We start from the raw sequence: 57671 nt of genomic DNA on the forward strand, positions 1-57671 counted from the left end.
CCGCCTGCGCGGGCGACGGGGTACGTGGACCCGGACGCGGACCGCCGCCTGCGGCGGGCTTCGCGGACGGAGTGCTCGATGCGGGGCCGGGCCGTGACCCGGACTTCGCTGTGCCGTTGGTCGGCGCGGACTTCCCCGCCACCGACTCGCGCAGTCGACGTGCGACGGGTGCTTCCACCGTCGAGGACGCCGACTTCACGAACTCGCCCTGCTCCTTGAGCGTTGCGAGTAGTTCTTTGCTTGTGACACCGAGTTCTTTGGCCAACTCGTGCACGCGGGCCTTGCCTGCCACTGCTCTCCTCACTGAGAGGTCGAGCAGTATCTCCGCCTGGGAAAGGCGGGCCCGCACGACCTCGGGTTATCTCCGATGGACGTTCATCGTTGGTGCTTCACGGTGTGCTCATGAGTGCTCGTGCCTGTTCTCGAGGTACTTCTCCAGGGCTGAGATATCCAGTTTTCCGGACACTCGTAGTGCTCTGCCGAATGCTCGGCGTCGTTCTGCCGTGTGCAAACAAACCGAAACGGGGTGCAGCCAGGCACCCCGTCCGGGAAGTCTGCGCCGCGGATCGGGAACTATCGCAACAACCTCGGAACCGTCACCGGTCTCACAGTCCTGCGCCACGATCCGCAACAGATCGACGGCCAACTCGCGCTTTCGGCACCCGATGCACGTCCGCACCGGAGCCGATCGACGTCGGTGCGCCGGGGCCAGCTCGGTAGTGCGTTCGAACAAAGGAACCGAAGGCTCGCGTTGAACCTGAGACCACTCTACCGCTGTCCCGCTCGGAACACCGAACCCCGCCCCTTCCGAAGTTACGAACCTGTCATCCGGCGGGCCCGATTCGCGGGAATCGGTCAACTCCGATGCGCCTCCGTCCGCACACTGCCGCTGCCCGCATCCGGGGTGGCATCGCTGCGGATATCGATCCGCCAACCGGTCAGGCGGGCCGCCAACCTGGCGTTCTGCCCTTCCTTGCCGATCGCGAGTGAGAGCTGGAAGTCGGGCACGACCACGCGGGCGGCGCGGGCTTCCGGATCCACGATCGTGACCGATACAACTTTCGAGGGCGAGAGCGCATTCCCGACGAAGGTCGCCGGATCATCGGCGTAATCGATGATGTCGATCTTCTCCCCCGCCAGTTCGCTCATCACATTGCGCACGCGCTGTCCCATCGGGCCGATGCACGCGCCCTTGGCATTGACGCCGGGCACGGTGGTGCGCACCGCGATCTTGGAGCGGTGTCCGGCCTCGCGCGCGACCGCGACGATCTCCACCGAACCGTCGGCGATTTCGGGCACCTCGAGTGCGAACAGTCGGCGCACCAGATTCGGATGGGTGCGCGAGAGGGTGATCTGCGGGCCACGCGGGCCACGAGAGACCCCGACGACGTAGCACTTGATGCGGTCGCCGTGCTCATAGCTTTCGCCGGGCACCTGCTCGGCTGGCGGGATCAGTCCCTCGGTGCCGTGCAGTTCGCTGCCGATGCGCACCACGACGGTGCCGCGGGCATTGGCGCGGGCATCGCGCTGCACCACACCGCCGACGATGTCACCCTCATGGGTGGAGAACTCGCCGAAGGACTTCTCGTTCTCGGCATCACGCAGCCGCTGCAGCACCACCTGGCGCGCGGTGGTCGCGGCGATCCGGCCGAAACCCTCTGGGGTGTCGTCCCATTCGGAGATGACATTGCCGTCGGCGTCGAGTTCACGGGCCATCACCCGGACCACGCCGGTCTTCTGGTTGATATCGATGCGCGCGTTCGGCTGGTGGCCCTCGGTATGGCGGTAGGCCGTGAGCAGTGCCGACTCGATCGCGGAGATCACGGTCTCGATCGAGATCCCTTTATCGGCGACAATCGCGCGCAGGGCTTCGATTTCGATGTTCATTCCACGATCCCTTCGGTCGGCGAATCGGACGCTTCTAGTGATTCGGTTGGTACATCGGTTGTTCCTCGGACATCGGCGGTGGGGTCCACCGCTTCCTCTTGACCCGGCCGCGGACGGCCGGGCGCGACTCCGCCCGCGAGTTCCAGTTCCCGCGCGCCGGGCGGGTTGAATTCCACCTGAACGACCGCCTCGGCGATATCGGCCAGCGGGATCGTCACCCGGTGCGGCTTGTTCTTCCCGCCGAGCACCAGCGCCACCGCGTCATCGGTGAGGACACCGACCCTGGCCTCGAACTTGTCCGATGACTTCGGATCCGGCGACGGCGCGCCGGTGCGTAGCTTGATCCGGACCTTGCGGCCCTGGGCGCGGCGCCAGTGCCGGTCGGCGGTGAGCGGGCGATCGATGCCGGGGCTGGTCACCTCGAGCAGATAGGGCGTCTCGCCGAAATCGCCCGCACTGTCGAGGCCCTCGGAGAGTTCGGCGCTCAGTCCGGCGATGGCGTCGAGATCGGAAGCGGCATCGCTGTCGACGATCACCTTCACCCGAGCCTGGGCATCCACATGCTTGCCCGCCGTCGAGATCTCGACACCCTCGAGGTCGAATCCTCGGCGCTCGACGAGTCCAGCAACGAGCTGGCTCACCCTTTCCTCGGTCGGCATGGGCATGTGGGGCGGCTCCTGGTTCAGTTGTCAGACGGCTGATCTTTTCGAGCGACCTGCAAGCAGTCGCTAGCGGAAAAAATTCTCTACCGGAGATCTAGCGTAACGCGCCTCGAGAGTGTAATGGACAAGCGGCCTCGAGCAAGTTTCCTGGCCACGCGCCCGCGACACGGCGCGGCGGGTCCCGCACCGACCGCGCGGTAGACGCATGGTCGGCCGAGCCCCGCGAATCTGGCACGATGGTGCCGTGCCAATCCGCCTCCCCGCCCCGCCGCGCGCCGAGTGCACTTCCGGCATCCCCATCGACCGGCAGCAATCCCAGCACGGTCGCACCGGCATCGTCGACCGCCGCACCGCGTTGCGGCTGGCGGGCGGCTCGACCGTGGGTGTGCTAGCCGTCGGCGCGGTGGCCGGATGCACGGACAAGACGGTGTATCAGCCCGATCCGCTTGCCGCACAAGAGGTCCTGGCGCGCGCCGATGCCGCGGCCGCGACGGCAGCGATCGCGGTGACGCCGCAGCGACATGCCGAATTGACCGTCATCGCGAACGAACGCACGGCGCACGCGGATGCGCTGCGTGCCGAAATCAACCGTGTGATCGGCGTTTACGGTGATGGCACCACGCCGGTGCACCGCACCCAAGAACCGACCCCATCCGCTTCGGGCACCTCCCCGGCGGCGTCCGGCGGATCCGCATCGCCCACCACGCCGCCGAGTATCGATGAGTTGCGCACGCGGCTGGCCAAGTCACAACAGTCCGCGGGTGATCTTGCTCGCACCCAATCCGGTTATCGCGCAGGACTGTTGGCCTCGATCAGCGCGTCATGCGCGGCGCAGGCGGGGGTTTTGCTGGCATGACTCGTGCCGGACACCACGCTCGGTCCGAAGCCGGGCACGCGAACACGACCGACTCCGCACACCGTGCGCACGATACAACTCCCCCAGGCAGAGATGAGCGCATGACCGAAGCCGGACGCCAAGCCCTGCTCGACTATATGGGCGCGAAGACAACCGACCCCGCATGCCGAGCGGTGGCGCCTTCCACGCGCACGGTCGACCACATCCAGACAGGGATGCGCGCATGACCGAAGACGAACGCCAAGCCCTGCTCGATGCCTTGCGCGCCGAGTACGCGGCGGTGTACGCCTACGGCGTGATCGCGGCCTACGCCTCCGCGGAACGATCCCGCTTGGTCGCGCAAGACACCGCTGCCCACCGTGCCCGCCGCGATACCACCATTGATGCGTTGAAGACGGCCGGAGTCGCGGTGCCGCCGCCGGACGCGGCGTACACCACGCCGTTCCTGGTGAACGATCCGATCCCGGCGGCGAACCTGGCCGTCACGGTGGAAACCGACACCGCCGTCGCCTGGCGCGCGGTCGTCGAGAACGGCAACTCCGAATCCCTGCGCCGAATGGGCGTCGACGCACTGACCGAATGCGCATTGCGACTGGCCACCTGGCAAGCCATCCTCGGCGCAAACCCGCCCACCACTGCCTTCCCCGGCAAGGCCTAACCGCCTCGCTGAGCGCCGCGCACGGATTCGTCAACGCAAATTCGTGCGCGGCGCGTCAGTTCCGCGGCGCAGAACCGTGCGCGGCGGTGGCCGATGCGAATAACTATGGGCGCATTTCGTAGGTGCCGTCGTAGGCGGCGACTTCGGCCCAGACCCGGTCGAAGCGGGGACCGTCGGCGACCGGCGGGCGTAAGGCGGAGGCGGCCCAGGCCTGCTGGTCGGGGGTGGCGGAGGGCTTGCCGTAGAGGGTGGTGGCGTGGCCGTTGAAGTCGCGGATCTGGAAGTCGAAGATCTGCTCGACGATGTCGCGGTCCAGGCCGGTGATGGCGGCCTGCTCCAGGATCAGCTGGCCGTAGACCACCAGGGAGAACAGGTGGCCGATGGTCAGCATGAAGTCCAGGTCCTTCTGCTGGTCGGCATCGGGTGCGGCCGTGGTGAGCAGGGTGCGCAGAGCTTGGGCCTGTTCGTAGAAGCGCGCGACATTCGGCAGGTCGGCGTGCTTTTCGTAGACCGGGGTCCAGTCGGCGAACTGCACCTTGCCCGCGCCACGGGCCGGACCCTGTCGGAAGAAGAACTCGTCGTCGGCCGCATCGACGCGGGTGCCGATCTCCGGGTAGTCCTTCGGATTGAACAGGTAGTTCGGCATGAATTTCAGGATCTGGCCGACGTTGACGTGCACCGTGCCCTCGAGCCGTGGCAACGTGCCGATATAGCGCGCGACCTGCGCGAAGTAGGTGTTCTTCTCGAATCCCTTGGCGGCCAGCACATCCAGCAGCAGCGTCATGACGGTCTCGCCCTCGGAGGTCACCTTGGACTTGGTCATCGGGTTGAACAGTAGGTAGCGGCGGTCCTCGAGGCTGGCGCTGCGGAAATAGTCGACGGCGCGGTCGCTGAACAGCTTCATCGCGACGATGCGCGCGTACGCATCCACGAAATTCGTTCGCACATGCGGGAATTCGGTGACGGCCTTGCCGTACAGAATGCGGTTGTTGGAGTGCGTGATGGCCTCGTAGAACGAATGCTCGACCATGCCGATGCTGCCGTGGCACAGGTTGAACTTGCCGACATTGACGGTGTTCAGCGCGGCGGAGAAGGCCTCCGGACCGGTGGACAGGATATCGGCGGCGGTCACCGGGTAGTCGTGCAGCGCGAAGGTGCTCACATACAGCTGACCGTGGATGACATTGTCGATCAGCTCGTAATTGTCGTGGCGGCTGTCGGCGGCGAACCACACATAGCCGTCCGCGCCTTCGATATCGGCGCGGCGGGAGAATACCGACACCATCGACGCGACATTTCCATTGCCGATGTAGTACTTGACACCATTGGCGCGGAACAGGATTCCGGCCTCGGCATCCGCACTGCCCGGTTCGGTCGGCGTCAGGATCAGATCGGTGTTGTAGATGTCGGCACCGTGGTCGCGCTCGGACAGACCGAATGCCATCACCTGGCCGTCGGCGAGATCGGCGGCCGCGCGCTTCTTGGCGTCCTCGTTATCGCTCTGCCAGATCGGGCCGAGGCCGAGGATGGTGACCTGCTCGGCGTACCAGTACGCGAGACCGTAGAAGCCGAAGATTTCCGACAGCGCCGCATTGCGCGCACCGTCCCACCGCCGGTTCGCGTCACCGTCGGCGTAGGCGGCCGGGGTCAGGAAGGTCGCGAACAGGCGCTCCTTCTTGACGAACTCGAGGAAGTCCGAGACCCAGACCGCATCCGCGTCATCGGCCAGCAGCTGCCGCTTGCCCCGCGACTCGAACCACTCGATGGTGGCCTTCAACAGCCGCCGCGTCTCGGCGTCGAACTGCTTCGGGTCATAGTTGGTGGGGTTGAACAACAACGCGTCGGTGCTCGTCATGCCGCTAACTTACCAGCGGGTAACAGCAGTCAGGAGGGGGTCCGGGATAACCGCGCGCCACGAATCATGCCTACGGAACCGTAGGTCGGGAAGAATGCGAGAAGCCCGATCGACTGTGCTCAGTCAACCGGGCTTCCCACTGGTTATCGAAGGCCGAAGCTACTGCCCGCCGCGGACCTGCGCGAGCACGGATTCGACCACCGAATCGGCCGCGACCTCGTTGGATTCGCCGGTGAAGCGGTCGCGGATCTCGACCTTGCCCTCGGCCCAGCCGCGCCCGACGACCACGACCAGCGGGACGCCGATCAGCTCGGAATCCTTGAACTTCACACCGGGCGAGGCCTTGCGGTCGTCGAGGACGACGTCGAGTCCGGCCGTATCCAGCAGCGCCGCAACCTGTTCGCCGCCCGCACGCGAGGAGTCGTCCTTGTTCGCGATCACCACGTGCACATCGAACGGCGCGACCTCGCGCGGCCAGCGCAGGCCCTTCTCGTCATGCTGCTGCTCAGCGATCACCGCGACCATGCGGGAGACGCCGATGCCGTAGGAGCCCATGGTGAGCCGCACCGGCTTGCCGTTCTCGCCGAGCACATCGACCTCGAACGCGTCGGTGTACTTATTGCCCAGCTGGAAGATGTGGCCGATCTCGATGCCGCGCGCGGACACCAGGACGCCGCGCCCGTCGGGTGAGGGATCGCCGTCACGCACCTCGGCGGCCTCGATGGTCCCGTCGGGCGTGAAATCGCGGCCCGCGACCAAGGCGACGACGTGCTTGCCCGGCTCGTCGGCGCCGGTGATCCAGCTGCTTCCGGTGCCGATGCGCGGGTCGACGAGGTAGCGAACACCATTGGCCTGCAAGGCCTTCGGGCCGATGTAGCCCTTGACCAGGAACGGGTTGGCGGCGAAATCGGCCTCGGTGAGCAGCTCCACCTCGGCGGGTTCGACCGCGGCGGCGAGGCGCTTGTCGTCGACTTCGCGATCGCCCGGGATGCCGATGCCGAGCAGTTCGGTCTTACCGTCCGGGTGGCGCAGCTTGACCATGATGTTCTTCAGGGTGTCGGCCGCGGTGACGGGACCGGCGGAGATGCCCGCGCTGTTTGCCCAGTCCACCAGCGTCGCGATGGTGGGGGTGTTCGGGGTGTCGTGTACGACGGCCGCGGGCAGACCCTCGATGGGCCGCGCTTCGGCAGCGGGCGTGACCACCGCTTCCACATTCGCGGCGTAGCCGGATTCCCGGCACACCACATAGGTGTCCTCGCCGACCGGACTGTCCGCGAGGAATTCCTCCGACGCGCTGCCGCCCATCGCACCCGAGGTGGCCGCGACGATGACGTACTTGACCATGAGCCGGTTGAAAATCCGCTGGTAGGCCTCGCGATGCGCGTTGTAGCTCGCCTGCAGTCCGTCCTCGTCGAGATCGAAGGAGTAGGAGTCCTTCATGATGAATTCGCGCCCGCGCAGGATGCCCGCGCGGGGACGCTCCTCATCGCGGTATTTGGTCTGGATCTGGTAGAGCGTGACCGGCAGATCCTTGTACGAGCTGTATTCACCCTTCACAGTGAGCGCGAAAAGCTCCTCGTGCGTGGGCCCGAGCAGATAGTCCGCCCCCTTGCGGTCCTGCAGCCGGAACAGGCCGTCGCCGTATTCGGTCCACCGGTTGGTGGTCTCGTAAGGCTCGCGCGGCAGCAGCGCTGGCAGCGAGATCTCCTGCGCGCCGATGGCATTCATCTCTTCCCGCACGACCTGCTCCACCCGCCGCAGCACCCGCAGGCCCAGCGGCAGCCAGGAATACACACCGGGGGCGATGCGCCGCACATATCCGGCGCGGACGAGGAGTTTGTGACTGGGCACCTCCGCGTCGGCGGGATCGTCGCGCAGGGTACGCAGGAACAGGTGGGAGAGGCGGGTGATCACGGAACGACAGGGTAGTCGCTGGCCGGGCGATGTCTGCAAGGCATTAGCCCATTTCGGCCTGAGCGAGTCTCTCCGTGGTTACCCGAGCCACCGCGCCGAGCCCCGCACCGTCCACGACCGCACCTCGCACACGACAGTTCGCCCATCGCATCGCGCAGATTATTCGTTGCCTGCCACGATCCGCGAGATCACCCGATACCCCTCGATGCTCGGCTCCGTCATACGCGTTTGCCCAGTGTCGATAGTTCACTCGCCGCGCTCGCTTTCCACGTGACTAGCGCTCGGCCCTGCAGAGACCGAGCGATGCCCGGATGTCTCGACAGCTCACCAGCTGACATTCGCTCACGCGGTGCCGCACCCGCTCCCACCGGCGCCGCCGCCATCTGAACCCAGCTCCGCCACAACCGGCCGACGCTCGGCTATGCCGACAGCTCATCAGCTGACGCTCGCTCACGCGGTACCGCATCCACTCGCGCTGGTGCCGCCCCCATCTTCGCGCTCGACTCAGCCACAACCGGGCGACGCTCGGCTGCGCCGACAGCCGTAGGGCTCGACTCCGCCGTAACCAAGCGACGCCGCTATGCCGACGGCTCACCAGCTGACGCTCGCTCAGGCAGTACCGCATCACTCGCTGGTGCCGCCCCATCTTCGCGCTCGGCTATGTCGAGAGCCCCACCAGCTGACATTCACTCACGCAGTACCGCATCCCCTAGTGCTGGCGCGCCCCCTTCTTCGGCTCGACTCCGCCACAACCGAGCGACGCTGCTATGCCCGACGGCTCACCAGCTGAAGCTCGCTCAGGCAATACCACATCCACTCGCCGTGCCACCCCCATCTGCAGGCAGCTCAGCCAAAACCGAGCGACGCTCGGCGATGCCGACAGCTCACCAGCTGATATCCACTCAGGCAGTACCGCATCCACTCGCCGGTACCGCCGCCTTCTCGACGCTCAGCTCCGCCACAACCGGGCGACGCTCGGTGATGCCGACAGCTCACCAGCTGACGTTCGCTCACGCGGTACCGTATCCGCTCGTGCTGGTGCTGCTGCCTCCTTCCGAAACCAAGTCCGATGGTGGAACCGATGTGCCGCTGGAGCTGGAATCGCTGGCGATGCCGCAGCTCACGGCGGTGCGCGACCGGCTAATCGACGAGGTCGTCAAGCTGGCCGCCGATCCGGACGCCTCGCGCGCGGTGCTCGGGCTCGGCAAGGGGGCCGATACCGAGATCGCGCGCAATTCGACCTTGCGCACCTCCGCCACCCGGCCCGCGCTGGAGCGCTACACCGGCGTGCTCTATGACGCACTGGATGTCCGCTCCTTCACCAAGGTCCAACGCGCCAAGGCCTATGCCCGCCTCGGCATCGGCTCCGCACTGTTCGGGGCTGTCCGCGCCGATGACCTCATCCCCGCCTACCGGCTCTCTGGCGGTTCGAAACTTCCCGGCCTTCCGACGCTTTCCGCCATCTGGCGCGATGTCCTGCCCGACGCACTGGTCGCCGAGGCCGCCGGTGAACTCGTCATCGACCTGCGCTCGGGCACCTACCAACAGCTCGGCCGCATTCCGGAGGCCATCACCGCCAATGTCCTCACCGAACACCCCGACGGCTCCCGAACTGTGGTGAGCCACTTCAACAAACACCACAAGGGCCTGCTCGCCCGCGCATTGGTACTCACCCGCGCCGAACCCACCGACATCCGCGCCGTAGCCCGTATCGCCACCAAATCGGGCCTGCGCACCGAAATAGCCTCCCCCACCGAACTCCTCATCATCACCTGAGCTGTCGCATAGCGAGTGAGACCCTCACACAGGGTATGAGCTATGCGCTATGCCCATCGCCTATGCGACGGGTTCGAAGCTGTGCGGGAGGGCGGTCAGATGCGTTGGACGGGGTGCCAGGTGCCGATGCGGGGGTGGTTGCGGGCCAGGTCGGCGGCGCGCGCGAGGCGGGTTCGCCAACGGTCCTGGCGGTCCAGATCCCGCCAGATCCAGCGGATCACGATCCAGCCGAGGGCGCGTAGGGCGTCTTCGCGGATCTTTTCGGCGATTACCGTGGATTCCGCCGAACCGTGCTGAATATTGCTGCGGTACTTGACCATTCCATCGAACTCACCGACCACTCCCAACGTCGGAAACAGGAAATCGACTCGGGCGACGAATGTGCCGTCGGCATCCAGGATCGTGGGCTGCAGCTCCGGTGCGGGAAATCCGAAGGCGCACAACCCGATCCGGCTTCGTGATTCCCCCGGACTCTCGGCACGGCCGTCGAGGAATTCGACCACCCGTCGGGCTGCCGGACATCCGGGGCGACCGGCGGCCCGCGATAGTTGTTGGGCCAGTTCGGATCGAGTGGTCGCCGCATGGTGCAACGCGGCGTCACCGATGACGACGGCCTGTTCGAACGGCACCGTCCGTGCCAGATCAATGACGGTGCGCGCCACAGTCGTCACCCGAAGGTCGCCGACCTGAACGACCTCGTCCGGCTCGACTGATGTTGCGTGCACCACGATGCGGGGGCCGGTGCGGGCCCCTGACGCGCGGTTGCGCGTCATATGGACCCGTGTCAACGGAAGCGCCCATATCGGCAGTCCATGCGCGACCGCCGCGGAAACATGACTGACCACCGCGGCAGCGCTCGCACCAGCCGTAACCCCGCCGATCAGCAATAGATGCCGCTGCTCCGCGCTGAGCGCGCCCACATCCACCGCCCGCGCATACTGCCCGCGACAGACCCGCTGCCACCCGGGCCCACTCAGCTCATGTGCCGCCAAACCAGCCGCCAACGCAGCATGCCGTGAAATCGTCCTGGGTACATTCACACCCCCGATGCTGCCCAGCCCTCACCCCCGCCCAAAAGCCCCAACTCCCGAAATGTGCATAACTCGGGCCCTGTGCATAACTCCGCCCACCAGAGCGGAATCACGCTGCCGCATACCTTTTCGCGACCTCGCACAGGCTATAGCCTGTGCGAGGTGCCCGATGGTTATGCGATGCCCGATTTGGGCGGCTAGCGGGTGGCGGCGGCGAGGGCGGTGCGGATCTTTTCGGCGGGAGCGGGGGCGGCGGGGTGCTCCCAGAAGGGGAGGGCTTCGGCGTAGGGGTCGCCGTAGACGGGGGTGTTCACCTGGGAGCGCCAGCTTTCGGTAAGAGGGCCCGCGTCGACAATGTCGTAGCCGAGGGTGTCGAGTAGTTCCGCGGCGGCCTTTTTCGCGTCGACGTCGTCGCCTGCGATGGGGAGGGCCGAACGGTCGGGCGCACCGGAGGGGCGGGCCAGGGCGGCCAGATGCGGATAGAAGATGTTGTTGAAGGCCTTGACGACCTTCGAGGTCGGCAGGTGGCGCTGAAGCAGTTCGCTGCTGGTGGCGGTGCCGTCCTCGAGTTCGGGGAAGATGCCGTCACGGTCCGGGTAGTAGTTGTTGGTGTCGATGACGACCTTGCCCGCCAGCGGCTCCACCGGGACCTGCCGGTAGTTCTTCAACGGCACGGTGACCACGACGATGTCACCGGCCGCGGCCGCCTCCGCTGCGGTGGCGGCGCGTGCCCGCGGCCCGAGCTCGGCCACCAACTCCGCCAGCGTCTCGGGCCCCCGTGAATTACTGACCACGACATCGAGCCCGGCCGCGACGGCCAACCGCGCCAGCGTGCCGCCGATGTTCCCGCTACCGATCAATCCAAGCGTTGTCATGCCCCACCCAACCGAGGCGGCACCACGATTGTTCCCGCCGCCGTTGGATGCATCCCCTCAGCGAAGAACTCGCGATACGCCCGAGTGACCGGTCTGCGCATCCCGGACACATCCCCCACACGAAAAACTCGGATCCGCGCATGGTGATCGCTCTGTGCATCCTGGACACGTCCCGCGGGAAAGACTCGGATGCGTCGGGGATCGCTCGTGCATCCCGAACACGTCCCACGCCAAAACACAGATGCGCCGGGAGATCAAGCTGCGTACCCCAGACACATCGCGCACGCGAAAAACTCGCATCCACCTGCGCGCCCTCGCGAAAATCTCACACATCCCCAACACGAAACCCGGATGCGCGCCGAGTGATCGGTCTGTCCATCCTGGACACGTCCTACGCGCGGAAAACAGATGCGCCGGGAGATCGAGCTGTGCACTCCAGACACATCGGCCGCGAAAACTCGCATCCAGCGGGGTAGTCAGTCTCAGCACCCCAGACACGCCCCACGCGAAAACTCGGATGCGTGCGCGATGAACGGTCTGTAGTGTTTGGCGCGCGGCGGGGGAGATTCGAAATGCAGGGCCGCACAAGGAATGTGACGGCGTCGAGGGCGCCCGGGGAGGTAATCGATGACGAAATTGAATCAGATCATCGCGGTGGAGAAGGGCGTCAAGAGCGGCGCGCTGCGCGAATTGGCGGAGACCCAGAGTCAGCTGCAGAAGCCGGGGCTGCTGTCCGGTATCGCGCGCACCTATCAGCCGAAAGATGAAGAGGGCGAACAGCTTCCCCCGGAGTCGACGCGGGTGCAGGTGAAGTCCGAGGAGGTGTTGCGCCAGACGGCCGCGACGCTGACCCGGCTGTTCGATGTGACGGCGACCAAAGACTGGGCGAACTGCGAGGCCAAGGCCGACGTCCGCGTCGACGAGGAGACCCTGCTGCCCGCCGTACCGGTGTCGTACCTGCTGTTCCTGGAGAAGCAGCTGGCCGACCTGCATACCTTCGTCAAGAAGCTGCCGGTGCTCGACGCCGCCGAGTCCTGGGCGTTCGACGATTCGTCCGACACCTGGCGCACCGACGCCGTGCGCACCATCCGCACCAAGAAGGTGCCGCGCAACCACGTCAAGGCCGAGGCGACCGAGAAACACCCGGCGCAGGTCGAGGTGTACTACGAGGACATCGCCATCGGTTATTGGACCACGGTGAAGTTCTCCGGTGCGCTGCCCGCGCGCCGGGTCAACGAGTTGGTCGAGCGCATCGAAAAGCTCCAGCAGGCAGTCAAATTCGCCCGCGAGGAGGCCAACGGAAGCCAGGTCACCGACCGCAAGACCGGTGACGTGATCTTCCGCTACCTCTTCCGCTGAACCGGTCGAGGGCGAACAATCGCCCCCGACCCCACAGACTCCCCCGCCGCGTGCGGGGGAAGCGCAAGAGCACAAACTCAAACTGAAGACAAGCCTGAAGACACGGTGACAGTGCGGGTTCGAGTCCCGCTCCGGGCACAGGCCCGGATAGCCCAATCGGCAGAGGCAGCCGGAATCTCAGTCTCTCGCTCCAGATTGAGCATTCGCCGCCGAACACCCGATCACGAGGAGCGGACGCAATCGCGACGAGATACGGGTTCAAATCCTGTTCTTCCAGCCACAATGGAAGATGGTCTAATCGCATGACACGTCGTAGTGAGTTTGATCCGATCCCACCGACCCGGTGCGCGAATTTGGGTGGCACCAAGGAACCCGGGGGCAGGCTACGCCCTCGGGTTCCCTTGCCTCCCAGATATTCCGGCCATACCAGTAAGAGCCCCGACAGTTCCGTACAGGTGCGCGGCCGGTCTTGGACGTATCCGGCAAGTTACCCATGTTCTCGCGAAACCATCTGTCCGTAGGCAGAATCGTCAGGCGGTGTGCCCGTCGGCGACAGTCAGTGCACGATCGAGGATGTCCAGTCCCTCCTTGGCCTCGGCCTCGTCGATGACGCACGGCGGAACGACATGCAGCCGGTTGAAGTTGACGAACAGCAGCAGGCCCGCCGCCTTGGCCGCGGCGACCGTTTCGGTCATGGCCGGTCCGGTGCCGCCGTACGGAGCGAGCGGTTCGCGAGTTCTCCTGTCCCGCACCAGTTCCAGCGCCCAGAACACACCGACCCCGCGCACATCACCGACGCTGGGGTGACGTTCGGCGAGTTCGCGCAGACCTGGCCCGAGGACGCGGGTGCCGATTTCGGCGGCGTTCTGCACGATCCGCTCGTCCCGCATCGCGTTGATGGTCGCGACCGCGGCGGCCGTCGCCAGCGGATGACCAGAATAGGTCAGCCCACCCGGATAGGGACGATCATCGAAGGTCGCCGCGATGGCCGGGCTGATCGCGACACCGCCGAGCGGCACATAACCGGAGTTCACGCCTTTGGCGAAAGTCAGCAGGTCGGGGACGACGCCATCGAAATGTTCTATGGCGAACCACTTTCCGGTGCGCCCGAACCCCGACATCACCTCATCGGCGATGAAGACGATGCCGTAGTTGTCGCACAACGCCCGGACACCCGCCATATACCCGTACGGCGGAACCATGATTCCCGCCGTACCGGGAATGGATTCGAGCACGATCGCCGCGATCGTGTCCGGTCCCTCGAAAACAATGGTCTGCTCCAGATGCGCCAAAGCCCGTTCAGCTTCCTCGGTTTCGGTGGCGGCATGGAATTGCGAGCGGTACCGGAAGGGACCGAAGAAGTGGACCACGCCGCTATTGCCGTGGTCGTTGGGCCAGCGCCGCGGATCGCCGGTGAGGTTGATCGCGGTCTCGGTGCCGCCGTGGTACGAGCGGTAGCGCGAAAGTACCTTGTAGCGGCCGGTGTGCAGGCGTGCCAGCCGAACCGCGTGTTCGACGGCGTCGGCGCCGCCATTGGTGAAGAAGATCTTGTCGAGCTCGCCAGGGGTTCGCTCGGCGATCAGCCGGGCCGCCTCGGAGCGGGCATCGTTGACGTGCTGCGGTGCGACGGTGCACAGCTTTGCGGCCTGCTCCTGCACCGCGGCGACGACTTTCGGATGTTGGTGCCCGATATTGGTGTTCACCAGCTGCGAGGAGAAATCCAGCAGGCGATTGCCGTCGCCGTCCCATACGTAGCAGCCCTTGGCCGCGGTGATGGTTATAGGTGTGCGGTGTGCCTGCGCGGACCACGAGTGGAATACGTGGCGGCGGTCGAGCTCGTAGGCGCGGTCGGCGGCCTGCCGGGCGAGTTCGGGCGCCGATGCATTCGGGAGGGTCATCGAATTCTCCTGCATAGCTATTTGTTCTGCGGGAATCCGAGTTCGAGTCCGCCGTGGCTTGGATCCAGCCAACGCGACGTGACGGCCTTACCCCGGGTGAAGAAGTGCAGGCCCTCGGTGCCGTGCGCATGCGAATCGCCGAACAGTGAGTTCTTCCAGCCGCCGAAGCTGTAGTAGGCCATCGGAACCGGAATCGGCACATTGATGCCGACCATGCCGACCTCCACCTCATTGTGGAAGCGCCGGGCGGCGCCACCGTCATTGGTGAAGATGGCGGTGCCGTTGCCGTAGGGATTGGCATTGACGAGTTCGAGCGCCTGGTCGTAGCTGTCGACGCGCACCACCGACAGGACCGGCCCGAAGATTTCGTCGGTGTAGACACTCATCTCGGTGCCAACATGATCGAGGATCGTCGGCCCGAGCCAGAATCCATCCGCCGCGCCATCGGCCTGGACGCCACGACCGTCGAGAACGACACTGGCACCGGCAGATTCGCCTGCATCTATATATGCAGCGACGCGATCGCGATGCTCGCGGGTCACCAGCGGACCCATATCGGTATCGCGGGCACCGTCACCGGTCCTGATGGTCTTGGCCCGCTCGGTGATCTTGGCGACCAGCTCGTCGCCGACCGAACCAACCGCCAGCACCACACTGATCGCCATGCAGCGCTCCCCTGCCGAGCCGAATCCGGCGTTCACAGCGGCATCGGCGGCCAGATCCAGATCGGCATCGGGCAGGACCACCATGTGGTTCTTGGCGCCGCCGAGCGCCTGCACGCGCTTACCGCTGGCGGTGCCGCGCTGGTAGACGTACTTCGCGACGGGTGTGGAGCCGACGAACGAGACGGCCTTGATATCCGGATTGTCGAGCAGTTCGTCGACCGCGACCTTATCGCCCTGGAGCACATTGAAAACCCCTGCGGGCAAACCGGCTTCATGCCACAGCTCGGCGAGCCACAGCGACGAGGACGGATCCTTCTCACTGGGCTTGAGCACCACGGTATTCCCGGCCGCGATCGCGATCGGGAAGAACCACATCGGCACCATTGCCGGAAAGTTGAACGGCGATATCACCGCGACCGGGCCCAGCGGCTGGCGGATCGAGAAGATATCCACCTTCGTCGAGGCATTCTCGGTGAATCCGCCCTTGATCAAATGCGGGACACCGCAAGCGAATTCGACTACCTCCAGGCCGCGGTTCACCTCACCGAGCGCATCCGAACGCACCTTGCCGTGTTCGGCGGTGATCAGCTCGGCGAGTTCTTCCTTGCGCTCGTTGAGCAGTTCACGAAATCGGAACAGGATCTGCGTGCGCCGCGCCAGTGAGGTGTCGCGCCAGTCCGGGAACGCCGCCTTGGCCGATGCGATCACCGCCCTGGCATCCTCGATATCTGCCAGGGCGATCTGCCCGGTCACCACCCCGGTCGCCGGATTCGTCACCGGCGCGGTCGCCGAGCTCGTGCCCGCGAACGGTTTGCCGTCGAGCCAGTGCGCGATCGTCTGCATATCTCCTCGATTCGATGCTGAGCGCCGGATGGTGTCGTGGTTCCGACTCTGCACCATCGAGACCCGATTTCCGCCCGACGTTCTGTATTCGATATCGGATTTCCTATTACGATTCGTCGGATGCTGCTCTCTGTCGCCGATGTGCTGGCCATGCCGGTCGTGCGCGCGGGCGAGCCGGAGGTCGTCGGTGCGGCCGCGCTGGATCGGCCGGTGCGGTGGGTGCACGTCAGCGATCTGCCGGATGTCGCCGAATTGCTGGTCGGCGGTGAGCTGATGCTGACCACGGGCTTGGCCCTGACCGGCAGCGACGAGTCGACGGTCACATATCTGAATTCGCTGACCGCCGCAGGGGTGGCCGGACTGGTCGTCGAACTCGGCGCCGCCGTGCCGCAGGTGCCGTCGATCGTCGCCGAGACCGCCGACGCACTCGGACTCCCGGTGATCGCGCTGCATCGCGTGACCCGTTTCGTCGAAATCACCGAGGCCGTGCACCGGGTGATCGTGGCCGACCAATACGCCGAACTCGAATTCGCGCGCACCGTGCACGAGACCTTCACCGAGCTCAGCGTGCGCCGCGCCGCGCTGGCCGAAATCGTCGAGACGGCCGCCGACATGCTCGATTCCTCGGTTGTACTGGAGGATCTGGCGCACCGGGTGCTGGCGCTGACCGCCCGGCACACCAGCACCTCGGCGATCCTGGAGAACTGGGAGACCACCTCGCGACTGCTGCCAGCGGGCTGGGATGTGGTGCAGGTCGGGCCGCATACCCAGCGCTGGGGTCGGCTGATCCTGCGCTCGAGCCGGGTCGCGACGCCGCGCGCCCGCATGGTGCTCGAGCGTGCCGCACAGACGCTGACGCTGCATCGGATGATCGATAAGGATCGCTTCGGCCTGCATCGTCAGGCGCAGACCGGACTCATCGACGATATGGTCAACGGCCGCGTCCTGGATGAACGCGATGCACAGGCCAGAGCGGCGGCGCTGGGGCTGCTGACCAGACGCGTGCGCTACGTTCCGCTGGCGATCGACGTCGCCGCCGTTGCCGAATCCGACCAGGTCGCCAGGCAGCGCCGCAGCGCGGGCGTGCTCGACGCGGTCACCCACGGTCTCGGGCTGTCGAAGGCCACCGCCTTGACCGCGGCCGAACACGGTGATCGGGTCGGCATGGTGCTCGCGATCCCGCGCAGCGCCGATCTCGACGACACGCTCCGCGCCGTGTGCTCGACGATCATCGCCGAGGTACGGCGGGTGGACGGGGTGCGACGTGCCGTCATCGGCGTTGGTGTGGAAGGGGATTCGCTGCTGGACACCGCGCGCGAATTGGCGCATGCGGCGCACGTCGCCGAGGTCGCGTTATCGCTGGAGTCATCGGCGTCTGATCGGCCGCGCTCCCGAGACGCTACCTGGTCACGCTCCGCTGCCGCCACCGAGTCCGTCGCTCGCGCGACGGGGGCGCGACCGTTCTATCGCAGCGGCGATATCCGGCTGCGCGGACTGCTCTCGCTGATCCGCAACGAACCGGGTGTGCAGAGTTTCGCCGAGACGGAGCTGAGTGCGTTGCTGCGCTACGACATTCGGCATGCGGCAGATCTGACGCGCACGTTGCGGCAGTTCCTCGACGTGGCGGGCAATAAGACCGAACTCGCCAAGCGGCTCAATATCAGCCGACCCACCCTCTACGACCGCATCGCCCGCATCGAGCGGATTCTCGATGTCGACCTCGAGGACGGCGAATCGCGCACCTCACTGCATACCGCACTGCTCATTCGCGATCTGATCGCCGATTCGAACCCCAGGACCGACAAGTGATTTCGATCGGATCGGGAATGTTGGTGAATCGGCCGACGTTTCACGAATGCATGACAGCTGTACTCTCCGCGCAATTGAAGAAGTACCTCGACGAGTCGAAGGTCTTCGCGACCGCGGCGACTATCGGGCCGAACGGACAACCACACCTGACCGTCATCTGGCTCGAGCGCGATGGCGACGATCTGCTGTTCTCCACGACCGTAGATCGGCAGCAGGGCAAGAACCTCGCCCGTGATCCGCGGATCACGGTGATGATCAATCCGCCGGACAACCCGTACGCGTACGCGGAGATTCGCGGCACCGCCACGATCACACCGGATCCGGACCGGACGCTGCCGGATAAGCTGTCGCAGCACTACACCGGGCTGCCGTACGCCGAATTCAACCCGGCGTCGGTCAATGACGGACCGCGCGTGATCGTGCGCGTGACCCCGCGCAAGGTCGCCGGTCGCCTGTGAGCTCGCGGCCGGGCCGAGTTCAGCCCTGCCCGGCCTCTTCCCGCACATGCTGCGCCTGACCGACCTCGGCCGCCGTATAGCGCAATGTCAGTGCCACCAGACCCACCAGCAGTGCGCCGATAGCGGTGATGAAAAGCACTAGCGTGTAACCACTTCCGAGGGCATCCAACTCCGCGGGAGTCATATCGATGGGCTTACCCGTTCGCCCGCCGAGCGATCGCGTGCGGGAGGCGGCGACCGGCGCGAGCAGACCGATCGCGAACGGGGTGCCGAGGTTCATGAACATCTGGCCGACCGCGGACAGCGGACCGATATTCTTCGGCGCGACACCGACCAATACGCACAGCGGCACGATCACCACGGCCACACCGATCCCGAATCCGATCATGATGAACAGCCCCACCAGGGTCGGCCAGTACGGCACGCCGCGCTCGAGCGTCGAGCCGAACACCAGACCGACGACGAGAATCGCCGCGGCACCGCTCAACAACCAGCGCGGCGCGACCATCATCGCCAGCTGCGAAGCCGTGGCGGTGCCCATACCGGCGCCGATGGTGAACGGGATGAACGCGAGCCCGGCGACCAGCGGGCTGTAGCCGACGACATTCTGCACGAACAGACCCGCGAAATAGGTTGTCGCGGCCAGGACTCCGCTGGCCAGGAAGATGGCGGCGAAGGTGGCGACCCGATCGCGCTTATCGAACAGCGACCAGGGCAGCAGCGGGTTGTCCACCCACCGCTCGGCGAGCACGAAGACGATCAACAACACCAGACCGATGGCAATCGAGCCGATGATGACCGGACTGTCCCAGCCGAATTCGGGCCCCTCGGTCGCACCGAATACCAGGGCCGCGCAGGCGAGGGTGCCGAGTACGCCCCCGCGCACGTCCAGGGATAGTCGGTGGTGGGTGGTGTCGCGCAGCCGCAACACCGCGCCCGACAGGATCAACGCACCGATCGGCACATTGATCAGAAAGATCCAGCGCCAGCTCACTTCGGTGAGCGCGCCGCCGATCACCAGTCCGCCGACCGAGCCGACCGCCATCATCGAGCCGAAGATCGCGATCGCCTGATTGCGCACCCGGCCGGGCGCGAAAGTCGTCGCTACCAGGGCAAGTGCGGTCGGGGCCGCGAGTGCGGCGCCGGTGCCCTGGATCGCGCGGGCCGCGATCAGCATGCCCTCGTTGCGCGCGAGTCCGCACAGCAGCGAGGCCAGTGTGAACAGCGCGACGCCGATGATGAACATGCGTTTGCGGCCGAAGGAGTCACCGATCCGGCCGCCGAGCAACATCAACCCCGCGAACGGCAGACCGTAGGCGGTGACCATCCAGGCGCTACCGGAGCTCGATAGCGCCAGTTCGTCCTGTAATCGGGGCAAGGCCAAAATCACCACGGTGCCGTCGAGCACGACCATGAGTTGCAGCCCGCTCAGCACCAAGATCGCCAGGCCGAAGGCCCGCCGCGTCACCGGGTACGGCGTCGTAGCGGGATCGTCCGGCACAGTCACCTCCTGTAGTCGGAGCGACGGATGACAGGTAGCGGTCCGGTCCGCGGCACCACCGGCATCGAGCCGGTCCGCTGCGATTCCTCTTGCGCGTGCTGCGCCTCGGCCAACTGTTTCGGCGTATAACGCAATGTCAGCGCGATGAAGCCCGCCAAGACCGCGACCAGCGAGCAGACCGCGAGCACCAGCGTGTATCCGCTGCCGAGCGCGAAGATCTCGGCCTCGTTCATATCGGCTGCCTTACCGGTGCGCCCGCCCATCGACATGGTGCGCGATGCCGCGATGGGCGTGAGCAGACCGATGAACACCGGCGTCGCCAGGTTCATGAACATCTGCCCCACCGCGGACAGCGGGCCGATATCGGACGGCGGCACCCCGACGAGCACGCACAGCGGCGCGAGCACCATGGCCACGCCGACACCGAAGCCGATCACGATCAACAGCGGCAGCAGGGTGGTCAGGTAATTCACCCCGCCGTCGAGCTGCGAACCGACCAGCAGTCCAGCGGCAAGCACGAACGCCGCACCGCAGACCAGCCACCGCGGTGCGATCAACAGCGCCGCTTTCGAGGCCAGCGCGCCGCCGATGCCGATGCCGATGGTGAACGGGATCGATGCGATGCCCGCGACCAGCGGTCCGTAGCCGAGCACATTCTGCAGGAACTGCGCGACGAAGAAGGTCATCGCGCCGAGTACGCCACCGGCCAGGAAGATCAGCAGGAAGGTGGTGACGCGGTCGCGGCTGTCGAACAGCGACCACGGCAGCAGCGGATCATCGACGGTACGCTCCACGACCACGAAAACGACCAGCAGCACCGCACCCGCGACCAGCGCACCGATTACGGCCGGACTGCCCCACCCCAACTCCGGACCCTCGGTCGCGCCGAACACTATCGACGCGCAGGCCACGGTGCCGAGCACCGCGCCCTTGATATCGAGTGCGGATCGGTGATGTTCGGTATCGGCGAGTTGGGACAGCGCGCCGAGGATGATCAGGATGCCGATGGGCACATTGATCAGGAAGATCCACCGCCAGGACAGCTGGGTCAGCGCACCGCCAACCACCAGACCGCCGACTGAGCCGATACCGACCATCGAGCCGACGATCGCAATGGCCTGATTACGCGCCTTTCCCGGCGCGAAAGTGGTTGCCACCAGGGCGAATGCCGTCGGCGCCGCAATCGCCGCGCCCGCACCCTGCACGGCGCGGGCCGCGATCAACATGGCCTGGCCCTGGGCCGATCCGCACATCAGCGAGGCGATGGTGAACATCCCGACGCCGAGGATCAGCATGCGTTTGCGACCGAACGCGTCCCCGAGTCGGCCGCCGAGCAGCATCAGACCCGCGAAGGTCAGGCCGTAGGAGGTCACCGTCCATGCGCCGCCCGCGCTGGTCATGCCCATTTCTTCCTGCAGTCGCGGCAGCGCGAAGATGACCACGGTGCCGTCGAGCACAACCATCAGCTGCAGTCCGCTCAGCACGAGAATGGCGAGCCCGAAGGCCCGCTGCGTCACCGGGTACTGCATCTTCGCAGGGGGATTATCGAGCACGGTGAGCCACTGTAATTGATCCGGAACCCAGGTCTCCGCTCCCGCGGGTGCGATTCATCGACTCATAGCGAAACTCACTGGGCCGTTGTGACACCCTCTAGTTGCGGGAGCCGAGCGACTGTGCAATCGAATACCGCGATCGACGTGCGGCGGTCACGGTCGGATGCGGCATCGGCGCCCCCGGAACGAACCGACAGGTCTCCTCGACCAGCGTCGACACGACGATTCGACGACGCGCCAGGTCGATGCGGGGATGCGTTATCCGGCAGATGAGTCGGCCCGCGCCTCGGCGGCATCGACGGAGAAGCCTGCCGTGGGGCCGATCACAACGATCGCGGGCGGCCGGATGCCTTCTTCGCGAACGCGGGCGGCGACAGTGCCGAGGTCGGCGCGCAGAACGCGTTGGGTGCGCAGGGTGCCCTCCTGGATCACCGTCGCCGGAGTGTCGGCGGGTCGGCCACCGTCGATGAGTGCGGTGGCGAATTGTTCGATGCGCTCCACGGCCATCATGAGCACAATCGTGCCGCGCAGCCGGGCCAGCGCGGGCCAGTCGACAAGGGAGTCCGGGTGGTCGGGCGCGACGTGGCCGCTTACCACCACGAATTCATGGGTCACGCCGCGATGGGTCACCGGAATGCCCGCGGCGGCGGGGACCGAAATGGGACTGGTGATACCGGGAACCACGGTCACCGGAATGCCCGCCTCGGCGCAGGCCTCGAGCTCCTCGTAACCGCGCCCGAATACATACGGGTCGCCGCCCTTGAGCCGCACCACGAATTTGCCCGACTTGGCGCCCTCGATCAGCGCGGAATTGATCGCCTCCTGGGCCATCGCCCGCCCGTACGGAATCTTGGCCGCATCGATCACCTCGACGTCCGGACCGAGTTCGGCGAGCAGTTCCGGCGGTGCGAGCCGGTCGGCGACAACGAGATTCGCGCGGGCCAGCAGGCGGCGACCGCGCACCGTGATCAGATCCGGATCGCCGGGACCGCCGCCGACCAGCGCGACACCCGGGGTGATCGGCGTCGAATCATCGTTGACCACACCCGATTGCAGCGCCTCGAGCAATGCGTTGCGCACGGCCGCGGAACGCCGATGCTGTCCACCCGCGAGGACACCGAGCGTGAGGCCGTCGTGGCGAGCGGTCGCCGGAGTCACGGCCGTGCCGAGTCGAGCCACATCGGCGCGCACACAGAAGATCCGTCGCCGCGTGGCTTCCTCGACGACCGCCGCATTGGTCTCGGGTTCATTGGTGCACGCGATCGCGTACCAGGCGCCGTCGAGATCGCCGTCGGCGTAGGCGCGCAAGGTCAGTGTGAGTTGCCCCGATGTAGCCATTCCCTCCACGGCGGGTGTGACTTCGCGACTGATGACGTGCACGTCCGCTCCGGAGGCGATCAATAGCCCGAGCCTGCGCTGCGCCACCGTCCCACCGCCGACCACGACGACGCGCCGTCCATTGAGATCGAGCCCGACCAGGTAATTCGGATCACTCGCGGCACGGTCGGCCGGGTTGTTTTCCGGCTGGTCATCGGCAGGTACTGACGTGTTCGGCACAGTGTTCGAGCCTACGTCCTGCGTGCGTGTCCCCGGCAATCGCCCGCCGCGCACGGCCTCCCTATACTTCGGCCCATGAATCGCTGGGGTAGGGCGGCGGTATCGGCAGCACCGATCGGGTGGCTCGGGACGAGTCCGAACAGCACGGTGCAGCCATGACGCAGGCGGAGCAACTGCTCGAGGTGGCCTACCAGGAGGCACTGCGCGGCCTGGCCGAAGGCGGGATTCCGATCGGCGCGGCACTGTTCGCGGCCGACGGCACCCTGCTCGGACGCGGGCACAACCGTCGAGTGCAGTCCGGTGATCCCAGCATGCACGCCGAAACCGATGCGTTCCGCAATGCGGGCCGCCGCCGCGACTACCGCTCGACCATCATGGTGACCACCCTGGCGCCGTGCTGGTATTGCAGCGGGCTGGTGCGCCAGTTCGGGATCGGGGCGGTGCTCATCGGGGAAGCGCGGACTTTTCACGGCGGGCAGGACTGGCTGGCCGAGCACGACGTCGCGGTGACCGTGCTCGATGACCAGCGCTGCATCGATATGATGACCGAATTCATCGCCGATCAACCGCTGCTCTGGAACGAAGATATCGGGGTAGCCGGGGACTGATGTCGGACAAGGGATTTCAGCGGAAGTACGGATAGTCCTGCACCCAGTTGAACCCGCGGCCGCGCAGCGCGAAGCTGTTCAGATCGACCTGCTGCAAGGTGATGGTCACCGGCCGACCGTTCAGCTGTCCGTTGAGCGTCAGGCGGTCGGGCGCGGGCTGTTCGAAGGTGAAGTCGGCGATCTGCGCGGGTTGCGCGTCCCGCCGCTCAGGAGGCGCGGACACCGTAATCTTGTGGGCGGCGGTATCGACAGCGGGGACCGCGGGCACCAGGGTGCCGTCCATCTTCTGGTAAGTCATTCCCGATACATCGAAAACCACCCGCTGCCAACGTGTCTCGTCGGTGGTCAGCGGCGGTACCGGCACACCGTCCTTGGTGAATTCCGATACCTTCCAGATGCCGTACAGGGGCGGCTTCGGGCTGCCACCGCCACCGTCGTTCCAGTACTTCAGGCCGTTGTGCACGAAGCCCGATGCCATCCACACACCCAGTGCGACTTGCAGTACGATCGCGATCCAACGAGTTCGGTTGCTACGGAACGGATCCGGTTGCACGGCGGGGTCGGAGGACCGGTTCAGCACCAGCACATTCGCCAACCGCCGCGCCTGCGGTGCGAGCAGCACCACGCTCAGCAGCACGAGGTGAAAGGCCAGGATCTTGACCGGGACGTCGAAGGTCATATTGAGCACGAACACCTGCGCCAGGCTCACCAGGCTCAGCATTGCGCCGAGCGTCGCGGTCCTCGGCAGGAACAGCAGCAGTCCGCCGAGCACCTCGGCGCAGCCGAGCAGGATCTCGTAGCTGGGTGAACTCCCGACCTGATTCCACAGCACCGAGGCGGGGCTGAACTCACCATATGGTTGCAGCAGTTTCGCCAGTGTCGGCTCCGGCATCTGCGTCGGAATCGCCTTGGCGAAACCGTAGAGCAGCATCTGTCCGCCCAGGCATAACCGGATGACGAGCAGGAACCAGGCCTGTAGCCGCCGATAGTTCGGCCTGCGCCGATCCAACCCGGTCCAGATCAAGGTCGCCACCGCCGCGGCGATAAGCACGCAGAAGACGAATGTCCAGATGAAGTATTGATCGCCGCTGCCCGAATCCTCGCGCAGTACGACATCGGTATCGAAGAATAGTCGTCCGGCCGGTTCGATGATCGGACGCAAGGCGCGAAATTCCCAGAGCACCGCATCGTCGGGCAGCGATTCGGCGAGCAGCCCGGCGAAGGCGAACGGAATCTGGGTGAACAGCAGGCAGAACAGTCCGAAATAGACGAAGGAGAACCGAAAAGCGATCCGGGTCAATGGATTCCACCGGAGCGGCGGCTCGGGAGGTATCACGCTGTCTGCTCGATCGAGAACCTCTGTACCGACCGCACTCACACCGATCCCTCCCTCGCTCCACTCCACGTCAGCCGACACTATCGGCGCGCGATCACCGCCCGCTTCCAGGAAAACCCCGATTTCCACCCAACCCGACTCCGCCGGAAGTATGACCTCCCACCCGCTGCGGTGGCTTGTCAATACCGAATATCACCCAGTGAGGGTCGCTCGATTTCTTCGAATTTCTACGGTAAGCACCGACTAGAACGCGTTACAGTTTCCGCAGGCACATGCGTCAGGAGGACAAAGAATGGCCGACGATCCCGATCCCACCGCGCGACGGCAGCTGACCGTCAGCGCACGGGACCTCGACACCCTCGCCGAGGACCTGTCCCGGTGGCTGGACGGCAAGGTCCACGCGGATCACCCGCCCAAGATTTCGGCGCTGTCGCGGCCGCAGGGGGCGGGGATGTCGAGCCCTACCGTGCTCTTCGATGCCGAATGGACTGTGGACGGGCGCGCCGACGGCGGCTCGTTCGTGGCCAGAATGACACCGGAGGCCGATTCCTTCCCGGTCTTCGAAAACTATGACCTGGAGCTGCAATACCAGATCATGGCCGGGGTCGCGGCCGCCTCGGCGGTGCCGGTCCCCGAACTGTGCTGGCTGGAAACCGACGAGAAGGCGCTCGGCACCAAGTTTTTCGTCATGCGACGGATCGCGGGTCGGGTGCCCTCGGACAATCCGCCGTATGTGTTCATCGGCTGGCTTTTCGACGCGAGTCCCGAGCAGCGGGCCGAACTGACCGCGAAGACCGTCGAGGTCATTGCGAAGGTGCACGAAATCCCGGATCCGGCAACGCGATTCCCGATGCTGGACGGTCCGGGCCAGGCGCTGCGCCGACATGTCGAATGGCACCGCAACTGGTACCGCTGGGCATTGGCCGATGACGGCTATTCGATTCCGCTGATCGAGCGGACCTTCGACTGGCTCGATGCGCACTGGCCCGCCGATCCCGGTGCGGACGTGCTGAGTTGGGGTGATTCGCGACCGGGCAATATTCTCTACGACGGCTTCACCCCGGTCGGTGTACTCGATTGGGAGATGGCCGGACTCGGCCCGCGCGAACTGGATATCGCCTGGCTCATCTTCATTCACCGCTTCTTCCAGGACCTCGCCACTCGCTTCGATCAGCCCGGATTGCCGGACTTTCTGCGGCGCGCGGATGTCGTGGCGAAATACGAGGGGATCACCGGATATACGGTTCGCGATCTCGACTTCTACATCGTGTACGCCGCGCTGCGGCACGCGATCGTGATGGCCAGGGTCAAGCGCCGGATGATCCACTTCGGCGAGGACACCGACACCCCTGATCGCGACGACTACGTGATGCACCGGGCAAGCCTGGAGGCATTGCTCGACGGAACCTACGAATGGGATTGACTATGCCTTCCCCCCTTGACGAATACCCCATCCACCAGACCCATCTGTCCATGGCCCGAGTCGCAAGCAGCGACCGGAACTTCTACGACAGAAGCTATTTCAACGGTCACGACCGCGACGGCGGCACCTTCTTCGTCACCGGCGGCGGGGTGTATCCGAACCTCGGGGTGATCGACGCGTACGCCTGCGTGCGACGCGGTGACATCCAGCGCACGGTCCGCTTCTCCGACGCGCTCGGCGATCGCGGCGTCGACCTGAAAGTCGGCGGCTACCGGGTCGAGGTGCAGGAACCGCTGCGGCGAATCCGAGTGGTCTGCGAGCACGATGACCTCGGCTTCGATCTCACCTGGCACGGATCGTTCCCCGCCGTCGAGGAACAACCGCATCTGATCCTCAACGGCAATCGGCCGATCATCCAGGCGACCCGGTTCGCGCAGGTCGGCTCATGGGAGGGGACGCTGCACGTCGACGGCACCGACCTCACCGTCGACCCGGCCGTCTGGATGGGCACCCGGGACCGCTCCTGGGGTATCCGCCCGGTCGGCGAACCCGAGCCGCCGGGCCGGGCCGCGGCCGAACCGTCCGGCGGATTCTGGTGGATGTACGTGCCGCTGCGCTTCGACGATTTCGCCATCGTGCTGATCCTGCAGGAGGAACCCGACGGGAAGCGCACCCTCAACGACGCGGTCCGCATCTTCCCGGACGGTCGCACCGAACAGCTGGGCTGGCCCCGCTATTACATCGAATATCGTTCCGGCACAAGGCATCCCATCGGCGCCCGGTTGGAACTGACCACCCAGGACGGTAAGCCGCTCGAGGTCGAGGTCCGGACCGTCACCAATATCCCGCTGCACGTCGGCTGCGGATACGGCGGCGATCCGGACTGGTTGCACGGTCGATGGATGGGTCGCGACTGGTCCTCGAGCAGCAGTTACGACCTCACCGATCCGGCCATCGCCGGACGCATCCCGTTCGGGGTCATCGACCATGTCGCACACGCGCGCTGCGGGGCGTCCGAGGGGTGGGGCCTGTTCGAACACGGAAGTCTCGGGCGCCACGATCCGACCGGGTTCGCCGACTGGGGTTCGGTCGCGCCGTAGGGATTTCGGGTGGGCATGCGTTCATGTGTGCCCACCGGAGCCCCGAACGAACGGCCGAAGCCACCAAGAATTTCAGCTCGTCGGTCGAGCCAATTCGGGACGCTTCAGATAATCGGTCAGCCCGATCACATTTCCCCATGGATCGGAAACCTCTACGCTCCAACCGGTTCCGACCTCGAACGGCGCTGTCACCACCCGCACGCCACAGCCTTGGAGTTCCGCCGCGGCCGCCGACGCATCCGGCACTTCCAACCACAGCCGCATTCCGGACAACCCGGCCGCACCCGCACTCGGATCCACCCGCGCCATCACACCGGCAACCTCACCGCCGACATCGAATACCGCAATACCCTGCTCCGGCAGCGTGAACTTCACCGCCAGTCCCAGTACGTCACCGTAGAACGACACGGCGGCATCCAGGTCACCGACCGGAACCAACACATTGTCGATACCTCGGACCTCCATCAGCCCACTAAACCACGCCGGTGCACGGGATCGGTGACGATTCGATCGGCTTCCCCCGGCTGAGAACTGTCGTGCCGGCGGGCGCGCCGGAGACCTGGCACTATGCCGAAACCGACGAAACATCTTGCTGAACAAGGTTATTCGGCGGAATCTTGGTCTGGCCGCGAACGCGGCCGATCTTCCATACCCGTGCCAACGGGTCGGCACTGTCCGAGGGGTCATCATGACAAGTCTTCCCGCATTCCCCGCCGCCGACGAAAGCCCGCTCGACACCTGCATCCGACTACAGCAGACCGCCCCGGTGGTCGAAGTGGAATTCCCGGGCGGTGTGCCCGCCTATTTGGCCTTGACGCACAACGCCGTTGCGGAGATCCTCGCCGGTGACAACAAGACCTTCGCCAGGGACCCGAAGCATTGGCCCGCACTGTACGACGGATCGATCCCGCAGGACTGGCCGCTACGGGCCATCGTCCAGGGCGACCATCTGGCGACGAAAGACGGTGAGGATCACCGTCGGTTGCGCGGTCTGGTCGGGAAGGGGTTCACACCCCGACGGGTGCAGGCGATGGAACCGCGCATCCAAGAAATCATCGATGGGCTGCTGGACGGGATGATCGCGGCCGGGGACGGAGTGGACCTCGTGCCCACCTTCACCGACGCGCTGCCGATGGCGGTCATCGCCGAATTGTTCGGCGTGCCCGAGGCGGACCGGCCACGACTGCGGAAGTGGACCGCCACGCTGTTGGCGCACACCACCCCACCCGAGGTGGCATTCGCGACCCAGAACGAACTCGGGGCGTTCCTGCACGAACTGGTGCAGCGCAAACAACAGGAGCCCGGTGACGACCTGACCTCCGATCTGGTGCAGGCCCGCGATGCGGGCGATCAACTCACCACCGACGAATTGGTGGGCGTGCTCTGGCTGATGCTGATCGCCGGTCACGAGACCACGGTGCATCTACTCGGCCACGCCGTCGTCGCACTGCATCGGAATCCCGACCAGCTCGCGGTGGCCAAGGCCGAAGACCGTTGGGCGGATGTGGTCGAGGAGACGCTGCGGTACCGCCACTCGGTGATGATGACCACCTACCGCTTCACGCTGACCGATGTGACGATCGGGGGTGTGGCCATTCCCAAGGGGAATGCGGTCGGTGTGGCCTATCAGGCGACCGGCATCGATCCGGAGAAGTACGGCCCGACCGCGAACCATTTCGACCTCACCCGCGAGCAGACCGGACATCTCGGCTTCGGGCACGGACCGCGCTACTGCATCGGCGCACCGCTGGCCCGATTGGAGAGCCGACTCGCCCTCGCCTCGCTCTATGGCAGATTGCCGGAGCTGCGGCTCGCCATCGACCCGGACGATATTCCATACTCGCCCTCGTTCTTCACCGTCGGACCGTTGTCCCTGCCGATCGAATTGGGAACGGTGTCCTGACTTTTGTTACGTCAGTGGTGATTTCGGGCTGAGTGCGGCGGCGATCACTATTCCGTCGACGGTCCGCTTGGGAATGACGAGCGGACCGTCGGCGGCCAGGAGCGCGGCCGCCTCGGCGACGCTGGCGGTGCCGAGCGCGTCATCGGTGCGCGACGAGGGGTTCGGCACGTCGACCTGCGCGAGTTCGGCCGCCGTGAAGGTGCGGATCTCGACACCCAGGTGATCGGCGGCAACACGAAGTTCATCGGCACGCCGATCGATGGTCGCGAGGCAGGCAATGGGCTTGTCGCCCAGTACTTCTCGCAGCGCATCGAGAATTCGTTCGGTCGATGTGCCCGGTCGAAATCCGAGACCGACGGTGAAGAACGGTTCGGCCGAGGTGTCAGATGGTGGCACGGGTGTGCACATAATTGACAGCCGCCGTGACGAAACGGCTTATGGCTGTGGGATTTCCGGCGGGGTGGGTGTGCAGGTAGGAGGCGTGCACGCGGTGGATGAGAGCACCCTCGCGGATACGGTCGCCTGCGGTATGCCAACCCCAGGAGGGAGTTTCGCTGCCGGTGGTGACCAGGTGGGTGCGGTGGAATTCGTGGCCGCGCACCCGCTCTCCCGCGCGCCATAGTACGGAATCGGCCAGCGCCACGGCATCTCGATAGCCGAGTGTCAGGCGGGGGCCGAATTCAGCAGTCGCATCGACTACACCGGCCATCGGATGGCCATCCAACGACCGGCTGAGGTACAGCAATCCGGCACATTCGGCATGCACCGGAAGGCCCGCCCCGGCCTGCTCGGCGACCTGCGCCAACAGCCGATCATTGGCCGCGAGTGCCGCCGCGTGCTCCTCTGGAAAGCCGCCGGGCAATACCAAACCGGCTGTCCCCGTGGGAAGTTCATCCCGCATCGGGTCGAAGACCACCACTCGTGCTCCTGCGGCCTCCAGCAGCTCGCGATGCTCCGCATATCCGAAGGTGAACGCGGGCCCGCCAGCCATCGCGATCACAGGACCTGGCGCTGCCACGCTTTTAGCGGAGACCCGATCCTCGGATTCGCGCACCGCGTTTACCGGGTCCCAGGCTGGCGTGGTGATGTTCGATCGGGCGAGGCGGGCGATGGTGGGGAGATCGACATGGGCGGCCACCAGGTCGGTCATCGCTTCGACGGCGGCGATTGCGGCGTGGCCGTGTTCGATGGCGGGGATGAGACCGAGATGGCGGGAGGGGACCTCGAGTTCGGCCATGCGCGGAAGTGATCCGAGCACCGGCAGGCCGACGCGGTCGCAGGCTGCGCGCAGCACTTGGTCGTGGCGTTCGCTGCCGACGCGGTTCAGGATGACGCCGCCGAGGCGGATCGCGGTATCGAAGGTGGCGAAACCGTGCAGGAGTGCGGCGAGGCTCTGACTGTGGCCGCGCGCGTCGACCACCAAAATCACTGGGGCGCCGAGTAATCCGGCGACCTGCGCGGTGGATCCCTCGGCGATCGGTGCGACATGGTTCTCATCGATGCGGCCGTCGAACAGGCCCATTACGCCCTCGACCACCGCCAGATCACACCCGTGGGCACCGTGACGGTACAGCGGGACAACACGTTCCGTGCCGACCAGCACCGGATCGAGATTGCGACCGGGCCGCCCAGCCGCCAACCCGTGATACCCGGGATCGATATAGTCCGGCCCTACCTTGAACGGCGCCACCCGATGCCCAGCCCGACGCAGCGCCCCGATCAAACCGGTCGCCAACGTCGTCTTCCCGCTCCCCGAAGCGGGCGCGGCGATCACCACCGCGGGAACCCCGCTCAAGGCCGCACACCTTCTCGGAACCTCTCAGGGGAACCCGCCAGGAGGCCAAGCGCCGCGAAGGGGGGCGGGTCGTGCCGCACCAGCGCGCGGTCGAGTAGCGCGGGACCGCGACCGGCGAGCGGCACCCAGGGGCAGCCCGGTGTTCGCCGGACCGATGCGGTCACCATTCGATGCCTCGCTGGCCTTTGCGGCCCGCGTCCATGGGGTGTTTGACCTTCGTCATTTCGGTGACGAGGTCGGCGGCATCCAAGAGCGCTGGTGGCGCATCGCGGCCGGTGATGACCACATGCTGGTTGCCGGGGCGGTTGCGGAGGGTTTCGACGACCTCGTCGACATCGACCCAACCCCATTTGAGCGGGTAGGTGAATTCGTCGAGGACGTAGAAGCGGTGCTGTTCGGCCCGAAGCCTGCGCGCGATCTCCCGCCAACCGGCCAGTGCCGCGGCGGCGTGGTCCCCATCGGTGCCCTGTTTGCGAGTCCACGACCAGCCCTCGCCCATCTTGTGCCATTCGACCGGCCCACCGACACCGGTCTCCTCGTGCAAACGGCCGAGCGTGCGAAAAGCCGCTTCCTCGCCCACTTTCCACTTGGCACTCTTGACGAACTGGAATACCGCAATATCGAATCCCTGATTCCACGCCCGCAACGCCATCCCGAACGCAGCCGTCGACTTTCCCTTGCCCGGCCCGGTATGCACCGCGAGCACCGGCAAATTGCGCCGCTGGCGCGTGGTCAGCCCATCATCCGGAACCGTCTCCGGCACACCTTTAGGCATCGAAACTCCTTGGTAGCCCACTGATCAGAACGTCCACATCGGCCCGTTGCGCCACGGTCACGCGGCCCGTGTCACGCCGGGGCGGCCGGATCCGGTGCGGACGATATCGGCGACCGAATCGCCGGTCAGCTCGGCGAGTTGGAGGTAGCCCGCGCGCAGGGTGCGGGCCAGGTCGGCGGCGAGGCCGAGGCGGATCATGCCGCGTTCGCAGTCCACGACGATCGAGGTGATCGCCTCGGCGGCAAGTAGATTCGCGGCGGCGCGGGCGCGGGGCACCGGATCGACGCCGCCGGTGGCGCGGCCGTCGGTGAGCAGGACCAGCATCGGGCGGCGGCGCGGATCGCGGACGCGTTCGCGGTGCACGACCTCGCGCGCCTTCAAAAGTCCTGCGGCGAGCGGGGTTTTACCGCCGGTGCGGATCCCGGACAGGCGTCGCACCGCGATATCCACCGAGGAGGTCGGTGGCAGGACGAGTTCGGCTGCCATGCCACGCACGGTGATCACCGCGACCTTGTCGCGCCGCTGGTATGCGTCGCGCAGCAAAGCGACGACCGCGCCGGTCACCGCGGAGAGACGGTTGCGCGCCGCCATGGATCCGGAGGCGTCGACCACGAAGACCACCAGATTGCCCTCGCGCCCTTCGCGATACGCGCCGCGCAGATCATCGGCGGCCAATTTCAACGGACCTTCGGCTCGGCCGCGGGCGTGCTGGTGCGGTGCGGCGGCGAACACTGTGCCGAGCAGATGCAGACCGCCTGAGGTGTCGGTACTGGATCGCACCGTGCGTCCCTGCCTGGTCTGCGCGCGCGAACGGCGGCCCGCCGCGCCATCGCCGATGCCGGGCACTTCCCAACGCGGCGGTGTCACAGCTGATTTCGCGGGCGCGCCGATACGACCCTCGCGCGCGGACGGTGATTGCCCGCCGCCCGGCGAATCCGGACCGCCGTCGGGTCTTGGAGCGCCTGACCCGCCGTTGCCTGGGCCGCCATCTGGATCATCTTCTGGTCCTCGACCATCCGGATCTCCACTGCTGGGACCACCACCCGGATCGCCCGCCTTGTTCATCGCATGGTCCGGATCATCCGCATCGTTCGATGCACTATCCGAACCGCCATCGGGCGCGGCGTCATCGGTACCCCCGGAGCGACTTTCCGGACCAGGCGAACCACCATCGTCCGGACGACCGCCATCGAGATCCCCGCCCTCCGCCAATTCGGCACGCTCGCTGGACTTTTCCGCTTCGACCCCCGCCGCACGCATCGCCTCGTCCAGCTGCTCTTCGCTGATCCCCGGCTCATCGAACGGATCCCGCCGCCGCCTATGCGGCAATGCCAGCTCCGCCGCGACCCGCACATCCATCGCGGCCACCGCGTCCGCTCCACGCCAGGCCGCATGCGCGGTAGCGGTCCTGGCCACCACCAGATCGGCCCGCATACCGTCCACATCGAAGGACGCGCATAGCGCGGCGATCCGCCGCAGCTCCACGTCATCGAGTGCGACCGACGCGACCCGCTCACGGGCGGTGAGAATCCGCTCGGCCACTTCCCGATCGGCCGCGGCATAGCGCGCGGCGAATCCGGCCGGGTCCGCCTCGTAGTCCAGCCGACGCCGCACCACCGCCATCCGCACGTCCACATTCCGCGAGGCCGCCACATCGACGGTGAGCCCGAACCGGTCCAACAACTGCGGCCGCAGCTCACCCTCCTCTGGATTCATGGTGCCGACCAGCACGAACCGTGCCGGATGCGAATGCGAAACCCCATCGCGCTCGATATGCACCCGGCCCATCGCGGCGGCATCGAGCAGCACGTCCACCAGGTGGTCGTGCAGCAGATTCACCTCGTCGACGTAGAGGACGCCGTGATGCGCGGCCGCCAACAGTCCGGGACGGAAGGCCTGCTCGCCATCGCGCAGCACCCGCTCCAGATCCAAAGAACCGACCACCCGGTCTTCAGTGGCCCCCACCGGCAGCTCGACCAGCCGAGCGGGCCGTGCACCCGTCTCATCGACAATGGGCGGCAGCAATTGGGCAAGCGCGCGCACCACGGTCGATTTCGCGGTCCCCTTCTCCCCGCGCACCAATACGCCGCCGATCCCGGGATGCACCGCACACAGGATCAACGCCAGCTGCAACCGCTCCTGCCCCACCACCGCCGAGAACGGAAAGCCCGTATCCCCTTCGGCACCGGGACGCACCCCGGTCAGCGAAGGGACACGTGGCGCGTTTTCGGCACGGGACAAAGACACGCCCCAAACTCTAAGCGCGCCGCCCGGCAACCTCTTCCACCACCCCGCCACTCGGCAAGGTCTCGCATACCCAGCGACTACCTCGCACAAGCCACACCCTGTGCGAGGTAGTTACTGGATATGCGACCGCTCGAAGAGCGTGGGGGTCAGCCCCTGCGCATGGGGAGGTGCATGATGCCGTCTTCTTCGAATTCGTCGCCGTCGGGTTTGAAGCCGAACTTGGCGTACATGTCGACCAGGTAGGTCTGGGCGCTCAGGCGTACGGTCGCCGAGCCTGCCTCGGCGAGCGCGGCCTGCACCAGGCGAGTGGTGTATCCGTGTCCGCGCGCAGGAGGCGAGGTGCACAACCGGCCGATGCGGAACGATTTCACACCGTTCTCGTGCTCCTCGGTCAACCGCAGCGTCGAGATGATCTCGCCCTCGTCATCGAGCCAGAAATGGCGCGTCTCCGGCAGCAGGTCGAGACCGTCCAACTCCGGGTACGCGCACTTCTGCTCGACGACAAAGACTTCGACGCGAAGCTTCAACAGCTGATACAGGGTGGCGGTGTCGAGATCGAGCGCCCAGGACCGTTTGAGTGCAACCGTTGACATCATCGAGTCTTGCTATCACAACTACGGGTTCGGCGCGACCGCTGTGTCCAATTTGCGATGTCGCGGGGCCTGCGTGGTTACGCAAACCCCCGTCGCTCACACCCCTGCGTGCTTTGGGGTGTTATCCGAGACACCGTTCAGGTTCAGGGTTTTGGTCGACCAATCCCAGACCTCCTGGAACAGCGCCTGGTTTTCCGAAAGCTTCACACCCAGCGAGGGCACCATTTCCTTCAGCTTCGGCGACCAGCCGTCGTACTCGCGCGGGAAGCACCGCTGCAACACGTCGATCATGGCGCTCACACAAGTTGACGCGCCGGGCGACGCGCCGAGCAGACCCGCAATGGTGCCGTCTTCGGCCGCGATAACCGCCGTACCGAACTCGAGCACACCGCCCGCACCCTTGCGCCGGATGACCTGCACGCGCTGTCCCGCGGTGATCAGCTCCCAGTCGTGGCCGTCCGCGCGCGGAATGAACTCCTCCAGCGTGGCCACCTTGCCCGCCTCGGACTTGAGCAGCTCGCTGATCAGGTACTTGGTCAGGCCGAGTTCGGTGACGCCGACGCCGAGCAGCGAGAAGATGTTGTTCGGCTTGACCGACTTGAACAGATCGGTGTTCTTGCCGTCCTTGAGGAACTTCGGCGTCCACCCGGCGTAGGGGCCGAATAGCAGGCCGGGACGGCCCTTGATGATTCGGGTGTCCAAATGCGGCACCGACATCGGCGGCGCGCCGACGGCAGCCTTGCCATAGACCTTGGCCTCGTGCTTGTCGATCAGATCCGGGTTGGTGCAGCGGATGAACTGACCGCTGATCGGGAAGCCGCCGAAACCCTTGGCCTCCTTGATGCCCGCCTTCTGCAGCAGCGGCAGCGCACCGCCACCGGCGCCGACGAAGACGAATTTGCTGATGAGCGTGCGGGTTCGGCGGGTACGCAGGTTACGCACCTTCACCAGCCAGGAACCGTCGGACTGCTTGGTGAGGTTGCGCACCTCGTGACCGAAGGCCAGATCGACACCGGTGCGGCCGAGGTAGGCCAGCAGTTCGCTGGTGAGCGAACCGAAGTCGATATCGGTGCCCTCATCGGTCCAGTTCAGCGCGATCGGATCGGAGAAGTCACGGCCCCTGGCCATCAGCGGCAGTCGCTTGGCGAATTCGTCGGGGCTGTCGATGTATTCCATCGTCGAGAACAGAGGATGCCGCGACAGTGCCTCGTACCGCTTGCGTAGGTAGTCCACATTGTCCGCGCCGTGCACGAAACTGACGTGCGGGATGGGGTTGATGAAGGCGGAGGGATCGCTGAGGATGCCGTTCTCCACGCCGTAGGACCAGAACTGACGCGAGACCTGGAAGCGCTCGTTGATGTCGATGGCCTTGCTGATATCGACCGAACCGTCCGGAGTCTGCGGGCTGTAGTTCAGCTCGCACAGTGCGGAGTGTCCGGTGCCCGCGTTGTTCCACGGATCGCTGCTCTCGGCGGCGGCCGCGTCCAGCCGCTCGAACAGGGAGATCGACCATTCCGGCTGCAGCTGCCGAAGCAGTGCGCCGAGGGTGGCACTCATGATCCCGGCACCGATGAGTACTACATCGGTCTTTTCAGTCATGGCAGCGTTCGGCACGGGTAGATCGACTTCCTTGTCCTTCTGCGCACGCCCACCCCCACGGTGGGCCTGCTGGGCACGGGCGCTATGTGGTTGTTGCGAGTCCTGCGTGACTCGGCGGGTGTAGGTTACCCGCCGTTCACCTAGCCCAATTGTGCACCTCACCTGTTCGAAGTCCGGCAACGAACCTACCGAATGTGACATAGATTCCTTCCGGGCTTCGATCTTCGAAACGGCGCTGACGTCGCCTACATTGATCGTTGTGACGAACGAAGCCTCGCTCAGCGTGTCCTATATCACCGCCCCGGCGGCCGAGCGATGGCAGCCAGATGTACTCGGCGCGGGCTATGAGCAGCGCACTCTGCCGCTAGGTCCGGACCCCGATGGTGAGGGCGAGGCGGTGGCGACACTCGTTCGCTACACCCCTGACACCGGTGCCGCAGCGACCGAACCCGCGGTGCTGTATGTGCACGGTTTCACCGACTACTTCTTCCAGCAGCATCTGGCCGAACACTTCGCACGGCGCGGCCATCGCTTCTACGCCCTGGATCTGCGCAAGTGCGGTCGTTCGCTGCGCGACGGCCAGACGCCGCACTACGTCACCGATCTGGCGCTCTACGACGCCGAACTGAACGAGTCGCTGCGCATCGTCCAGGAAGAGGCGGGCGATAACGTGCTCCTGGTCGCGCACTCGACCGGCGGACTCATCGTGCCGCTGTGGCTGAACCGGCTCAACAAGGTGAAGGGCACGGCCAAATCGGGAATCGTCGGTCTGGTGCTCAACAGCCCCTGGTTCGACCTGCAGGGCCCCTCGTACTATCGGAGCATCGGCACCCCGGTGATCAAGATGCTCGGCCGATTCCGGTCGATGTTCGAACTACCCGGCGGCAAGATCAGCTCCTACGGCGACAGCCTGCACCACAGCGTCGCGGGCGAGTGGCATTACAACCTGGATTGGAAGCCGCTGGAAGGCTTCCCGGTCCGGTTCGGCTGGCTGCGTGCGATCCGCAATGGGCACGCCGAGCTGCAGGCGGGTCTTTCGGTCGGCGTGCCCGCGTTGATTCTGCGTTCACGCATCACGAAATTCGCACGCAAGTACGGTCCGGCCGTCGATGTGGCGGATGCGGTGCTCGATGTGCGCCAGATTCAGCGCTGGTCGGGCTGTCTCGGTGATCGGACCAATATCGTCCCGATCGACGGCGCCCGCCACGATGTCTTCCTGTCCTCGGCCGAACCGCTGGCCAAGGCCTTCGCCGAACTCGACAGCTGGCTGGACTGGCTGGCGGTCTTCCACAGGAAGACCGCCGGATCACCAGAGGCTGGTGCGTAGCACGATCTCGGTGGCCAATTCGTGGTCGGCCTCGGTCGCCACATTGTCGACGTCGATCTCCACCACCCGGAATTCGCCGTAGACGTAGCGACCGGAGGCATCGGCGACCGAACGCGGCAGATTCTTGGTGACCAGCACGGTGGCGGCGACCTCCACCGGCCGACACGTGGGATCCGCGACGGTGCCGTCCGCGGCCGGTACCGCGGGATGACCGCGATCGGCGACGACAAGGCTGATGAACCGGCCGAAACCACCCGCGCAGACCTGCCAGCCCAGCTGCGCGCCCGCACCGCGTCCGGCGACATTCACCCAGGGGATGCCGAGTTCGTCGAGGATGGCGTGCACGCCCGCCGGATCCAGGTCCGCTACCGATTCCACCGCGATGGTGCGCAGGTCCGAGGTGTGCAGACGCGCACACACCTGGTCGTAGACGTCGACCGGATCACCGGCATCGGGCAAGAGCAGCACGCTGTGCCGAGACTCCGGGCCGTCGACCCGTACGGTCCATGCCCGGTCACCGACCGTGATCCGCCGAGATTTCACCCGAAATACGGTACACGCCTCGAGTCGACTTCTCGGTCGGCAAGGGCCGAGCTCAGTGGAAACGAACGAACCAGCGCCTGAGTCCGCAATCCTCCCTAACGCCGGGAATCCGGAATGCCCAGCGCACCGAGTTGGACCGTTGTCAGGAACGCACAGCATTTCGGCAATAGTGCGGTCTGATCAAACAGGCGTGCTGTCGACTCCCAGACCGGAGACGATTGTCGGCAGATCGGTGGACGCACCATCGGTGAGCAGGCGCTCGATGTGGGCGATGTCGAGGTGCTGTTCGATCAGGTCGGCGAGCAGATCGAGTTGGGACGAGCGGATCGCGGCTACCGAAGTATTTTCGGCGACGACGAAACCGTGCCGCCCGGCGTGGGCGGCGACCTCGCGGAGCCAGGAGCGACGGAAGTCATCCGATTCCAGCAGGCCGTGCAGGTGAGTGCCCCAGATCGCCCCGCGCACCGTGCCCTCAGGTTTGCTGTCCAGCTCGAGCCAGGCGGGATCGCCGCTGCGCTGGACACGACCATGGTGAATCTCATAGCCGTGCACGGCGATTCCGTTACCCCGCCCGGTGCTGCGCCGCAGCACCTTCGGATCGGCGAATTCGATCTCCAGATCGAGCAGACCCAACCCCGCGACCGTGCCCGCATCCGATTCGACCCGATCGACGATGCGACTGCCGAGCATCTGATATCCGCCGCAGATGCCGAGGATCGGCCGCCCCGCTGCGGCCCTGGCCTGCAGCGCATCGGCGATTCCGGTGCGCCGCAACCACTCCAGATCCGAGACGGTCGCCTTACTGCCTGGCAGTACCACCAGGTCGGCATCGGCCAGCCGAGACGGGTCACCGACCCAGCGCACCGCGACACCGGGCTCACAGGCCAGCGCTTCGACATCGGTGGAATTGGAGATGCGCGGCAGGCGGATGGCGGCGACCGTGAGCCATTCGGCACCGATCGGCGGGCTCGGACGGCCGACCGGTGCGTCGCTGACGGTGCCGAGGGAGTCCTCCGCGTCGATCCACAGTTCGTCCGCGTAGGGAATGACACCGAGGGTCGGGCGTCCGGTCAGCTCGGTGAGCCGGTCGAGTCCGGGACGAAGCAACTCGACATCGCCGCGGAACTTGTTGACGATGAAGCCGGAGATCAGTTGCTGATCTTCGGGTTCCAGTACCGCGACGGTGCCGAACAGGTGCGCGAGCACACCGCCCCGGTCGATATCGCCGACCACGAGCACCGGTAGTCGCGCCGCCCGGGCGAGACCCATATTCGCCAGATCGGTGGCGCGCAGGTTGATTTCGGCGGGTGAACCGGCGCCCTCGCAGATCACCACATCGAATTCGGCGCGCAGCGAATCCAGTTCGGCGGCAACGACTTCGCGCAGATCCCGGCGATGCTGGAAATAGTCACGCGCGCCGACGGTGCCGATTGCCCTGCCGCGCACCACGAGCTGCGAGCGTCGATCGCTGCCGGGTTTGAGCAGGACCGGATTGAACCGCACACTCGGCTCCAGCCCGCACGCCGCCGCCTGCAGGGCCTGTGCGCGACCGATCTCGCCACCATCGAGGGTGACCACCGAATTATTGGACATGTTCTGCGCCTTGAACGGCGCGACTCGAACGCCGCGCCGGGCGAGCATCCGGCAAAGTCCGGCCACCACAACGCTTTTCCCTGCGTCGGAGGTCGTTCCGGCGATCAGCAGTGCGCCGTTCAATGTGCTGGCTCCGTCGGCGGCGCGAGCTTCGAACTGCGCGGTCCGCTCGTCACGGCACGGTGAGAATTTCGGCGCCGGTTTCGGTCACCACCAGTGTGTGTTCGAACTGCGCCGTCCACTTGCGGTCCTTGGTGACCACGGTCCAGCCATCGTCCCAGATCTCGTAGTCGATGCCGCCGAGGTTGATCATCGGCTCGATGGTGAAGGTCATGCCGGGCTCGATGACCGTTTCGATGGCGGGCTGGTCGTAGTGCAGGATGACCAGGCCGCTGTGGAAGGTGGGACCGACGCCGTGTCCGGTGAAATCGCGCACCACGCCGTAGCCGAAACGGTTGGCGTAGGACTCGATGACGCGGCCGATCACATTCAGCGCCCGGCCGGGCCGAACGGCCTTGATCGCCCGCATGGTCGCCTCATGCGTGCGCTCGACCAGCAGTCGCACCTCCTCGTCGACATCACCGGCGAGGAAGGTCTTATTGGTATCGCCGTGCACGCCGTCGATATAGGCGGTCACATCGATATTGACGATGTCGCCGTCCTCGATGACCGTCGAGTCCGGAATGCCGTGGCAGATCACCTCGTTCAGCGAGGTGCAGCACGACTTCGGAAAACCCTTGTAGCCCAAGGTCGATGGGTAGGCGCCGTGGTCGCACATGTACTCGTGCGCGATCCGGTCCAGCTCATCGGTGGTGACACCGGGCGCGACCGCCTTGCCCGCCTCCTCCAGCGCCTGCGCCGCGATCTTGCCAGCGATCCGCATCTTCTCGATGGTCTCGGCCGTCTGCACCCAGGGTTCGCGCCCCTCGTTCACGGTCTTCTTCCACGCATACTCCGGACGCTCGATCGAGCGCGGAACCTCACGGGTGGGCGAGAGCGTGCCGGGAACAAGCGGCTGGCGGGTACGCACTGACATGGCACAAGACTATCCGCACCGGTCAGCGTGCACGGTCCGTGCCCGCGTCGGGAACGCGCGGTCAACCGACGGAATAGTTGCGGACCACGGTCCGTTTAAGCTGGTGGTTGACGTAGAAACTACACACGAACAGGACTTGAGCTGTGGAACTGGGACTCACGACTTTCGCGGAGCTGTACCCGGTCGGCGACCGACCGGCGCCCACCGCGGCCGAACGGCTGCGCGAGGTGGTCGACGAGGCGGTCGCCACCGAGCGCGCCGGACTCGACGTCTATGGCGTCGGCGAACATCACCGCAAGGATTTCGCGGCATCCGCGCCCGCGGTGGTGTTGGCCGCGATCGCGGCACGGACCGAGCGCATTCAGCTGACCAGCGCGGTAAGCGTGCTGAGTTCGGATGATCCGGTACGTGTGTACCAGGATTTTGCCACATTGGACGGACTCTCGAACGGTCGCGCCGAGCTGATGGCCGGACGCGGTTCGTTCACCGAGAGCTTTCCGCTGTTCGGCTACGACCTGAGCGACTATGACGAGCTTTTCGAGGAGAAGCTGGCGCTGCTGCTGCATATTCGCGCGGACGAGCCGGTGACCTGGAACGGCAAATTCCGTGCCCCGCTGCGCGATGCGGTGATCTACCCGCGCACGGACAACCGGCCGCTGCCGGTCTGGATCGCGGTGGGCGGCAGCCCGGAATCCGTTGCCCGCGCCGGATTGCTCGGCTTACCGCTGGCGATCGCGATCATCGGCGGCCAGCCCGCACGCTTCAAACCGCTGGTGGACCTGTACCACCGCGCGCTGGAAGAGGGCGGCCACGACAAGCAGCCGGTGGCGGTGCACGCGCACGGCTATATCGCCGATACCGACGAACAGGCCGTCGCCGACTTCTACGAGCCGTATGCCGGGGCGATGAGCACCCTTGGGCGCGAACGCGGTTGGGGTCCGATGACCCACGCGCAGTTCGACGCCCTGCGCTCCCAGAGCGGTTCCCTCTTCGTCGGCACGCCGGACTATGTCGCCGAAAAGATCACCGATATCCGCGACACCCTCGGCCTGGACCGTTTCATGCTGCACACCAGCGTCGGCACGCTGCCGCACGAAAAGGTGCTGCGCAATATCGAATTGCTCGGCGCGAAGGTGGCACCCAGGGTGCGTTGACGAGCCCGTACTCGCGATGGACTGGCCACGCACGCAACAGATCTCGCCGTCCGCCCGGCCAGTGCTGCGGAAGGCCGCGCCGCGCACCATACGATGGCCCCATGTCAGCACTGCCCCTGATCTTCACCGCGGGCTGGGCGAGCGGGGTCAATGCCTATGCGGTGGTCCTGCTGCTCGGGCTATTCGGCATAACCGGTCTGTCCGATGACGTGCCGGAGGCGCTGCAGCGCACCGATGTGCTGATCGCGGCCGGGGTGTTGTTCCTCATCGAGGCCGTCGCGGACAAGGTTCCCTATCTCGACAGCTTCTGGGATGCGGTGCACACCATCGTGCGCCCGGCGTCGGGTGCGGTCGTCGCCGCACTGCTCGCGGGCCAGGACGGTTCGCTGCCACAACTGGCGGCCGGTGCGGTCGGCGGAACCGCCGCCCTGGCAAGCCATCTCGTGAAGGCCGGGACACGGATGGCGATCAACACCTCGCCGGAGCCCGCGAGCAATGTCGTGATGAGCCTCGTCGAGGATCTGACCGTCGGCGGCATCGTCACCCTCGCCATCTTCCACCCGGTCGTCGCGGCCGTCTGCGCGGGCACACTGCTGGTAATCGGCGTGATCCTGGTGTATCTGCTGGCGAGCCGGATCCGCCGCTACCGCATTCGCCGCCGACAACGTCGCGAGGCCAAGCGCGCCGCGACCATCTAGGCCGGTTTGCGCCACACCAGCGAATAGCGCCAGAAGACCAGCCGCCGCACCCGCGCACCGGGCAGAATCGCCGCGACCCTCGCCCGCACCTGCCGCGTCGTCAGCGGCGGATCGAGCACGACCGGCATGACACCATGCGTCGGCTCGACCGCATACCAACTCCCTCGCCCACGCGCCCGAAAAATCCGAAACACCACCCCGAGCACCCGATGCCCGATCGCCGCCAACAACTCGACGGGCAATTCCCGCAGGAGATCGGGCCGCGGCAATGCCACAGCGGCGATCACACCACCCGGCCGCACTGCCCGTGCCAACACCGGCAGCACCTCATCGAGCGGCATGTGGTGCAACGTGCTGATCGACACGATCGCGTCGTAGGCTCCCTCCCCCAGCGGCTCCGTCAGCACATCCGCGAGGATGCAGCGGACATTGTCCGGCGTCGCGTGCTTCGCGGCATCGATCATCACCGGCGAACGGTCGATCGCATCGACGTGCTCGACCCGCCGCGCGAGTTCCCCCGCGAAAGCCCCTGCCCCACAACCGACGTCCAACACCCGAGTACACCGGTCGGGCAGCTGCCGCATGAGAAATCGTTGGTAGTAGGCGTTGTGGCTCCAATTGAGCTCGGTCATCGAGAACACCTTGCCATGGGTGCGCCGAAACTCCGTCCGCCCCCGAAGTTATGTTCCGATCGCGACGGAATTCCGTTGCGGAGCAGAGGATCCGGATCGTGGCCAGAGCGAGTCGGCCGGTGATCGACACTGACCTGGCCCGAACCCGGATGGCCCGGGTGCCATCCGTCGATCACACCATTGGAGACAGTATGACCGAGTCGGTCATCCAGCTGCCCACCGCTGGAGAAACGGTTCTCGAAACCTATGAGCGAATCTCTCGACGCGGACCGCTGGTTCCGATCGAGCTGACCGGCGGTGTCGCGGCCTGGAGTGCGGTGAGCTATCAAGCGGTGAGCGAAGTGCTGGCCGGGGACGGCACCCTCTTCAGCAAGAACGCCGAGAACTGTCCGGCCCTGCACGACGGCACCATTCCGGCGGATTGGCCGATGCGCGCGCTCACCGATATCGACCATATGTTGAACAAGGACGGCGAGGACCATCGACGGTTACGCAAAACGATCAGCGCCGCGTTCACACCCGCTCGGGTGGCCGGGCTCGAACCCCGGATCCGCCAGATCGCTTCGGAGATCATCGATGACTTCGCCGATGAGAAAGGCGAATTCGATCTCATCCCACGATTCACAACTCCGTTTCCGGTGCGGGTGATCTGTGAGTTGTTCGGTGTGGAGAAGGCGGATCGGTCCCGAATCCGGGACTGGTCGACCACGATCGTGTCGCACACCAGCACCATCGAGCAGATGCAGACCGCGATGGGCGAGATGATCGCATTCTTCACCCAGCTCATCGAGGGCAAACGGCGCGAGCCGGGCGACGACCTCACTTCCGCGTTGATCGAGGCCAATACCGACAATCTGACCACCGACGAGCTGGTCAACATGTTGTGGCTGGTGATCGTGGCCGGGCACGAGACGACGGTGCATCTGCTGGCCAACGCGATCATCGCGCTGACGGAGAACCCCAGACAACTGGACAAGGCCCTCACGCAGGACCGTTGGGCGGATGTGGTCGAGGAGGCGCTGCGCTACCGGTCCCCGGTGTACAGCGCCAATCTGCGCTATGCCCAGCGCGATGTCACCATCGCGGGCGTCGACCTGCCGAAGGGCGCGATCGTCATCTGGTACGGCGGTGTCGGGCGGGACCCGCAGCGATACCCGAACGCCGATGTCTTCGATATCGATCACGATCACCGCGGTCAGCTGGCCTTCGGGCGCGGGCCGCATATCTGCCTCGGTGCTCCGCTGGCCCGGCTGGAAGCACGCATCGCGCTGTCCACGCTGTTCAACCGCTTCCCACTGCTGCATCTCACGCGTGACTCGGCGTCGCTGCCGATCAGCCCGCAGATCCTGACCGCGGGCCCGCTCACTCTGCCGGTGCGGTTGTATCCGTCCGAATGACCGCCGCCGTCGGCTGGTCGATGGTCTCGGCCAGCCGACGTTTGCGGAATTCCCTCGGAGTTTCGCCGAATCGCGCCTTGAACGCGGCGGAGAACCAGGTGACGGTGAATCCGCTGCGCGCGGCGATTTCGCCGATGGTCAGTGTGGTGCTGGGGTTTTCGAGCATGCCGCGCGCCGCACGCAGTGATTCATCCTGGCGCACTTCACGATAGGTGGTTCCAGCCTGCTCCAGCGCGGTGCGCAATTGCCGTGGCGACCAGCTCAATGCCCGCGCTACCGCCGCGAGCCGGAGGTCGGCGACCCCGATATTGTCGCGCACATACCGGCGCACCGCCTCGGCCGTCTCGGCCAGCTGGGTCCGCTGCGGGGTGCTGTCGCCCACGGCCATCATGCACAGCAGTTCGGTGGTCCGGTCGCAGACCGCGTTGAATTGACGTTCGGTGAGCCGGGATCGCTCGGCATGGGTGTCGCGGATCATGTTCCGGGCGATGCGTCCGAGCCCGGAATCGAGGTCGAATACCGGTCGGCGCGCGCCGAGCGGTGCTATCGCGTGGTCGATCTCGGTGCGTGGGATCTGCAAGCCGAATGCCACCGAGCTGGGCACCGCCAACCGCAGTGCTTGATCCAATCCGGTCAGCAGTGCCTGTCCCGGTGCCACACAGGTGATTTCGCGATCATCGGCGACCGTGAACGACCCGCGCTCCGGGACCACCAGCCAGTAGAAGTTCTCCGCGGGCATCCGGCGAATGTGTGACGGCGTGCGAAACGCCAGTCGATCACCGGGCTGATCCCAGCGCAGCAGATTGTAGCTCGTCGTGTGCTGCGTGATCAGCGTGACCTGCCATTGATTCCGATCTCGATATCGATGGTCCATCGGAACGATGCTGTTGGCCACAGCGGTCCATTCATCGACACCGGTCACGTGCAGTTCGTCGTATCTCATGTCGACACCCCGATCACCTCACCGGATAACGATATCCGCTCCGCTGAACAAAAGGTCGGCCGGACGGGATCGGGGTGACCGCGCGGGGTCGACCAGCCGCGCATGCGGTGCGCGACTGTGCAGTTCGCGCAGAAAGACTTCCACCGCCAGCTGTGCCAGTTGCTTTCCGGGGCAGGTATGCCGACCGAACCCAAAGGTCAAGGGCATCTTTCCGGCGCTGTCCATCGCCAGTGGATCCGCGAACGCCCTTGGATCGCGATTCGCGGCACCGAACATCACTAGCACCGGCCCTTTCGGAAGCCTGGTACCGCTGCGTAAAACGATGGGGCGCAAAATGTTCCGCTTCCAGCCCACCAGCCCCGGATCGAGCTGCAGCACCTTGGCAGCGACGCGGGTGGGGCCTGCCGGTTCGCCGAGCAGCTGCCACCACTGCCGATCCGGGTCGCCAAGCAGCCGCTGCATACCCTGCTGGATACTGCCGCTGACAGTGTGCACACCGGCCGCCAGCGAGTTCGCGACCGCGGAGACCGCCACCCTCGGCGGGATACCGGCCGCACGCAGATGTCCGGGAAAGCCCGTGCCGTGCTGGCGGCTGTGCGCCACCGCCAAGCCGCTGACGGTGAACAATCGGCCGAGTGCGCCGACCGCGTCGGCCAGCTCGCGTCCACGCATCCACCGACCGAGCAGACCGGACTGAGCACCGCTCCATTCCGCCACGGCAGGCCAATCTCGTTGCGGTAGACCGACAATCTCGCCTATAACGCGGGCGGCGTAGGTAATCGAAACCGCGGTCACGTCGAGCGGTTCGGTTACTTCTCCCGGCACCGGCAGCGACTGCCGGAAATGTTCGGCGAGCGCCTCGACCCGCTCGGATCGCGTGTCCGCGTGCACCGTGAAGTATCCGGTCGGCCCCGCCATGCAGGCCCACACCCGACGGTGCAGGACGTCGTCGGTCAGGTCCGCCGTCGCCTTCGCGGGCGGCGGGAGCAAATGACGACAAAGATGGCCCACCGCACGCGGATTCGCGGCGATACGTCCGAAACCGACCAATGGTCGTAGTGATTGCGCATTCGAGATTTCAGGTGCCGCGGCTTCCAGCAGTTCTCGCACATCGTCGTAGCGCCACACCAAGCACAGCCCGGAGTCATGTCGGCGGCTCGGTTCGGGCCGAGCATGCAGCAGTCGGTACCCCTCGTCACGCTCCGAATAGGTCAGCTGGTTGGAAGTCAGCCGCAAGAAGGGAAATTCCGCTGCCATTCTGCCTGCCTGTCGGTCGAACGCTGCGCGATGCAGCAAAAATATTGCCCGACAATCGCACACAGGCATGCACCGCTGGCGTGAAAACATAAGTTTCTCTGCCTCGGAACATAATCGAGGCGGAGCCCCATGCGTGACGCGCTTGTCGACCGGGCCGGTTCGCATGTAGTTCGGGTAACTGCCGCGCCGCGTTGACATGGGTCCGGCCGCCGGGTTACGCATGAGTCATGCACAACGACAGATCCATCTGATCGTGGGCACGCTATTGGCGTTGGTTTCCGCGTTGAGCTACGGGCTGTCGGATTTCCTCGGTGGAATCGCATCACGGCGCGTCGGATTCGGACGTGTTGCCCTGCTCGGCCAGCTCGGCGGGTTCGTCGGCACCGCGCTCGTCGGCCCGTTCGTCTCCCATACGGTGCCGCAGCCGATGGATCTCGGCTGGGGAGCACTATCCGGCGTGGGGACCGGTATCGCGATGACATTCCTGTTCCGGGGAATCAGCCGCGGGGCAATGTCTGTCGTGGTACCAGTCAGCGCCGTCGGCGGTGTCGCGCTGCCGGTTCTGATCGGAACCGTCCTGCTCGGTGAACATCCGACACCATTGGCCTGGGCCGGGATCGTACTCGCGCTGCCTGCGCTCTGGCTGGTCGCAGGCGGCACCACCGGCACCGGTCCGATTGCCGGTGCCGCCATAGGTGACGGACTCATCGCCGGTCTCGGGATCGCCGTGCAGTATCTGGCGCTGGCACAAGCCGCACCCGCGGCCGGGATCTGGCCGGTGACGGCGGGCCGGGCCGCGGCCGTTGTCCTCGTCGCCCTGCTCGCATGGCAACTCGCGTCCGAATACGCGGATACCGTACCGGCCCAACGACATCGCAACGATCTCCTGGCCGCATGTTCCGGCATCCTCGCCGCCGTAGCTCTGGTGTCCTACCTCTTCGCGACCCGGACGCAATACCTGGCGGTGGCAGTGGTGCTGTCTTCGCTCTATCCCGTAGTTCCGGTAATTCTGGGCGTGTCCGCACTGAAGGAGCGACTGCGCCGGAGCCAGGTCATCGGGCTGGCGGCCGCATTGATGGCAAGCACGATCATCGCCACTTCCTGATGCGTGACAACAGCTCTCAGTACAGCAGGCTGCTCAAAATAGCTGTGGCAGCATGATGCACTCGGCGGTGAGCGCGAGGACGGACAGGATGATTCCTATGACCGCCAGCCCCTTGGCGCGGCGAGGTCCGGTGCAGCCGACAATCCCGACGACGAGTCCGGGAATTGCGAATGGGAGGCCGATCAACGGTCGTACGCCGGTTAGGTCGATCATCGGCAAGAACGGGAGTACGCAACCGATAAGGCCGAGGATCACCGATCCTATAGCGAACCATGGTCCCTGCCGCCGATCGTCCGCCTGTGGGCCGAGTTGCCAACGGGGGTCGCTGGTATGCACCCAGAATTGTTGCTGCTGAGGAGGATTCGGACCCTGCGGCGGCATCGGAGCGGAGTACCCGGTGTTCCGACCAGGAGTCGCCGCGCCGGGGTGCCAGGTCGGGTTGGTCGGCTCAGGCGGCGGACTGTACGACATCGGTGATCCTCACTCACAATTCCCCGAGAATGGCCTTCTATCGTCCGCCGGTCACACTAGCCCATACGGGGCATATCCTCGATCCGGACCGCAGACCGGCGGCGCGATACAGGGGGTTATCGAGGGATGGCACAGGCGGCGAAGCTGTTGCGGGATATCGAGCCGTTGACGGCACCCGAGCGACAGCATGCGATCGCGGCGGGCGCGTTGCGTTTGGCGGGGACGCCCGAGCTCGGACAGCTGCTGGCCGATCTGGCGGGGCGGGGATACTACGAGCGGGTCATCGCGATTCGGATGGCCGCGGTCGTCGCCGACCATGGGCATATGCTGGCCGAACTCGATTCGGGCGGGCCGGAATTCGGCACGCGAGCGGTCGTCGGGCTGGTTCGGACAGGCATCGAACCCGAGGCGTTGATCGAGCGACTGCCCCGGATGTCGCAGCGGATACGACGCACCATGTATCGGGCCCTCGGCTACGGTCGGCGCTCCCGGCTGGCCGACCCCCTGCTACCGGAAGTGCGGCGCTGGTTCGGCGATGCCGAGGCCGCACGGATATTGCCGAATTGCTCACCTGCGGTGGTCGCGAAGTATTTGCCGGAACTCGATTACGCGATCGAGAACTGGGCCGCGTTGGGTCGCAGGCATATCGACGCGGTCCTCGACCATGTCGAAGGGCTCGCGGCGAAAGCGGGCGAATCGGACTGGCCGAATCTGTGGCGCTGGATTGCGGCCGGGGCCGTTCCGGCCGCCCGACGCCACCCGGATCGGCTGCTCGCCCTCGCTGCCCGCGCGGTCCGGTACACCTCGATCTATGAATTGAGTTCGGCGGCCGGACAACTCGCCCGGCACGACGGTGCCCGGGTCGTCGAGCTGATTCTGGACCCAACCGGGAATGGCACCGGCCTCAGCGGAACCGCCCTGTGGCGAGCGCTGAGCGGACTCCCCGACGATCGGATGGTGGCACTGGGCACGGTCTACTCCGGATATCAGCGCGACCGGTTTCTGCGCGCACTTCCGCTGGACCGCCGCGCCATTGTGGTGCGGCAGGTCTTCGCCCGACCCGGCGTCGATCCCGACCAAGTCCCGATGACCGCTCTCGATGCCCTACCGCGTCAGGAGCGTACGGCCCTCGCGCGCGAACTCCTGGACCGGCCCGGCGGGGCCGATGTGCGCGCGGTTCGGGAACGGTTGACCGCTCGTCTGCCCTGGGACGAGGCCGAACCGGTGCTGGCCGAGGCGATTCGACGCCCGACCGCCGATGAGCGCGGCCAGGCATACCCGCTGTTCATCACGGCGGCCGCGGGCACTCGCGATCCCGCGACCGTCACCACCATGCTGGAATCCCTGCGCCGCCTGCGCAATGAACAGGACCCGGTGCGCTACACCGCGCTCCAGGCGATCGACCGACTTCCGCCATCGCTGCTGCGCGCCGAGCACCTCACCGCCCTCGAACAACTCGGCACCGACGCACTGCAAGCGCGCGACTGCTCATACCCGACCAGAACAACCATCTCCGGATTGGCGCGAACGCTGCTGCGCCGCGGCGTCGAAATCGATGACCCCTCCTTCACCGACTCCGCGCTGCGCCTGATCGAAAGCCTCGCGACCCACGCGATTTCTCCCGATCTGAACGACCTGGACCGATCGCTGCCGCACGGCACCGAACAGCGGATCTTTGCGGCGCTACGCCGACGAATCGACAACGACGCCGCCCGCGACGAATGGCGCCTGACCCTCGATCTGGCCGATGGTCTGAACAAACGAGCCTGGAAAATCCCTGCTCTACAACAACTCCTGATACGCGCATGCGGGGCACGCGACGACCAGGTGGTCCGGCGGGCGGTGCGATTGGCGCTGAGCAATCCGACCACTCGCGACCAGACCCTCACCACCCTGCTGAACCGGGACCGGTCGCTGGTCACGCTGGATATCGTGCAGCGGCTGATCGCCACCCGACGCACCGATCTGCTCGATTCGCTCCTCGGCTCCGCGACACCCGGACGCTTCGCATCGCCGAAGGTGCGCCTGGTGCCGGACTTCTACTCCGGATTCGACCGCTGGACCCCGCGGCAGATCGAATCGTATGCCCGGCTGCTGACCAGCCATGCCGAGTCGAAGAAGTCATCGCAATACGAGAAGGTCCGGGCGGTAAGGATTCTGGGCCGACTGCCGGGCAGCGCGGCCCGCCTCGCGGAATACAGCGAGCACACCGATATACCGATCGCCGAGGCGGCACTCACCGCATTGGGACGCAGCGACCAGCCCGAAGCCGCGATCGACCTACTCGCCCGCCATATCGACACCGATCGAGCGCGCGTCGCGGTCAGCAGCATCGCGACCTGCACCAAAAGCCTTGGCCCCGACAAGGTCGCGAACGCTGTCGCAGCACTGCTCGACTCCCCGAAGATCACCGCACGCAAGGAAGCCGTCCGGCTGCTCGCCGAACTGCACGCCCCGGATGCGATGGATGCGCTCCAGACGCTGTGGGCGCGGCCGGATCTGCATCGTGATGTCCGCCGAGCGGTGGTATTCGCCTGCCGCTGGCTGTTGGACACCGAGGCGGCCTGGCGGATATTCGCCGATGCGGCCGTCGATCCCACGGCCGCGGATGAAATCCTGAACCTGCGACCGGAACTATTGCCGATCGCCCAGCGACACCGCATGGCCGAGCTGATCCGGCAGATAGCGGCGAGCACCGACAGCCGACTCGCCGCCCGGGCAATCCCGGTACTCAACCGCTGGAGCCGCTGGAGTCGGCCCGATACCGCGATGATGTTGGCGCACCGGGTCTGCGACCTCGATGAACTCGGCCTGTGGTTGCCCGCCGCGCGGGCCCTCGTCGACAGTATCGCGACCACCGCGGATGATTCGGCGCTGACAGCCGCCGCCGATCGGCTACTCGCTGCGGCTGATCACGTCATCCCCGGACGTGACCTGCCCGCCGTACAGCGTCTGGTGGGGCTGACCACCGCGCTCGCCGCCGCGGCCAAGCGCTCTGATGCCGCCCGGTCCGCTGCGGGCGTGCTCGGCGATCGATTATCGATCGAGCCCTGTTGGCGCGAAGCGGCCATCAAGCTGTATCTGGCCCAAATCCGCTGGGCAGAAAGCGAACCGACCGCTCGGTTGATTCAGCGGGCCGGTGCGGTCGCGGATGGCGCGCTGGTCGACCATCCCGCGCGGCAACTGAAGACGACCTTGCCGAGCGCGCTGCGTACCGCGCGGCCGGAGACGATGCTCACCATCGCGGGTGCCCTATCGCGTAGCGACGAGTTGGCCAGCCTGCTTGCCGCGGTGACGCTGATCCAGCAGTGCGGGGAGCACTTCGGTTGGTCGGCACCGTGGGTCGATCTGCTCGCCGCGCTGCGCGCACACGACACGATCGATATTCGCGTCGCGGCGACAACGGTCTGGATGGTTGCCGAATGAGTTCGGGCACTGGCGAATTCGCAAGCTGCGGCGAATTCGTGGCGGGCGTGCCGCGCCAGTCGACCACGCGGCACGCCGGGCGGGGCGCCCCGTTGCGCCCGCCGTCACTGTGCGGCGACGTTTACATCCTGGTCGGATAACGTAGACCTGGGACGTCGCCGATTGAGCAGTAACGCTGTCGGGGCAGTGTCACTATTGCCGACGATGGTCGCCGTCAGGACTTCACTGTTCAGGCAAACGGCGGCGGCCACCGGCCACGTCGGTTACCAGATCAGTGTAGCCGTCGACGAGTTCGGCCAAGTGGTACCAGTGTTTATGGGTATTGTCGCTGCGCGCGCCGTCGACATCGATGGCCGTGTTGGCATCCACCCAGCTGCGCGCCATCCGATCCACTACCGCGCCGAGGCTCTCGGTATGTAGTGAGGCGCCATTGCGATGCTGCGGGATCTCCTGCGCAATCCACTCGTTGATATCGTCGACGAGCTCGCTACGACGACAATCGATTTCGGCCACGAGGTTCATGTCCTGAACCTCGGCACGGCGTGCGTGCAGTTCGGCGAGAGCGTGTGCCGAACGCAGTAATTCACGATCTTGAAAACGTCGTCCCTGGAATGCACACAATATCTGCGGAGCGGTCGGCAGCACCCCTACCGTGGGCGCGCTCATCGCCGTACCCCGAATTCACCCGACACCAACGCGCTTTGTACCAACATGATTGGCTCTCGATTCGGTAATCCCGGTCATCGGATCGGTTCTTCACAACTAGCGTAGCTGGATCATGCTCTTACAAATGCAAGAACGCAAGAGTGCGTTCTCATTGCTGCGGTTACGACTCGATCACCGAGCGGCAACCCCACAGACAGCTGGCGACAACGACTTTCACGCTCGATACTCACCGGGAGCTGGACCGGTGGCCAAGAGTTTGCCACATCATCGCCCGGCGCGTGGGCAGTATGCGATCGCCGCCTACGGACCGAGAGTCGCGAGGTAACTATGTCCTGTCCTGTAATTCGTTGTGCCGATGTGCGATAGCTGTATGTGGTGGTTGGTCGGGGTGAGTTGACGGATCGGGCGTGGGTTCGGATCGAGCCGATGCTGCCGGTGTCGGGCCGGGGTCGGCGATGGCGTCGATCACCGGCAGGTGATCAACGCGACGGTGTGCATTACGACCGACGGCGGGAATCGCACCTCGGGGTTCACGCCGGTGAGGCGGTCGGCCCAGTCTCGCGATCCGATGCTGCCGAGTCACGTTTCTCGGTGATTCGGCGGCTGATCTCGTCCCACGACAGGGGCAACTCGTCCGGCGGTGCATTGAAGAATACAAAGGTCGCTTCCCGCATGACCTTTCGCTTGCGCGCGACAGTCGATTTATGGGGCTCGGAGCTCGCATAGGCGTAGATTGCCGCCTTGTCGTCCCAAGCCGAATAGGTCCAGAAGGTGCCTTTCAGCATTTCTGCTTTCAGGGCCACACCCAGCGCTCCTGGAGAACGGCGGGCCTGCCACCACAAGGTCAGTGACGCGATGAGGAAGCCGGGGGCGTTTACCAACGACTTGACCTCGAGGCGTGAAGCCATGCATTGGACCTCGGGGGTGGTGGGGCTACCGACCGTCTTCCACGGAAGCGTTGGCATTGGCTGCTCTTTTCGATCAGGAGGGCGGCGACGAACTGCCGTCTTCTCAAATGTTGTCGAGGTTTCAGCCTCGGTTCGCGGTGCGAATTCATCAACGGTGAACTGCGTATACTGCGATAAGCCGCCGTGATTGATAGGAAAACGGCATGGACCTGCGCGATCGGGATCTGCGCGACATCGAGATCTTTCTGGTCAGTCAGGTGATCGGGAAACTGGAACGGCGCATCGGCGGCAACTCTTCGAACGATCCAGTCGCACAGTGACATTGACGTCGATCGGACGACAACTGCGTGACAGGACATCACCTAGTCACCCCACCCGCTGGACTCGAGGATCGTCTCCCACGTCGGCGGCGCCAGCTCCGGGTGACGCAGGCGCAGAATCTCACCGGGCAGTGTGCCCAGCGGCGCCTTGTTCGGATTGGCGACGGTCTGGGCCTCGATGGCCGCGGTGAGCGCGCGCGTACCGCCCAGTCGCGGGTATGCGCGGTGCACCCGATCCGCGTACCCCGGCGGCAGATCGCCGGGACCCGCCGCGATATCAATGCCGATGCCCGACACCGCGATCCAGATCTCGGCCGGACGGCGACGCCGGTATACCGGCGACTCGCTGAGCCCGGTGGTATGCGCGGCAATTCCGTCCCACACGATATCCACCCGTCCGTCGGTTAGGCCGTGGTCCTCGAGGAACTTCGCGGCGAAATCCGCCCCGTCCATTTCGAATCGCTGGTCGCCGTCGGCTATTTCGGCGAGCCCGATATCGTGCAGCACACAAATCAGGAACATCAGTTCTTCGTCGTAGTCCGCGCCGGGACGCATACCGGCCTGCTCGGCGAGGGCACGCCCGAAAAGAAATCCGCGCACACTGTGATTGCGCAGCGGTGTCGCCAGTTCGCGGGTCACCAATTCCTGCGCGGCGCGAGCCAGTGGAGTCGATGGCAAGGTCAATGAATCCGGTTGTGCCGCAGCCGGTCTGCCCGACCACAGCAGCGTGGTACTGGCCAATCCGGCGCCGAGGACAGTGCGTCGTGAAATGGGCATGGGTCAACTCCTGATCTATTCGTGCGGTGCTGAATTCGGCGAAAAATTCGCTATGGCGCGTGAAAGCGATGGCGATAATCGGTGGGCGAAATGCCGAGTAATTTCAAGAAGATGCGCCGCATCGTCTCCTCGGAACCGAAGCCGCAGTGCCGCGCAATAGTGGCCACCCCCTCGGTCGCGGATTCGAGCAATGCTTGGGCGGCCTCGACCCGCACCCGCTCGACGTAGCGGCCCGGCGATATCCCGATTTCCTTGGCGAACAAGCGCGTCAGATGACGTTCACTCAGCGCGGCACGTTCGGCCATGGCGGCCAGACTGTGGTCGCCCGCCGGATCCGCGACCACGGAATCGACAACCCGACGCAGTCCGGGCGCGCGCGGCGTGCCGATGCTGTTGCGGACGCTGAACTGTGACTGCCCACCGGGTCTGCGCAGGAATACCACCAGATGTTTGGCAAGGGCGCGCGCCAGTTCGGCGCCGTGGTCCTCCTCCACGAGCGCGAGTGCCATATCGATGCCCGCGGTCACACCCGCCGAGGTGACGATCGGGCCGTCGCGCACGTAGATGGCGTCGGGGTCCACATCTATTCCGGAGTAGCGTGCCGCGAGCTCACCGCAGGCCAGCCAGTGCGTGGTGGCCCGCCGCCCGTCGAGCAGCGCGGCCTCGGCCAAGACGAATGCGCCCGTACACACCGACGCGATCCTGCGCGCGTCGGCGGCGACCGCGCCCACCGCTGCGCTCAGTGCGGGCCGAATCGGTTCTCCCACCGGGTATCCCGGCACGACCAAGGTATCGACCCGCCCGGTGAAATCCGTGATCGCGCCTTCCACTCCGAGCGGCGCACCGACATCGGTCGACACCGCGCATCCGTCCGGCGAGGCGAATCTGATCCGATGTCCCGCCCAGTGCAGTACCTGCACCGGCCCGGCCACATCGAGCAGCAGCACACCATCCGAAACCACCACCACGATGTCGCCGCGCTCCGCCGATCCCATGCCCCCAGTCTCGAGTGGTGCGGGCGCGGCTACAAGGACGAACACCCCACAGATCCGGCCACCGTCCCGGCCATCGGCCGCGACGACGGAATATCCGGCGAAAACTCCGAACTTCGTTACTGCAAAAGGCGGTAGTCTCTGACCACACTGCGATTGCATATTTGCGGTGTGTGCGGGCACTTACTACAGACATGTACGCAAGAGTGCTATCGGGTGCGCCGGGCGAAAGGGTTGTCATGGCAGGCAAGCGCACAGTCCTCACCGCAGGTTTGCGGCGGCTCTCGGTGCTACTGACCGAGATGCGCGAACACGCGGGGCTGAGCAAAGAGGATGTCAGCGGCAAGACCGGCATCAATATCACCACGCTGTACCGCATCGAGACGGCGCAGGCGCGCCCACAGCGGCGCACGCTGATGGCGATGCTGGATCTGTACGGCGTCACCGAACAGCAGCGCACCGACGCGCTCGAGCTCCTCTCGGACGCACTCAAACCCGGCATGTCCCGCCCGTATGAGGCGACACTCACCGAGGTGCACGCGGCCTATATAAACTTCGAATCCGAGGCACTCTCGGCCCGGCACTACCAAACCTCCTACATCCCAGGGCTATTGCAGACCTCGGAGTATGCCGAGGCGGTGATCGACACCAATATGCCGAAGCTGGACGGAGCCACGGTGTCGCACAATGTGCGGGCGCGGATGGATCGGGCCATGCATCTCACCAAACCGGATCCCCTAGAGCTGTGGGTGGTGCTGGACGAGGCGGCGATCCGGCGGATGGTCGGCGGCCCTGATGTCATGAAGGCACAGTTGAAGCGGCTGCTCGATGATTCACAGATGAAAAACGTTATCCTGCAGATACTTCCGTTCAGCGCGGGTGTGCATCCCGGTATGGCCGGATCCTTCACGCTGCTGGACTTCAAGGATCCGGCCGATCCGGAGCTGGTGTACGTCGAGGGCATCGCGGGCGATCAACTGATCGAGGGCCATCCGCAGATCCGCCGCTTCGGCATCATTTTCGACCAATTGCGCGCCATGGCGCTCAGCCCGCGCGACTCCATGGCGCTGATCGATAAGGCCGCCAAAGAGATGAGCTGATCAGCTGCGGCTGGCCCGTCGATAGCCGAGCGCCGCGGGGACCGCGAAAATGACAAGCGCGCCGATACACCAGGCGATGGTGGCCAGCAGCGGGTCGCGCACCGGACCGCCGAGAGACAGCCCGCGCATGGCATCGATGGCATACGACATCGGCTGATGGCGCACGATCGGCTGCGCCCACTTGGGATAGGCGATCAGCGGCACGAATCCGGAACTGAAGAACATCAGCAGCGACGAACCGAGCGAAACTGCCTCCACCAGAGCGGCTTTCGCACTGAATACCGCCACCGCCGTCACCACGGTGGCGAAAGCGATGCCGAATATCAGCGGCACCCCGAACAGCGCGATGCCCGCCAACAAGCCCTGCTCGAATCGGAAACCGAGTGCGACGCCCACCGCGAACAACACCGCGGTGCACAACAGGATCCGGATCGCCTCGGCCAGAATGCGCGCGGCGAGTCCGGACGCGCGATGCACCGGCAGCACCCAGAAGCGGGCCAGCAGGCCCTCGTCGCGTTCGCGGCCGAGGGTGATGGCACCGGCCACCGATCCGGACATCACCCCGACCAGCGCGACCATCGGTACCGAACCGTAGAGCGCGCTCGCACCGGAGAAGGACGAAATCTGGCGTCCGAGGACGGTATTCAGCATCACCAGCAGTAGCGCGGGAAAGATCAGCGACTGTACGACGGTCAGCGGATCACGCCACCAGCGCACCAATAGTCGCTTGGTCTGGATCAGCGTCTGCGGGATCAGCAGACGCCAGGTCTCGGTCTGCCCGTGGACCTTG

Annotated in this window: 51 protein-coding genes (1 of these 51 running past the window's edge); 18 read left to right on the top strand and 33 right to left on the bottom strand. The window is 65.7% G+C overall.

Annotated elements, in window-relative coordinates:
- From NA5_RS32200 to rimP, 4 genes are all read right to left on the bottom strand, one after another.
- A partial coding sequence (locus tag NA5_RS32200; protein WP_245672492.1) for a translation initiation factor IF-2 N-terminal domain-containing protein occupies nucleotides 1-292 on the bottom strand: 292 nt, incomplete at its 3' end.
- A gap of 108 nt (nucleotides 293-400) precedes the next feature.
- Complete coding sequence (locus tag NA5_RS39770) at nucleotides 401-712, bottom strand: YlxR family protein (protein WP_084484599.1); 312 nt, start codon at nucleotides 710-712, stop codon at nucleotides 401-403.
- A 143-nt stretch (nucleotides 713-855) separates the two neighbouring features.
- Nucleotides 856-1887, bottom strand: a complete 1032-nt coding sequence (gene nusA / locus NA5_RS32205) for a transcription termination factor NusA (protein ID WP_062992797.1) — start codon at nucleotides 1885-1887, stop codon at nucleotides 856-858.
- Nucleotides 1884-2552 carry a ribosome maturation factor RimP gene (rimP, locus tag NA5_RS32210; RefSeq protein ID WP_062992798.1) on the bottom strand — a complete coding sequence of 223 codons (669 nt, stop codon included), beginning with the start codon at nucleotides 2550-2552 and terminating at the stop codon, nucleotides 1884-1886. The genes nusA and rimP overlap by 4 nt, the downstream gene beginning before the upstream one ends.
- Before the next feature lie 241 nt (nucleotides 2553-2793).
- Between rimP and NA5_RS32215 the strand changes: the two genes are divergently transcribed.
- Nucleotides 2794-3405 (top strand): hypothetical protein, encoded by a 612-nt coding sequence (locus NA5_RS32215; protein ID WP_245672493.1) that lies wholly within the window; start codon nucleotides 2794-2796, stop codon nucleotides 3403-3405.
- A 223-nt stretch (nucleotides 3406-3628) separates the two neighbouring features.
- Nucleotides 3629-4063, top strand: a complete 435-nt coding sequence (locus NA5_RS32220; protein ID WP_062992799.1) for a ferritin-like domain-containing protein — start codon at nucleotides 3629-3631, stop codon at nucleotides 4061-4063.
- Between the two features lie 103 nt (nucleotides 4064-4166).
- Here the strand turns inward: NA5_RS32220 and NA5_RS32225 are convergent, their stop codons facing one another.
- Together NA5_RS32225 and NA5_RS32230 are read right to left on the bottom strand one after the other, a co-directional pair.
- On the bottom strand, nucleotides 4167-5918 hold the full coding sequence (locus tag NA5_RS32225; RefSeq protein ID WP_062992800.1) for an acyl-CoA dehydrogenase family protein: 1752 nt from the start codon (nucleotides 5916-5918) through the stop codon (nucleotides 4167-4169).
- Nucleotides 5919-6077: 159 nt separating this feature from the next.
- The gene (locus NA5_RS32230) at nucleotides 6078-7832 is read right to left on the bottom strand and encodes a proline--tRNA ligase (protein ID WP_062992801.1); all 1755 of its coding nucleotides are present in this window, start codon (nucleotides 7830-7832) and stop codon (nucleotides 6078-6080) included.
- A gap of 1032 nt (nucleotides 7833-8864) precedes the next feature.
- Here NA5_RS32230 and yaaA point away from each other — a divergent pair.
- Nucleotides 8865-9608: a peroxide stress protein YaaA gene (gene yaaA / locus NA5_RS32235; RefSeq protein WP_062992852.1), complete on the top strand. Its 744-nt coding sequence runs from the start codon at nucleotides 8865-8867 to the stop codon at nucleotides 9606-9608.
- 95 nt (nucleotides 9609-9703) lie between these two features.
- On the opposite strand, the gene NA5_RS32240 is transcribed toward yaaA, so the two are convergent.
- A complete protein-coding gene (locus tag NA5_RS32240) occupies nucleotides 9704-10648 on the bottom strand; it encodes a hypothetical protein (protein ID WP_063813727.1) in 945 nt (314 codons plus the stop codon).
- Nucleotides 10649-10836: 188 nt separating this feature from the next.
- Nucleotides 10837-11514: an NADPH-dependent F420 reductase gene (locus NA5_RS32245; RefSeq protein WP_062992803.1), complete on the bottom strand. Its 678-nt coding sequence runs from the start codon at nucleotides 11512-11514 to the stop codon at nucleotides 10837-10839.
- 627 nt (nucleotides 11515-12141) lie between these two features.
- On the opposite strand from NA5_RS32245, the gene NA5_RS32250 reads away from it, so the two are divergent.
- Nucleotides 12142-12873: a DUF7873 family protein gene (locus NA5_RS32250; RefSeq protein WP_062992804.1), complete on the top strand. Its 732-nt coding sequence runs from the start codon at nucleotides 12142-12144 to the stop codon at nucleotides 12871-12873.
- Nucleotides 12874-13403: 530 nt separating this feature from the next.
- On the opposite strand, the gene NA5_RS32255 is transcribed toward NA5_RS32250, so the two are convergent.
- Complete coding sequence (locus NA5_RS32255; protein WP_245672494.1) at nucleotides 13404-14771, bottom strand: aspartate aminotransferase family protein; 1368 nt, start codon at nucleotides 14769-14771, stop codon at nucleotides 13404-13406.
- Nucleotides 14772-14788: 17 nt separating this feature from the next.
- A complete protein-coding gene (locus NA5_RS32260; RefSeq protein WP_062992853.1) occupies nucleotides 14789-16279 on the bottom strand; it encodes a CoA-acylating methylmalonate-semialdehyde dehydrogenase in 1491 nt (496 codons plus the stop codon).
- A gap of 120 nt (nucleotides 16280-16399) precedes the next feature.
- Between NA5_RS32260 and NA5_RS32265 the strand changes: the two genes are divergently transcribed.
- Nucleotides 16400-18088 (top strand): PucR family transcriptional regulator, encoded by a 1689-nt coding sequence (locus NA5_RS32265; protein ID WP_062992806.1) that lies wholly within the window; start codon nucleotides 16400-16402, stop codon nucleotides 18086-18088.
- 50 nt (nucleotides 18089-18138) lie between these two features.
- Nucleotides 18139-18546: a PPOX class F420-dependent oxidoreductase gene (locus NA5_RS32270; protein ID WP_062992854.1), complete on the top strand. Its 408-nt coding sequence runs from the start codon at nucleotides 18139-18141 to the stop codon at nucleotides 18544-18546.
- Between the two features lie 19 nt (nucleotides 18547-18565).
- On the opposite strand, the gene NA5_RS32275 is transcribed toward NA5_RS32270, so the two are convergent.
- The 3 genes from NA5_RS32275 to cobA form a co-directional block, all read right to left on the bottom strand.
- A complete protein-coding gene (locus tag NA5_RS32275) occupies nucleotides 18566-20047 on the bottom strand; it encodes an MFS transporter (protein ID WP_062992807.1) in 1482 nt (493 codons plus the stop codon).
- A 2-nt stretch (nucleotides 20048-20049) separates the two neighbouring features.
- Nucleotides 20050-21576, bottom strand: a complete 1527-nt coding sequence (locus NA5_RS32280) for an MFS transporter (protein ID WP_084484601.1) — start codon at nucleotides 21574-21576, stop codon at nucleotides 20050-20052.
- Nucleotides 21577-21858: 282 nt separating this feature from the next.
- Nucleotides 21859-23079, bottom strand: a complete 1221-nt coding sequence (cobA, locus tag NA5_RS32285) for a uroporphyrinogen-III C-methyltransferase (protein WP_062992855.1) — start codon at nucleotides 23077-23079, stop codon at nucleotides 21859-21861.
- 233 nt (nucleotides 23080-23312) lie between these two features.
- Between cobA and NA5_RS32290 the strand changes: the two genes are divergently transcribed.
- Entirely contained in the window at nucleotides 23313-23765 is a 453-nt protein-coding gene (locus tag NA5_RS32290) for a nucleoside deaminase (RefSeq protein WP_062992856.1), read from the top strand.
- 16 nt (nucleotides 23766-23781) lie between these two features.
- Here the strand turns inward: NA5_RS32290 and NA5_RS32295 are convergent, their stop codons facing one another.
- Nucleotides 23782-25065 (bottom strand): DoxX family protein, encoded by a 1284-nt coding sequence (locus tag NA5_RS32295; protein WP_245672495.1) that lies wholly within the window; start codon nucleotides 25063-25065, stop codon nucleotides 23782-23784.
- A gap of 328 nt (nucleotides 25066-25393) precedes the next feature.
- On the opposite strand from NA5_RS32295, the gene NA5_RS32300 reads away from it, so the two are divergent.
- Entirely contained in the window at nucleotides 25394-26524 is a 1131-nt protein-coding gene (locus NA5_RS32300) for a phosphotransferase family protein (RefSeq protein WP_062992808.1), read from the top strand.
- A gap of 2 nt (nucleotides 26525-26526) precedes the next feature.
- A complete protein-coding gene (locus NA5_RS32305; protein WP_062992809.1) occupies nucleotides 26527-27624 on the top strand; it encodes an Rv3169 family protein in 1098 nt (365 codons plus the stop codon).
- Between the two features lie 72 nt (nucleotides 27625-27696).
- On the opposite strand, the gene NA5_RS32310 is transcribed toward NA5_RS32305, so the two are convergent.
- Nucleotides 27697-28089: a VOC family protein gene (locus NA5_RS32310; protein WP_062992810.1), complete on the bottom strand. Its 393-nt coding sequence runs from the start codon at nucleotides 28087-28089 to the stop codon at nucleotides 27697-27699.
- Between the two features lie 223 nt (nucleotides 28090-28312).
- Between NA5_RS32310 and NA5_RS32315 the strand changes: the two genes are divergently transcribed.
- The gene (locus tag NA5_RS32315) at nucleotides 28313-29527 is read left to right on the top strand and encodes a cytochrome P450 family protein (RefSeq protein ID WP_062992811.1); all 1215 of its coding nucleotides are present in this window, start codon (nucleotides 28313-28315) and stop codon (nucleotides 29525-29527) included.
- Between the two features lie 6 nt (nucleotides 29528-29533).
- Here NA5_RS32315 and NA5_RS32320 read toward each other — a convergent pair whose 3' ends face one another.
- From NA5_RS32320 to mqo, 6 genes are all read right to left on the bottom strand, one after another.
- Nucleotides 29534-29923, bottom strand: coding sequence for a cobalamin biosynthesis protein (locus NA5_RS32320; protein ID WP_245672496.1), 390 nt, complete (start codon nucleotides 29921-29923; stop codon nucleotides 29534-29536).
- Nucleotides 29910-31322, bottom strand: a complete 1413-nt coding sequence (locus tag NA5_RS32325) for a cobyrinic acid a,c-diamide synthase CobB (protein WP_084484592.1) — start codon at nucleotides 31320-31322, stop codon at nucleotides 29910-29912. Before NA5_RS32325 ends, NA5_RS32320 begins: the two co-directional genes overlap by 14 nt.
- Before the next feature lie 160 nt (nucleotides 31323-31482).
- Nucleotides 31483-32097 (bottom strand): cob(I)yrinic acid a,c-diamide adenosyltransferase, encoded by a 615-nt coding sequence (gene cobO / locus NA5_RS32330; RefSeq protein ID WP_062992814.1) that lies wholly within the window; start codon nucleotides 32095-32097, stop codon nucleotides 31483-31485.
- Nucleotides 32098-32154: 57 nt separating this feature from the next.
- Entirely contained in the window at nucleotides 32155-34302 is a 2148-nt protein-coding gene (locus NA5_RS32335) for a VWA domain-containing protein (protein ID WP_062992858.1), read from the bottom strand.
- 188 nt (nucleotides 34303-34490) lie between these two features.
- Nucleotides 34491-34940, bottom strand: coding sequence for a GNAT family N-acetyltransferase (locus NA5_RS32340; protein WP_062992815.1), 450 nt, complete (start codon nucleotides 34938-34940; stop codon nucleotides 34491-34493).
- Between the two features lie 93 nt (nucleotides 34941-35033).
- Nucleotides 35034-36536, bottom strand: coding sequence for a malate dehydrogenase (quinone) (gene mqo / locus NA5_RS32345; protein ID WP_062992816.1), 1503 nt, complete (start codon nucleotides 36534-36536; stop codon nucleotides 35034-35036).
- A 259-nt stretch (nucleotides 36537-36795) separates the two neighbouring features.
- On the opposite strand from mqo, the gene NA5_RS32350 reads away from it, so the two are divergent.
- Complete coding sequence (locus NA5_RS32350) at nucleotides 36796-37863, top strand: alpha/beta hydrolase (protein WP_084484594.1); 1068 nt, start codon at nucleotides 36796-36798, stop codon at nucleotides 37861-37863.
- On the opposite strand, the gene NA5_RS32355 is transcribed toward NA5_RS32350, so the two are convergent.
- The 3 genes from NA5_RS32355 to map all read right to left on the bottom strand — a co-directional run bounded on the left by NA5_RS32355 (nucleotide 37843) and on the right by map (nucleotide 41035).
- Nucleotides 37843-38406: a hypothetical protein gene (locus NA5_RS32355; protein ID WP_062992817.1), complete on the bottom strand. Its 564-nt coding sequence runs from the start codon at nucleotides 38404-38406 to the stop codon at nucleotides 37843-37845. The genes NA5_RS32350 and NA5_RS32355 overlap by 21 nt on opposite strands.
- A 180-nt stretch (nucleotides 38407-38586) precedes the next feature.
- The gene (locus NA5_RS32360) at nucleotides 38587-40122 is read right to left on the bottom strand and encodes a cobyric acid synthase (RefSeq protein WP_062992818.1); all 1536 of its coding nucleotides are present in this window, start codon (nucleotides 40120-40122) and stop codon (nucleotides 38587-38589) included.
- A gap of 49 nt (nucleotides 40123-40171) precedes the next feature.
- Entirely contained in the window at nucleotides 40172-41035 is an 864-nt protein-coding gene (gene map, locus NA5_RS32365; RefSeq protein WP_062992819.1) for a type I methionyl aminopeptidase, read from the bottom strand.
- A 143-nt stretch (nucleotides 41036-41178) separates the two neighbouring features.
- Here map and NA5_RS32370 point away from each other — a divergent pair, with 143 nt between their 5' ends.
- Nucleotides 41179-42189, top strand: coding sequence for an LLM class flavin-dependent oxidoreductase (locus NA5_RS32370; RefSeq protein ID WP_062992820.1), 1011 nt, complete (start codon nucleotides 41179-41181; stop codon nucleotides 42187-42189).
- A gap of 101 nt (nucleotides 42190-42290) precedes the next feature.
- Nucleotides 42291-42887: a DUF4126 domain-containing protein gene (locus tag NA5_RS32375; protein ID WP_062992821.1), complete on the top strand. Its 597-nt coding sequence runs from the start codon at nucleotides 42291-42293 to the stop codon at nucleotides 42885-42887.
- On the opposite strand, the gene NA5_RS32380 is transcribed toward NA5_RS32375, so the two are convergent.
- Nucleotides 42884-43528 (bottom strand): class I SAM-dependent methyltransferase, encoded by a 645-nt coding sequence (locus tag NA5_RS32380; RefSeq protein ID WP_084484595.1) that lies wholly within the window; start codon nucleotides 43526-43528, stop codon nucleotides 42884-42886. The genes NA5_RS32375 and NA5_RS32380 overlap by 4 nt on opposite strands.
- A gap of 182 nt (nucleotides 43529-43710) precedes the next feature.
- On the opposite strand from NA5_RS32380, the gene NA5_RS32385 reads away from it, so the two are divergent.
- Entirely contained in the window at nucleotides 43711-44916 is a 1206-nt protein-coding gene (locus tag NA5_RS32385) for a cytochrome P450 family protein (RefSeq protein WP_169811396.1), read from the top strand.
- Here the strand turns inward: NA5_RS32385 and NA5_RS32390 are convergent.
- Nucleotides 44882-45859 (bottom strand): helix-turn-helix transcriptional regulator, encoded by a 978-nt coding sequence (locus NA5_RS32390; protein ID WP_062992823.1) that lies wholly within the window; start codon nucleotides 45857-45859, stop codon nucleotides 44882-44884. The genes NA5_RS32385 and NA5_RS32390 overlap by 35 nt on opposite strands.
- 18 nt (nucleotides 45860-45877) lie before the next feature.
- Nucleotides 45878-47116, bottom strand: coding sequence for a cytochrome P450 family protein (locus NA5_RS32395; protein WP_062992824.1), 1239 nt, complete (start codon nucleotides 47114-47116; stop codon nucleotides 45878-45880).
- A 220-nt stretch (nucleotides 47117-47336) separates the two neighbouring features.
- Here NA5_RS32395 and NA5_RS32400 point away from each other — a divergent pair, with 220 nt between their 5' ends.
- Nucleotides 47337-48221, top strand: a complete 885-nt coding sequence (locus tag NA5_RS32400) for an EamA family transporter (protein WP_157110756.1) — start codon at nucleotides 47337-47339, stop codon at nucleotides 48219-48221.
- A gap of 33 nt (nucleotides 48222-48254) precedes the next feature.
- On the opposite strand, the gene NA5_RS41920 is transcribed toward NA5_RS32400, so the two are convergent.
- The gene (locus tag NA5_RS41920; protein ID WP_218020206.1) at nucleotides 48255-48692 is read right to left on the bottom strand and encodes a hypothetical protein; all 438 of its coding nucleotides are present in this window, start codon (nucleotides 48690-48692) and stop codon (nucleotides 48255-48257) included.
- Between the two features lie 126 nt (nucleotides 48693-48818).
- On the opposite strand from NA5_RS41920, the gene NA5_RS32410 reads away from it, so the two are divergent.
- Nucleotides 48819-52118 (top strand): HEAT repeat domain-containing protein, encoded by a 3300-nt coding sequence (locus tag NA5_RS32410; protein ID WP_062992826.1) that lies wholly within the window; start codon nucleotides 48819-48821, stop codon nucleotides 52116-52118.
- Nucleotides 52115-52258: a hypothetical protein gene (locus tag NA5_RS41490; RefSeq protein WP_169811397.1), complete on the top strand. Its 144-nt coding sequence runs from the start codon at nucleotides 52115-52117 to the stop codon at nucleotides 52256-52258. The genes NA5_RS32410 and NA5_RS41490 overlap by 4 nt, the downstream gene beginning before the upstream one ends.
- A gap of 82 nt (nucleotides 52259-52340) precedes the next feature.
- On the opposite strand, the gene NA5_RS32415 is transcribed toward NA5_RS41490, so the two are convergent.
- From NA5_RS32415 to NA5_RS32430, 4 genes are all read right to left on the bottom strand, one after another.
- Nucleotides 52341-52784 (bottom strand): DUF4254 domain-containing protein, encoded by a 444-nt coding sequence (locus NA5_RS32415; protein WP_062992827.1) that lies wholly within the window; start codon nucleotides 52782-52784, stop codon nucleotides 52341-52343.
- A 530-nt stretch (nucleotides 52785-53314) separates the two neighbouring features.
- Complete coding sequence (locus NA5_RS32420) at nucleotides 53315-53692, bottom strand: hypothetical protein (RefSeq protein WP_062992828.1); 378 nt, start codon at nucleotides 53690-53692, stop codon at nucleotides 53315-53317.
- A gap of 362 nt (nucleotides 53693-54054) precedes the next feature.
- Nucleotides 54055-54789: an HD domain-containing protein gene (locus tag NA5_RS32425; protein ID WP_062992829.1), complete on the bottom strand. Its 735-nt coding sequence runs from the start codon at nucleotides 54787-54789 to the stop codon at nucleotides 54055-54057.
- Between the two features lie 50 nt (nucleotides 54790-54839).
- Complete coding sequence (locus NA5_RS32430) at nucleotides 54840-55784, bottom strand: GlxA family transcriptional regulator (protein WP_062992830.1); 945 nt, start codon at nucleotides 55782-55784, stop codon at nucleotides 54840-54842.
- 191 nt (nucleotides 55785-55975) lie between these two features.
- On the opposite strand from NA5_RS32430, the gene NA5_RS32435 reads away from it, so the two are divergent.
- Nucleotides 55976-56881 (top strand): helix-turn-helix domain-containing protein, encoded by a 906-nt coding sequence (locus tag NA5_RS32435; protein ID WP_245672497.1) that lies wholly within the window; start codon nucleotides 55976-55978, stop codon nucleotides 56879-56881.
- Here the strand turns inward: NA5_RS32435 and NA5_RS32440 are convergent, their stop codons facing one another.
- Nucleotides 56882-57671, bottom strand: the 3' portion of a protein-coding gene (locus NA5_RS32440; protein WP_062992832.1) for an ABC transporter permease. Its footprint extends 35 nt past the window's final position; only the last 790 of its 825 coding nucleotides appear in the window; its start codon lies off the right edge, out of view; its stop codon occupies nucleotides 56882-56884.

The organism is Nocardia anaemiae NBRC 100462 (genome assembly GCF_001612725.1).
Lineage (GTDB): Bacteria > Actinomycetota > Actinomycetes > Mycobacteriales > Mycobacteriaceae > Nocardia > Nocardia anaemiae.

Excerpts from the sequence above, each read along its gene's own strand:
- map (WP_062992819.1), bottom strand. The coding sequence starts at position 41,035 with ATGTCAGTGCGTACCCGCCAGCCGCTTGTTCCCGGCACGCTCTCGCCC.
- NA5_RS32340 (WP_062992815.1), bottom strand. The coding sequence starts at position 34,940 with ATGATGTCAACGGTTGCACTCAAACGGTCCTGGGCGCTCGATCTCGAC.
- mqo (WP_062992816.1), bottom strand. The coding sequence starts at position 36,536 with ATGACTGAAAAGACCGATGTAGTACTCATCGGTGCCGGGATCATGAGT.
- rimP (WP_062992798.1), bottom strand. The coding sequence starts at position 2,552 with ATGCCCATGCCGACCGAGGAAAGGGTGAGCCAGCTCGTTGCTGGACTC.
- nusA (WP_062992797.1), bottom strand. The coding sequence starts at position 1,887 with ATGAACATCGAAATCGAAGCCCTGCGCGCGATTGTCGCCGATAAAGGG.
- NA5_RS32315 (WP_062992811.1), top strand. The coding sequence starts at position 28,313 with ATGACAAGTCTTCCCGCATTCCCCGCCGCCGACGAAAGCCCGCTCGAC.
- NA5_RS32260 (WP_062992853.1), bottom strand. The coding sequence starts at position 16,279 with ATGCAGACGATCGCGCACTGGCTCGACGGCAAACCGTTCGCGGGCACG.
- NA5_RS32435 (WP_245672497.1), top strand. The coding sequence starts at position 55,976 with ATGTACGCAAGAGTGCTATCGGGTGCGCCGGGCGAAAGGGTTGTCATG.
- NA5_RS41920 (WP_218020206.1), bottom strand. The coding sequence starts at position 48,692 with ATGTCGTACAGTCCGCCGCCTGAGCCGACCAACCCGACCTGGCACCCC.
- NA5_RS32290 (WP_062992856.1), top strand. The coding sequence starts at position 23,313 with ATGACGCAGGCGGAGCAACTGCTCGAGGTGGCCTACCAGGAGGCACTG.
- NA5_RS32300 (WP_062992808.1), top strand. The coding sequence starts at position 25,394 with ATGGCCGACGATCCCGATCCCACCGCGCGACGGCAGCTGACCGTCAGC.
- NA5_RS32395 (WP_062992824.1), bottom strand. The coding sequence starts at position 47,116 with ATGGCAGCGGAATTTCCCTTCTTGCGGCTGACTTCCAACCAGCTGACC.
- NA5_RS32425 (WP_062992829.1), bottom strand. The coding sequence starts at position 54,789 with ATGCCCATTTCACGACGCACTGTCCTCGGCGCCGGATTGGCCAGTACC.
- NA5_RS32220 (WP_062992799.1), top strand. The coding sequence starts at position 3,629 with ATGACCGAAGACGAACGCCAAGCCCTGCTCGATGCCTTGCGCGCCGAG.
- NA5_RS32305 (WP_062992809.1), top strand. The coding sequence starts at position 26,527 with ATGCCTTCCCCCCTTGACGAATACCCCATCCACCAGACCCATCTGTCC.
- NA5_RS32420 (WP_062992828.1), bottom strand. The coding sequence starts at position 53,692 with ATGGCTTCACGCCTCGAGGTCAAGTCGTTGGTAAACGCCCCCGGCTTC.
- NA5_RS32375 (WP_062992821.1), top strand. The coding sequence starts at position 42,291 with ATGTCAGCACTGCCCCTGATCTTCACCGCGGGCTGGGCGAGCGGGGTC.
- NA5_RS32270 (WP_062992854.1), top strand. The coding sequence starts at position 18,139 with ATGACAGCTGTACTCTCCGCGCAATTGAAGAAGTACCTCGACGAGTCG.
- NA5_RS32250 (WP_062992804.1), top strand. The coding sequence starts at position 12,142 with ATGACGAAATTGAATCAGATCATCGCGGTGGAGAAGGGCGTCAAGAGC.
- NA5_RS32265 (WP_062992806.1), top strand. The coding sequence starts at position 16,400 with ATGCTGCTCTCTGTCGCCGATGTGCTGGCCATGCCGGTCGTGCGCGCG.
- NA5_RS32310 (WP_062992810.1), bottom strand. The coding sequence starts at position 28,089 with ATGGAGGTCCGAGGTATCGACAATGTGTTGGTTCCGGTCGGTGACCTG.
- NA5_RS32280 (WP_084484601.1), bottom strand. The coding sequence starts at position 21,576 with ATGCAGTACCCGGTGACGCAGCGGGCCTTCGGGCTCGCCATTCTCGTG.
- NA5_RS32430 (WP_062992830.1), bottom strand. The coding sequence starts at position 55,784 with ATGGGATCGGCGGAGCGCGGCGACATCGTGGTGGTGGTTTCGGATGGT.
- NA5_RS32225 (WP_062992800.1), bottom strand. The coding sequence starts at position 5,918 with ATGACGAGCACCGACGCGTTGTTGTTCAACCCCACCAACTATGACCCG.
- NA5_RS32385 (WP_169811396.1), top strand. The coding sequence starts at position 43,711 with ATGACCGAGTCGGTCATCCAGCTGCCCACCGCTGGAGAAACGGTTCTC.
- NA5_RS32400 (WP_157110756.1), top strand. The coding sequence starts at position 47,337 with ATGAGTCATGCACAACGACAGATCCATCTGATCGTGGGCACGCTATTG.
- NA5_RS32390 (WP_062992823.1), bottom strand. The coding sequence starts at position 45,859 with ATGAGATACGACGAACTGCACGTGACCGGTGTCGATGAATGGACCGCT.
- NA5_RS32255 (WP_245672494.1), bottom strand. The coding sequence starts at position 14,771 with ATGACCCTCCCGAATGCATCGGCGCCCGAACTCGCCCGGCAGGCCGCC.
- NA5_RS32410 (WP_062992826.1), top strand. The coding sequence starts at position 48,819 with ATGGCACAGGCGGCGAAGCTGTTGCGGGATATCGAGCCGTTGACGGCA.
- NA5_RS41490 (WP_169811397.1), top strand. The coding sequence starts at position 52,115 with ATGAGTTCGGGCACTGGCGAATTCGCAAGCTGCGGCGAATTCGTGGCG.
- NA5_RS32245 (WP_062992803.1), bottom strand. The coding sequence starts at position 11,514 with ATGACAACGCTTGGATTGATCGGTAGCGGGAACATCGGCGGCACGCTG.
- cobO (WP_062992814.1), bottom strand. The coding sequence starts at position 32,097 with ATGCCTAAAGGTGTGCCGGAGACGGTTCCGGATGATGGGCTGACCACG.
- NA5_RS32415 (WP_062992827.1), bottom strand. The coding sequence starts at position 52,784 with ATGAGCGCGCCCACGGTAGGGGTGCTGCCGACCGCTCCGCAGATATTG.